Below are 42,378 nucleotides of genomic sequence, written 5' to 3'. Positions count from 1 at the left end.
TGGCGGGACCAAGAAAATGTGCGGGCCTGCCGCTCACGGCACACAGAAGAGACGGCAAACTCTTATGGAGGCAATTCCACTTTCTGGGTCGAAGAGCCATAGATGACCGGCGAGTACTCAGGGGGGGTACGGAAGGCCCAGGATTGGATTATCATTACAAGAGATTCTTCAGTCGCTACGCTTCTTCAGAATGACAAGAGAGGATCATCAGAAGCATACGGCCAGCTGTCATTCTTCTATTTGTCATTCTGAGCGAGTCTGCGAGCGAAGAATCTCTGAATAATGCTGAGGATCACTGGCGCGAAGAATGAGCGTCCTGTGTATCTGTTTGTGGTGATTTCCTTTCTTCGGGTTCGTAATCGCTATCGGGATCGATATCCATAAACTGAGGGTTCCTGCTGCACCGAATGACCTATTCTTTCGATTACGATAACGATTTGGATTATCTCAACTTTTAACTAAGAACAGTTTTTCATACGAAAAGTAATGAGCCCAGGGAGAGACGACAATCAAACGGGCCGGGTCCTACGCCCTTCCCAAGGCCTTGAGGGTCACGTCCCGGTCTATCATGCCCCGAAGCCGCCCCTGGCCGTCGGTGACCACCAGGCGCTTGATCCCGTGGTCGAGCATGAGGTCCAGGGCCTTCTTGACCGGGGTGCCTTCGGGTACGGAAAAGACGCTCTCGCGCATGACATCCTGGGCGGTGCCCGAAAACAGGGTCGGGGACTCCGGTTTGGCGGCCAGCAGGGAGATGAGCCCGCTGAGAAGGCCGTGCTCCCGATTGCGGCTGAACAGAGAGATCAGGTCCCGGTCCAGGATGACCCCCCGGACGTTGTCTTCCGTGTCCACGACCACAACCCGGCGCAGGGGGGTCTGCACCATCTTGCGCACGACCTCCTGCAGGCCATCCTGGGGAGTCACAGTGGCCACCTCGGTGAACATGAGCTGATCCACTGTATTGTCCAATCCCGGGGGGAGCTCGGGGAGCTGGTCTGAAAAGTCCGCGGCCCGGACAAAGGTGCGCAGGATATCCACCCTGCTGACGATTCCGGCCATGTTTCCATGCTCGTCGACCACCAGAAGACGTTTGATGGACCGGGCGCTCATCACTCTGGCCGCCTCCTGGATGGTGGCGGTTATGGAGATGGTCTGGACCGGTGTGCTCATGACGTCTGCGGCGGTCTTGCTGCGCAGGGCGAGCATCTGTTCCTGCCGGGTCTGGTCCGGAAGGTGGGGATGCAGATCCAGGCGCAGCTGTAGTCCTCCCCTGCTCAGAAGGTCTCCCCCGGTAATGATGCCCACCGCCTTGTTGTCCCGGACCACGGGCAGGGCCTTGACCTGGTGGCTGAGGAGGCGGTTGACCGCTTCCTCCAGGCTGTCATCCGGATGCAAGGTAACCGGATTCATGCTCATGACGTCCCGGACCCGCAAGGGCATATGAAAGGCGGCCTGGACCGTCTCCAGAGTCAAGGTCCCGGAAGCAACCATTGCGTTCACATGGGGCCAAAAGGCCTCGATCCGTTCCTTGGTGTCCACGATATCCACAATAACCGGCAGCTCTTCGGACAGGCGCAGGATCTTGCTGCTGTGAATCCGGGTGCCCGCTCCGAAGCCCAAAAAACCGCGGAAGGCGGTGGCACCGGCCAGTCCGTAGCTTTTGGCCTCCTCAACGATGACCTGATACAACGGTTTTCCGTTATAGTGATCGTTTTCCCCGATGTATGCGCGCAGGCGCAGGGCGTTGCGCAGAGTGTCCATGCTCTGTCCTTGAGTTGCGGTTATCGGTTGCGTGCTAGTGCCTTGTCATTCATCATCTGTCGTAATGCAAGAAACACCCCCAGCCCCCATCAAGGGAGGACCAAGAGGGAGCGACAGATCAAGGTTGATTTTTCACTAGCCCAAGGCCCTGATCAGGATAATGCCCAGCCAGAGGGCAATCAGGCCAAGAACCGTCTGGCCCAGATAATTGAGCCCGGCCAGAACCCATTGGGCGTCGCGCAGGAGCTGGCTGCACTCAAAGATCAGGGAGGAAAAGGTGGTGAAGGAGCCCATGAAACCGGCCAAGAGGATGATTCGGGTTTGATCCCGGAGCACAAATCGCTCCTCGGCCAGGGCGAATATCACCCCGAAGAGAAAGCAGCCCGCAATGTTTGCAGTCAGCGTTCCCCAGGGAAAGGAGGGCCCGGTGAGCTTGTGGACCAGTCCGGTCAGCCAGTAGCGGGAGAGGGCTCCGCCCATGCCGGCCAGTCCTATGAGCAAAATAGTGATCAATGGCACAACTCATCATCCCCCGGTGTCAGAATAGTCGTCACCTCTGGCGGCAACAAAAGCGAGAATGCCACAAAACGGAGACAAAATGAAGAACACCCAGCCCTTGGCCCAGAATATTTCCTTCATCCTTTTGGTCCTGGCCGCGACCCTGCTCTTCGCCTGGGTCATACACGGCTTTTTTCAGCCCGTGTTCTGGGCCGCGCTGCTGGCAGTGGTCTTTTATCCTTTATATGCGTTCTTTCTTCGTCTGCTGGGAGGGAGAACGCGGTGGGCCAGCCTGCTCACCCTGGTGATCATCGTTTTGGGGGTGGTCATCCCCCTGGGCCTGCTCGGTCTTTCGGTGATGCACGAGTCCATGAGCCTCTATGAACGCATTTCCGCAGGCGATATCCAGCTGAGCAAGGCAATGGCCTACCTGGAGCGCACTGTCCCGGTACTGACCCAGGGGCTGGAAAAGGCCGGCCTGGACTGGGAGAAGATCACCGAAGACCTGTCCCAGACAGCGGTGACGGGCAGCCGGCTGGTGGCCACAAATCTGGTCAGCATCGGCCAGAACGCCCTGCGCCTCGGGGTCATGCTGGCTCTGGCCATCTACCTGCTGTATTTTTTCCTCAAGGATGGAGAGTGGTTGATTGGGGGGATCATGCGGGTGGTGCCATTAGACCATGAGCGTCAGCAGAGCCTGGCGGCCCGGTTTGCCCAGGTGTCCAAGGCCACAGTGAAAGGCACGTTTGTCGTGGCCGTTGTCCAGGGCGGTCTGGGGGGGCTTTTCTTCTGGATCCTGGGCATCCAGGCAGCAACCCTGTGGGGAGTGATCATGACCATCCTGTCCCTGATCCCCATGCTCGGCTCGGCCCTGGTCTGGGGACCGGCAGCTGTGATTCTGATTGCCACAGGCAGTGTTGTGCAGGGCGTGGTCCTGCTTGGTGCGGGGTCCATTCTGATCGGGTTGGCGGACAATGTGCTCAGACCGCTTCTGGTCGGACGGGAGACACGGCTTCCGGACTACGTGGTGCTCATCTCCACCCTGGGCGGGATCGGGGTATTCGGGGTTTCCGGCCTGGTCGTCGGTCCGGTTGCCGCCGCCCTGTTCCTCACTGTATGGGAGATGTTCGGGGAGGAGTTCGGGAGGCTGGGAACGAGTGACAGATGATAGTGACTGGTGACGAGTGACGAGTGACAGATGACGGGTGACAGGTGATGAATGGCAGGCATATTTGATGCACATCAAGGACGTGTTTTTCGAGAAAGGCCATTGTGGTCCTGAACCAGGCTGGTCTGCCGCTCACGGCACACAGAAGAGACGGCAAACTCTTATGTAGGCAATTTCACTTTCTGTGTCAAAGAGCCAGCAATCTTCACACCCCTGCCAAAAGTTCAGGGGACCTTGTCCAGTGAGGCGCTGAAGGCCTCCTGATCCCGGCTGTTTGAGTATTTTTTTATCAGTCCCACTACAGGGCTCATCGCCAACAGTGAGCTAAATGGCTGGTCACCGCCTCGCTGGACAAGGCCCCCTGAACGAATACAGCCTGGATACCGTTGTCGATGTGTATTTGTTCAGAGGGCTGATAGCTTGCGTCGATATGGGTGCCGGGCAGGATGAGGCTGGGCCGGCTGTATTTGGACTCTTCAATCTGCAGCTGACAAAGGCGGCAGCAATTCCATGGAGGTATGTATGAAGACCTTGAATCTGTATCAGGAAAGCGGGTTCAACGATCTGGCCATGAAAAAGTTCCTGGTCCATGACTCACCCTATTTCAAGATCCTGAACTTCAACTTCCAGCCCGGTCAGGAGCTGCCGGTGCACTCCCACGATGTGGAAGGCCAGCTCTCCATCCTGGTTCTGGAGGGCGAGGGCGAGTTTTTGGGGGCCGACGGGGCCTCAATCCCGGCCAAAACTGGGGACGTTCTGGTGGCTGAGATTGCCGAGTCCCATGGGATCAGGGCCACAAGCCAAATGCGGGTGGTGGTGACCATCGCTCCGCCGATATGAATAGTGTGGAGTGGTATTTGTTGGGATAATCCGGATCGAAATCGGGATCGCTAGCGTAATCGAAAGAATAGGTCATTCGGTGCAGGAGGAACCCTTAGCTTATGGATTCGATTTCGATCCCGATAGCGATTTCGAACCCGATAGAAAGAAAATCCCAACAAAGGGCTGCAGTGGACGCTCATTCTTCGTGCCCCTGAACTGGAGTGAGCTGCCACCGGGATCATTGATCTGCGGGCAGCATCTTTCCCACCGTCCGTCCCAGCTTCCTGGCCTGCTCCTCCATATGCCCCAGCATAGGGGGTTTCAAGGCCAGGGCCGGGGCGGCCATGCGCAGGCCGCAGTCCCGTTCCATGCTGGTATGGATCTGACCCGGCACTTCCTCATTCCATTCGTAGGATCCGAAGGCGGCCCCGATTCTGCCCTGAACAGGCAGCCGGGACAGACGGGTCAAAACCTCATCCATGTCCGGGAGCATCTGTTCATTGTAAACTGAGGACCCGAGGACATACGCGGCGTAGGTCTGGAGCTGATCGTCGCCGGGAAGGGAGTCGGCCGGGAAGGTGTCGACCTCACATCCGGCTTCCCTGAGGCCGGCTGCGATCAGGTTGCCGATCTCGGCTGTCTCTCCGGTCTTGGACGCGAAAATCACCACTGCCTTAGGCATTCACATTCTCCTGTCCCGCCGTCAAGCGCCGCCTGAGTAGGTCCAATGCGGCCATGGCGAACATTTTCTTATTTGCCTCCCGGGAAGGATAGCTGAACTGGAACCGGCGGGCAATGGTCCGCTCTTGATCCGACAGGCCGATGCATACCGTGCCCACCGGCTTGGCCTCTGATCCCCCGGCAGGCCCCGCGATCCCGGTGGTGGCCAGGCCGAGGCCGGCTCTGCCGGCCAGGCGCACGCCTCGGGCCATCTCTCTGGCCACTTCCTCGGAGACTGCGCCGTGACGCTGCAGGGTCTCTTCGGCAACACCCAGGATGCGGGTTTTGGCCTCATTGGCGTAGGTTACTGCGGACAGGGCGAAGATGTCCGAGCTGCCGGGAATCTCGGTCAGCCAGTGGCTGATGAGTCCGCCTGTGCAGCTCTCGGCAACGGCTAAAGTGGACGAACGGCTGCGCAGCAGGTCCTCCACCACGCGGGCAATGGGCTGTCCCGTGGCGCTGAAGATGTACTCTCCGATCCTGGCTTGAACCCAGGCCGCGGCCCGGTCGAGGAGGGGATGGACATCCCGGCTGTTCCCCCTGGCCGTGAGCTTGATCTGGACTTCCGGGAAATGGACCCGGAACCCGAGGGTAAGGTCCGGGAACTTTCGGCCAAGATCCTGCAGAGCGCTCGCGGCGCCGGATTCGCTGATTCCGAAGGCGGACAGGGTGCGGGTCGAGTTGGGCTCAAGCCGGTTCCGGAAGCGGCGGACAAGATCGGGCTGGACCGTCTGGGTGTACATCCGGCGCATTTCCTGGGGAACGCCGGGCAGAAAGTACAGGACGCAGCCGGTGCAAACACAGGAAAACCCCGGAGCTGTGCCCAGGGGATTGGGCAGCATCTGCGCTCCCCGGGGCAGCATGGCCTGCCGCCGGTTGGACTCCGGCATGTCCCGGCCAATGGAGCGGAAAAAGGCCTTGACCTGCTCCAGGGCCTCAGCGCACAGCTCCAGCTCTGTGTCCAGGAGCTTGGCGGCCGCCTGTGCGCTCAAGTCATCCGGGGTGGGCCCCAGGCCTCCGGTAACCAGGACCACCTCCGCCCTGGAACTCATCTCCGCAAGCGCGGCGGTCAGATCACTGAGCGCATCACCCACGCAGATATGCCGGCGCACGGCCAGACCGCTCTCCTCCAGCCGGCTGGAGAGCCAGGCCGAGTTGGTGTCCACCAGGGCGCCGCTGCGGAGTTCATCCCCGGTGGCCAGGATTTCAGTATGGATCATCGGGTGCCTTTATGGGGACAAAAATTATCACTACAGCGACAGTTTGGGTACAACAAACGCCTGCAAAGAGCCATGCGATTACTTATAGCTCCCACGCTCTGCGTGGGAGCTTTCCTGACCGCTCCCGCGGTCTCTTTCTGGACGCCGGAGCGTCCAAAAGAGTTCCCACGCAGAGCGTGGGAACGATAAAAAAAGAGAACACCCCCCTTGGATTCCCCCCTCAAGGGGGGACGGTAACCGCCTTGTCCGGGGGCTTGGCGTATATTTATTCCAGTTTGCGTTCTGCCGTGATCACGTCTTGAAAGAGCCAGGCAGGCGCCTGGCGGTCCGGGGAACAAAGCCTTGGAATCACGATCTGTCCTTGTTGTGCTGTCAAGAGACAACTAATAACTGATAACTGATAACTTATAACCCAGCCCCTCCATCACCTCCTGACCCAAGTCAGGTTGTACAAGTCCAGCCTGCGGTTGAGCATGTTGCGCACGCTGCCGGTCTGGCGCAGGTCCTTGAGCAGATCCAGGTCCAGGTCGGCGATCAGGGTCATCTCCGTGTTCGGGGTGGCCTCAGCGGCGATAGCGTCGTGGGGAAAGGCGAAGTCGGACGGGGTGAAGATGGCCGCCTGGGAGTACTGGATATCCATGTTTTCCACCCTGGGGATGTTGCCCACGCTTCCGGAGATGGCCACATAGCACTCGTTCTCGATGGCCCGGGCCTGGGCGCAGCGGCGGACCCGGAGGTAGGCGTTCTTGGTGTCGGTCCAGAAGGGGACCAGGAGGATGTTGATGCCCTGATCGACCAGGATCCGGGACAGCTCCGGAAACTCGATGTCGTAGCAGATAAGGATGCCGATCCGGCCCACGTCGGTTTCAAAAGCGGTCAGGGTGTCTCCGCCGCGCAGGCCCCAGCTCTGGCGCTCTTCCGGGGTGATGTGCAGCTTGTACTGCTTGTCCCAGGTCCCGTCCCGGCGGCAGAGGAAGCAGACGTTGAACAGCTGGTTGTCCCGGTACTCCGGAACGCTGCCGGAGATGATGTTGATGTTGTAGGCCAGGGCCATGTTGATCAGCTCCTGGCGCAGGGGCTCGGTGTAGTCGGCCAGGGAGCGCATGGCCTCGGAGGCGTGCTCCTGGTCGAACTTGGAGATCAGCGGGGCGTTGAACAGCTCGGGAAAAAGGACGATGTCCGCATTGTACCGGGCCACGGTATCCACGAAAAACTCCACCTGCTGGGTGAAGTCGTCAAAATCTTCAAAAAGGCGCATCTGCCACTGCACGGCCCCCAGGCGGACGTAGGTCTTCTTTCCGCCCATCAGGGGCTGGCGCTGCTCGTAGTAGATATTGTTCCATTCCAGGAGCACGGCAAAGCCGAAGGACTCCCTGTCCTCGGGCAGGTAATTGGGGATCAGCTTCTTGATGTGGAAGTCGTTGGACAGCTGAAAGGAGAGGACCGGGTCGTGGATCTCCTTGTTGTTCACCATCTGGATGTACTGCTGGGGAGTCATTTCCTTGGAGTATGCATGATACCCCGGGATTCTGCCTCCGACCAGGATCCCCTTCAGGTTCAGGTTCTCGCAGATCTCCTTTCTGGCGTCGTACAGCCGCCGTCCCAGTCGCAGGCCCTGATAGTCGGGATGGACAAAGACCTCGATGCCGTACAGATAGTCGCCGTCCGGATCGTGGTTCTTGAGATGCCCTTCGCCGATCACCTGGCGATAGGTGTGACTTTCTCCGTACTTGGAGAAGTCGATGATCAGGCTCAAGGCCGCGGCCACAACCTTGCCCTTGTCCTCGATGCAGATCTGGCCCTCGGGAAAGCGGATCAGGTGCGAGGAGAACTCCTCCTGGGTCCAGTATTCGCCCATGACCCGGTAGACCCGTTCCATGATCTCCATCATGTCCTGGAAATCCGAGACCTGCAGCGTGCGCAGGTTGAGCCTGTGCTCGGTTTGCTCGAAAGTCTGGTTTTCGTTCATAGTCAGATCTGGGGCAGCTCCTGGTTGGGTATGACCGAGGCGTAAAAGGCGTACACCAGACGGCGGAGGAACTCATCCAGCCGATGCAGGCTCTGCTCGGCAATAGCCGGGGGGATGCCGCCGTAGTAGGCTTCGGCCAGCGCACCGGCCATGCAGGCCTGGGTGTCGCTGTCCCCGCCCAGGGATACGGCGTTGCGCACCGCGTCTTCAAAGTCAGTGGATTCCAAAAAGGCGGTTATGGCCTGGGGCACGGAACCCTGGCAGGTGACGTCGAAGCTGTACCCGGGCCTGATGCGTTCCAAAGGGGTCTGCAGGTCGTAGCCGAACCCATCCTGGAGCCGGTCCCTGATCTCGGACTTATCCCGGCCCTGCCGGGCCAGAAAGAGGCCCAGAGCCACAGCCTGCGCTCCCTTGATCCCTTCCGGGTGGTCATGGGTCACAGCTGCGCTGTCCCGGGCCTGGTCCAGGACTGTCTGCTCATCGCTGAAGAACCAGCCCACTGGGCTGACCCGCATGGCCGAGCCGTTGCCGAAGCTGTAGTAGGGATCGGTCTGGGTGGAGGCCGCCCAGACGGCAAAGGTGCCCCCGTATCCAGCATGGGGATAGCGGGCGTAAAAGGTCTTCAGGTTCTGGCTGTAGGGCACAGAGTTGAGCAGGCTGTCGGCCAGGGCGATGGTCAGCACGCTGTCGTCGGTGAACCGACAGTCCTGGGTGAACAGATCGAAATCCTTGCTTTTCGTAGGCCGGGCCTCAAATCTGGACCCAATGATGTCGCCGCTGATTGCGCCTAGCATCGTCTGCCAACCTCACTGTGATTGTTGCGGTGCATTGGGGATGGAGACCAACCGGGTGGAGAGGTCCGGGTATGGATGGCTGACCCGGACATAGGCCGTGTTGATGAGTACGATCATATCCGTATCCCAGTCATGGACCAGGAAATAGGTCCCGTTTTCCGGGGCAGTCTGTCCGTCCCTGCTGATCAGGGTCCCTTTCGGACGCCAGCTAACGCCGCAGATCTCAGCGGTTTGGACCTTGATCCCGGTTTGTCCCTGGACGGATTCCACCCTGTGCCCAACATGCCGGCAGGGATCCATTGTCCTGGACGCGCAGAGATTGGACCAGGGCGTGTCCTGGATCCTGGCCTCCATTTGCTGAACATAGGCCCTGTGCCGCTGTTTGTAAAGAACGCGTCCCGGGTTGAGCTCCATAAGCAGCTCGTATCCCAGGGCCTTTTGGGCCAGGGCTTTGGAGGGAAGGGCATTGATGCGCTTTGTGAGCAGCTCTTCCTGTGACTTGCGCCATGTGGAGCGCGCGTCACGCAAACGGGTGGCGTACTCCTCCTTGGAGGTCAGCTTGTACAGCTCCTCCCAGATGGCCAGACGCTCCTCGTAGGCTGTATCCGGAAGGGTGTCGATCCGCTCCGTGAGCTCAGCCTCCCTGCTCCGCCGATACCAGGCATCGAGCCTGGGGTCGTTGACCCGTTGGTACTTCTCGGCCAGCTCTCTGGCCCGGGAGTAGTCCTCTTGGGAGTAGAGCTCGGAGATCCGGGTCAGGATCTCGCCTTGGCGGGAGGAGTACTCCTCCTGCACCGACTGCACGGAGTAGCGGGTCTGGGTGGTGTACAGACCGATTCCGGCCAGGAGCAGGAACAGGGCCAGGAGGACCAGACTCACGGTCCGAAAACGGCCGGAGATGTTGCCCCTGGCCGCGAGGACAAGGACATAGACGCCCAGGGCCAGGGCGCCGACAATGATGGCTGCGTAGCGAAGCATAGAGAATCGTTGTGTTTATATGAAGAACTGTTATTAGTTAATAGTTGGGATAAGCCAAATCGAAATCGAAATCGAAATCGAAATCGGGATCGGTATCGAAATCGAAAGAATATGTCATTCGGTGCAGCAGGAACCCTCAGTTTATGGATATCGATCCCGATCCCGATAGCGATTTCGAACCCGAAGAAAGAAAATCGCAACAAACGGATGCACTGAACGCTCATTCTTCGCGCCAGTGACCCTCAGCATTATCAGGATCCGTTTGGGTAGCCACTCCCAGTCAGTATCGGTATCGAAACCGTTTGCATGCTTCGTTAGCGCAAGCGTGCCTGCGCCTTGGCAGGCATGTGTGTTTATATATAAATCGGCATGTGGCCGTGGTCAGGGCATATACTGCCTTATGGCGGCCAGGGCATCGTCCACCCCTCCCCGGCGCTGGTCCAGGTAGCGGGTGAAGCGCTCAAAGACCTTGTCCCTGGACGGGGATGTGCGCAGGGAGCGGGACAGGGCCTGGAACAGCTCTTCAGGGCCCCGGACCTGGGTCAAAAGCCCCTGATCCAGGATCTCCCGGCCCACCCAGGAGAAATTGGACCACCAGGGTCCGGTGCAGGGTACGATCCCCTGGCCCAGAGACTCCAGGAAGTTCTGTCCCCCCAGGGGGGCCAGGCTGCCGCCGATGAAGACCGCCCTGGCCAAAGCATAGGCCGCCTCCAGCTCGCCCATGCGGTCCCAGAGGACTACCCGGCCCTGGGGAACGGCCTCCAGGGTCTGGCTTCGAAGTTGCCAGCTCAGTCCGGCTTCCTGCAAGGCCTTTTTCCAGGCCGGGATACGGTGCATATGCCGGGGAAAGACCGCCTGCACCGCTTTGGGGTGCTCCTCGGCCATCCTGGCGATGACCGGGGTCAGAGAGGATTCCTCCTCCCGGCGCACGGAGCCGTACACCACCAGTCTGGCCTGGGGCTTGAACACCCCGGAAAGGGGGTTGTGCACATAGGGCAGGGGCTCCTGCATTCCAGCCCAGCGGTCGAACTTGATGTTGCGCATGGTCTGCACGTTGAGGGAACCAAAGATGTAGGCATACCTGTCGGCCTGCTCCCGGTCCACAGCCAGAATCCGGCGGGGCCTGATCCGCTGGGCCAGATCCCGGAATCGGCTGTACCAGCTCAGGCTTTTCGGCGTCATTCGGGCATTAAGGAGTATGACCGGCACCTGCTGTCTGGCGCAAGCCGCCAAGATGTTCGGCCACAGCTCGGTTTCCAGAAGGACGACTACCCGGGGCCGCAGGGCGGCGAGGGCCCTGCGGACTCGAGCCGTGGTGTCCAGCGGAGCGTATCCTGGAGTGAACAGCATGTGCTGTGGAGGGGAAAAGGTGCGCAGAACCCCCATTCCCTGGGGCGTGTTGGTCGTGGCCAGGCAGGTCAGGGGGGCTTCCCGGGGCCAGGCCTGGAGCAGGGTTGTGGTCAGGGTGCATTCTCCTGCTGAGGCCGCCTGGATCCAGACGTCCGTCTCCCGAGGTTCCAGCCGGGAACGCAGTCTGGGCCCCAGGCCGGACCGGAGGCGTTTGGAGAGCATGGCTGCCGGCAGGGCGGCGTACCACAAGGCCGAGTACAGGCCGAGTCCGGCTCTATAGCCGGCCGGCAGTCCTGCGGGCTGGATGTGGGCATCCTGGGATATGTGGGACATAACGTGTGATCCAAAGACGGCTTATGCCGGGTCTTTTTTCCGGTTCTTCGACGTAGCCTGTGGATTTTTGGAGTTTGCCATCTCTTCTGTGTGCCCACTTTCGGCCCGGTATTTTCTAAGCCCCGCCAAAGGGGGATCCCTGCCCTCTCCGGGCACTCACATGGTGGTCATTGCCTTCAGATGGACTGAGCATATCATGCATGTGAGTGCCTGGTTTCCCCCTTTTGGCGGGACCAAGAAAATGTGCGGGCCTGCCGCTCACGGCACACAGAAGAGACGGCAAACTCTTGTGTATGCAATTCCACTTACTGGGTCGAAGAGCCATTTTTCCCGAGCTCTATAAGCTCGGCCACCATCTGCTCAAAGGACAGCCCCACGGCCTGCGCAGCCTGGGGAAACAGGCTGGTGGCGGTCATTCCGGGCAGGGTGTTGACCTCCAGGAGGTAGGGCTGGTTGTCCCGGACCATGAAGTCGGCCCGGCTGTATCCGGACAGGCCCAGACATTGGTGGGCCCGTACGGCCAGATCCTGGATCAGGGAGGTCAGCTCCCCGGATATGGGCGCCGGACAGATCTCTTGGGCCGCCTGGGGGGTATATTTGCTGAAATAGTCGAAAAAACCGGAGGAGTCCGCCGGCTGGATCAGAATCGGGGGCAGGGCCGTGGAACCCAGAACGGCGCAGGTGATCTCCTGTCCGGAGACAGCCTCTTCCAGCAGGGCCTCGCATCCCTTGGAGAACAGGGGGGGGAGCAGATCGGCGAGCTGCTCCTGGGAGTGGACATGGCTGATGTCCAGGCTGGAGCCCCCGTTGTTGGGCTTGAGGAACAGGGGGAAGCGCAGTCCGCAGGTCCATCCCCCTTCCGGGGTCCGGGGAAGGAACTCCCAATTCGGAGTAGGGATCCCGGAGCCGACAAAGAGCTCCTTGGCTGCGGCCTTGTTTAGGGCCAGAAGTGAACCGCTGGGGCCGGAGCCCTGATAGGGGCATCCCAGGCGGTCGAGCAGGGCCTGAATCAGCCCGTCTTCGCCCGGACAGCCGTGCAGATTGATGAACGCGAAGTCGGCGTCCCGGGCCATTTCCGGCAGGCGGTGGAATTGGACGGCGGGGTCGAAGAATACCACCTGGTGCCCGAGGCGTTCCAGGGAGGTGTGAATCGCTTGTCTGCCGCTTAAGGAGACATCCCGTTCATTGGACCATCCCCCGGCTATCAAAAGGATACGCATGCAGGTCGACCTCCAGGAGGGTGCTCAGCTCGCCTTCAATATGTTCTACCTGGGCAAAGGAGCGGTTCATGGAAGCAATTCTGGCCTCGTTGATTCCGTAGCGGTCAAACAGGTCGGAGAAACGTTCCTGCAGGGTAACGATCTGGTCGTGCTTGACCCGCTTGTCGGCATAGATGATGACCAGGGGCACGAAGTGAGTGCGCACGTCGAGGGGACCGGGCCACATGACGTGATGCCTCACTGCCTGGGCGATGGCCGGGTTTCCGGTCAGGGCCATGACCCAGGCCGCTCCGAGCTGGCTGTGGTTGCCACCGTGACGCACGGTATAGGTCTTGGCCAGATCGTGGAGCAGGCCGGCCGCGCGCAGGGTCTGCTCGGAGATCTCCAGACCCCGGGTCTTTGCCCGGTGCCCGATCCAGGATGCGATTCCAGCGACCAGCAGGCTGTGAACGGCAACATTTTCCAGCATCCCGTACGTGTGCCACCATCTCTTGCACTGGGCATCGTCCGGAACCATGCCACAGTTGACAGCTGGATAAGGGATGGAGATGGATGAGCTGGAAGCGGACATGGCGGTGCCGGTTGCCGGTTGTGCGTTGCAAGGGCTCGTGCGCAATGCCTTGGGTTTCTGGACTTTAGCCATAGATTGTGCCAAAAGTAAAGGCCCCGGAACGAGGGAGACTTGCCTGGGGTAGTGGACGGTTCCCGGACTCGGGCTATGGAGTTTTCCGAGGTTTGCAAACTCTTGGGAATGAAAATCCACTTTCTGAATTGATGGGCCGTGACTTTATTGGCTGGGCCGAGCGTGCAATGGAGACCAGGGGGGATACGAGAATGCAGGGCTATGCCGATCCCGGCTTGTGCCGGGAGCTGGCGGACAGGATACGCGCAGCCCTGACCGGGCGGCTTCGGTTCATGGAGGTCTGCGGGACCCATACGGTCTCGATCTACAGATCCGGCCTGCGCTCCCTGCTTCCCCCGGAGGTGGAGCATGTCTCCGGCCCGGGATGTCCGGTCTGTGTGACCCATGCCCGGGAAATCGCCGCCTGCATCGCCCTTGCCCGCATCCCGGGGGTGATTGTGCTCACCTTTGGGGATATGATGCGTATCCCGGACTCACGGGGAATGAGCCTGCAGCAGGCCAAGGCCCGGGGTGCGGACGTGAGGATATGCTATTCACCGGCTGAAGCCCTGCAGCTGGCCCGGGCCAATCCGGACCAGGAGGTGGTCTTTCTGGGTGTGGGGTTCGAGACCACGGCCCCGGCCGTGGCCGCGGTGGTCAAGCAGGCCGGACAGAATGGACTGGACAATCTCTCCCTCCTTTCCTGCCACAAGCGGATTCCCCCGGCGCTTGGCCATCTGCTTGCCGGCCGGGACCTGGACGTGGATGCCCTGCTCCTCCCCGGACATGTCTCCACGGTGATCGGTCTTGGGCCGTACTCCTTTTTGGGCCGGGAGTTTGGGATCCCCTCGGCTGTCAGCGGATTCGAGCCCGCGGATATCCTTATGGGCCTGTATTCCCTGGTCCGGCAGCAGGAAAAACAAAAGCCGGAAGTGATCAACGCCTACCCCCGGGCGGTCAAGGACCAGGGCAACCGGGCCGCCCAGGCCGTGCTGGAAGAGGTGTTCGACTCCGGCCCGGCTCAGTGGAGAGGGCTGGGAAGGATAGAGGACAGCGGCCTCTATTTGGCCCCTGAATACAGCGGCCTGGACGCCTGGAAGCGGTTCGGGCTGGAAGACATAGAGGACAGGGAGCCGCCGGGCTGCCGGTGCGGCGAGGTGCTCAAGGGCAAGCTGCACCCCCGGCAGTGTCCCCTTTTTGGGGCCGGGTGCACGCCGTCCCGGCCAGCCGGGCCGTGCATGGTCTCCACTGAAGGCAGCTGCGCCGCGGTGTTTAAGTATGGAATGTGAGAGATGAGTCGAATATGCATACCCATATACTTCTGGATCACGGCAGTGGGGGGCTGGCCTCCCAGCGTTTGATCAAGGATGTCTTTGTCCGCCATCTGGGCAATGCCGTTTTGTCCTCCTTAAACGATGCCGCCTGCCTGGATCTGTCCGGCCGGGTGGCAATGAGCACGGATACCTTCACCGTAACCCCCCTGTTTTTCCCCGGCGGGGACATAGGTTCCCTGGCCGTGCACGGCACAGTGAACGACGTGGCCATGTGCGGTGCCGTGCCCCGGTACTTGAGCTGCGGATTCATCCTGGAAGAGGGGCTCAGTCTGGAGCTTTTGGAGCGGATCGTGGCCAGCATGGCCCGGGCCGCAGAATCGGCCGGGGTGCAGATAGCCACCGGGGACACCAAGGTGGTCCCCCGGGGGGCGGTGGATCAGGTGTTCATCAACACCACCGGTCTGGGCGAGCTGGGGGAAGGGACCCCGCCCCAGGGAAACAGGGCGGCCCCAGGGGATGCGGTGCTGGTCAACGGGAGCATGGGCGACCACGGTCTGACCGTGCTGGCCCACAGGGAGGGGCTGAACTTCCGAACCCCGGTGGAAAGCGATTCCGCTGCGCTGAACGGGCTGGTCAGCGATGTGATGCAGGCGGTGGGGGATGTGCATGTCCTGCGCGACCCAACCAGAGGCGGCCTGGCCACCACGATCAAGGAGATCGCCGAGCAGTCCGGGGTGTGCATAGAGCTGGAGGAGTCCAGGATTCCGTTCAGTCCAGGCGTGGAGGAAGGGTGTTCCTTTTTGGGTCTGGATCCATTGTTTCTGGCCAATGAGGGCAAGATGATCTGCATTGTGCCCCAGGATATGGCCGAAAAGGCCCTGCAGGCCATGCGCAGCCATGCACTGGGCAAAAGGGCCGAGATCGTCGGCCGGGTGATCCAGGGCCAGGCGGGGCGGGTGGTCCTGAATACGGCTATCGGCGGTCAGCGGCTGGTGCACATGCTGGAGGGGGAGCAGCTGCCCAGGATCTGCTGACGCTGGTTTTGATCCCGCGGACAGTCCCGGTCATTCCCGCGGCTGAGGCTTCATCCCCAGCTCATGCAGGGAAGCGGCAATGGCCTGGATGGCTTCCTCCATACCCTGTCTGGCTTCTTCTGAAAGCTGCAGCCCGGTTTCCAGACTTTTGGGCCGGATGCCGAAAAGGGTGATATGCCCAGGCAAGGAGTCGTTCATCTCAGCTGCGGCCAGGACCTCGCTCAAGCCCAGCTGGTGGGGGGAGATCCTGTTCCGAAAGTACCCCGGGGATCGGCTCAGGTCCACCCGGATCATGCCGCCCGGATGCAGGTCCTCTTGATGCACCGCATCGACAATAAAGAGATGCGTTCTTGTGTCCAGGGCAGGCAGGAGCTCCATGCCGCTGGTTCCCCCGTCCAGGAGATCGATCTGGGCCGGAAAGAGGTAACGCTGCTCCAGCTGCTCGATGGTCCGCACTCCCACCCCTTCGTCCGAGAGGAGGACGTTTCCCACGCCCAAAATAAGGATATTCGGCTGTGATGTCTGGGTCATAGTCTCTTTGATGACGTATTAATATCCAGGCCGGGCAAAACCCGGCCTGGATATTGCTGAAGATCACTGGCGCGAAGAATGAGCGTCCAGTGATCCGATTGTTGTGATTTTCTTTTTTCAGGATCGAAATCGCTATCGCTATCGGGGTCGGGATGGATAGCCATAAGCTGGGGGTTCCTGCTGCACAGAATGACATATTCTTTCGATTTCGATCCCGATCCCGATCCCGATTTGGATTATCCCAGCACATACCTTGGGGCCATCATTGAGAGGGGCCCAAGGCGTCTCGTTCCCTACAGCACCTTGACCTTGACGATCTCCTGCTCCTCCTGGTCCATCATGTGCACGGCGCAGGCGATGCATGGATCAAAGGAATGCACTGTGCGCAGGACCTCCAAGGGCTTTTCCGGGTCGGCAATGGGGTTTCCGACCAGGGAGGCCTCGTAGGGGCCGAGCTGGTCATCCTTCCCCCGGGGACCGGCGTTCCAGGTGGAGGGGACCACGCACTGATAGTTGGCGATCTTTCCGTTTTCAATGACCACCCAGTGAGAGAGCATTCCCCGCGGGGCCTCGTGAAAGCCGAATCCACGGATTTCGCCCTTGGGGAACTGGGGCTGGTTGCAGATCTCGGTATCTCCGGAGCCAATGTTTTCCACCAGGGCCTTCCAGTTCTGGGACAGGGTGTCGGTGAGCACCGCGGCCCGGACCGCGCGGGCGGCATGCCGGCCGATGGTTGAGTGCAGGGCCTGAACCGGGATGGTGGTCCCGGCCAGGGAGCCGGCGGTGTTTAAGGCCAGGTCCAGGTAGTCCTGGGTCGGCTTGTGCCCGGCTGCGACCATGGCCATTACGTTGGCCAGGGGGCCGACCTGAGCCGGCTGATCCTGGAAGTTCGGGGCCTTGATCCAGGAGTACTTGCCCTGATCCTCAAAGCCGGTGTAGTCGGGCACGGTCTCTTCCTTGTAGGGATGCCGGTCCCAGTCCCCTTGATACCAGGAATGCTTGATGCTTTCCTTGACGTTCTGCTCGAAAAACTCGTCGGTGAAGGAATTGACGGCCCGGAAGGATCCCAGGTCTCCATTGGGAATATACCCGCCCGGGAGCATGAAGGATTCGCCCTTGGTGTCCGTGGGCATGTCCGGGACGCTCAGGTAGTTGAGCACTCCGGCTCCGTACCCGGTCCAGTCGGCGTAGAAGGCGCCGATAGCAGCCACATCCACCAGATAGACCTGCTTGATAAAGGCATCGATCTCAGTGATCAGGCTCTTGATTTGGTACAGCTTGTCCATGTTCAGGGAGGCCGGGCTGTCTTGATCCACGGGATTGGCCACCCCGCCGACGGCCAGGTTCTGGATGTGCGGGGTCTTGCTGCCCAAAACGGCCACAATCTGATTGATCTTCCGCTGGTACTCCAGGGCCTGAAAATAATGGGTCACGGCCAGGAGGTTGACCTCAGGGGAAAGCTTCATGGCCGGATGCCCCCAGTAGCCGCTGGCAAAGATGCCCAGCTGTCCGGAGGAAACGAATTTCTTCAGCTTGTCCTGGATTCCGGTCATCTCGCTGACGCTGTTCCGGTGCCAGGAGGAAAGCTGCTGTCCCAGCTTGGCCGCGGCCTTGGGGTCGGCGTCCAGGGCGGATACGATGTCCACCCAGTCCAGGGCCGAGAGGTGGTAGAAGTGAACCAGATGATCGAAGATGCCGTGCCCGGCGATGATCAGGTTGCGGATGAGCTGGGCGTTTAAGGGGATCTCCAGGTTCAGGGCGTTTTCCACGGCCCGGACCGAGGCAATGGCGTGAACCGTGGTGCACACGCCGCAGATCCGCTGGGTATAAAGCCAGGCCTCCCGCGGGTCGCGGCCCTGGAGGATGACCTCGATTCCGCGCCACATCTGGCCTGAGGACCAGGCGTTGCTTATCAGGCCCTTGTCCACTTCGCAGTCAATGCGCAGGTGCCCTTCAATACGGGTGATGGGATCAACTGTGATTCGCTTGGCCATTATGCTGCTCCTTGAAACGGTCATGAGTGATCAGTTGTCTGCCGCAGATCAGATTCGGAGGCTGCCGCGGGCGTCCTGATGATTTCTAAAGGCCGGGCAATCCGTCGGCCCGGATAAAGCGTGTTTCCGGGGCTATGCCCTTTGGGGTCTCTCCGGCAGGGCCAGGACCGGAAATCGTTTCACGATCCATAAATAGCCCAGGATCTCCACCGCGATGATGCCCAGGGTGATCATCAGCTCTCCGACGGCCGGGAAGTAATGCCAGCCGTTGCCCGGGTCGTAGCCGATGATGTAGGCGTTGAAACGGTACAGCCCCACCCCGAGCAGGATGCAGAGGGCGGACCAGAGGACTTTGGTCGGGTCCTGCCGATTGCCGGGAAGAGCGATGAGCAAGAGCCCCACAAGCATAAGACCCATCTCGATCAAGAACATGTTTCCGGCCAGATCGCCCTGAAAGGCCAGTCCCAGGGCTCCCTGGGCGTTGATGTCCTGGATGCGCATCAGGATGAACACGCCCAGGACCCAGGGAACAATACTGGACAGCCTGCGCACGATCTTCAGTTCATGCGGGGTGTTGAATCGCAGGCTGGACAGGGAGGTTTCGAAGATGACGATGGCGTAGCCCAGGAGCATGGCGGCCATAAGGAAGAACAGGGGCAAGAGCTTGCTCCACCACAGAGGGGAGAGCTTGGCGCCGGCCAGGACCATGAGGCTGCCCAGGGACGATTGGTGCATGGTGGGCAGAAGCATGCCCAGGGCGACGAAGACAAAAAGAATCCGGTTCAGCTTGGTCTCCAGATCCTTGATCGGGTAGCGCTTGAAAACCACCGGGGCGAACTCGATGAGCAGGACCAGGCAGTAGGTGGCGATGCACAGGGCCACTTCAAAAAGCGCGGAATGGACATTTGCGTGCCAGGGGAGAAAGACGTTGTGCATCTGCCAGTAGCGGCCGATATCGATGAACACCGAGAATCCCCCCAGGATGTAGCCGAACATGCTGGTCAGGATGGCCGGCTTGAGCAGCGGACTGTACTCGAAGCGGTTGAAGATATAGATGAGCACGGCCATGGCGTATCCCCCGCAGGCGAAGGCGGTGCCCACGTTTACGTCATACGCGATCCACAGCCCCCAGGGGAAGCCGTCGTTCATCCCGGTGACCGGGCCCAGGCCGTATATAAAGCGCTTTGCCATGTATATGCCGGCGATGAGGATGACGGCAATCCCAATGACAAAGGGAACCGTCAGCACCCGTCCTCCGGCTGGTCGTGCTTCTGCCATAGTGTACTCCTGTATCAAAGAAGTTGTCGGTACTTTTGGCCTTTCCCGCAGGCTCTATCCGGTATCATTCCAGGAAACGGGCATGCAGTCCTGTCCGGGAAAGCAGGCCTTTTCCCTCAAGCAGCCGGGCAATAACGGGGATCACTTCCGGGATCTCGCCCTGGCTGGAGAGAGAATGCGGTTTAATACATGTGCAACTAGGGTCTCTCGTCATGCCCGCCCCGCTTTTTGACCACATAGAGCAAACCGCCCAGGGCCGCGACAGGGTAGAGCATATACTTGTACAGCCCCTTGGATATCCCTTCCAGGTCCCGGACATAGGAGGTGGCCTTGAGTTCCGGAAGGCCGAGGTTCTGGAAATCGGTCCCGGCCAGGAGCATGACCTGGGTCCCGCCCAGCTCCTGCGCCCCGTAGATGTGGTCTACGTATGCCTTGGCCCGGTGCCGGACCGCGCTTCCCTTCTGGATGTGATTGACCGGGAACTCGTAGTACCGGCCGGGCTCCATGAGCAGCCGGCGCTGGGCCTCTTCCTGCAGGTCCTTCACCGGGCCGAAGAGGGATGCCCCGGTGGGGCAGGCCTCACAGCAGGCGGCGTAGCGGCCCTGATCGTACAGATGGTCGCAGAGCTGGCATTTCTGGATCTGGGGAAAGGGATCGTCCCATTCGAACTTGGGCACGTTGTAGGGACAGGCTATCTGGCAGTAGCGGCAGCCGATGCAGGCGTCCTTGTCGTAGGTGACCACCCCGGTCTCGGGGTCCTTGCGCAGGGCTGAGACCGGACAGGCGGCGGCGCATGCTGGCTCCAGACAGTGCATGCACTGGCGTTTGACAAAGGCCTGCTCCTCTCCGGAGGTGTACATCTTGATGATGTTCAGGGTCTTGGCCGAGAGGTCCAGGGGGTTGTCCCATATGGAGTTGGGCCCGGAGTGCTCGGCAGGCATGTCGTTGGCCCGCTTGCAGGCCGTCATGCAGGCCTGGCAGCCGATGCACAGATTGGAGTCGTAGAGGATGCCCAGGGCCTTGGGGGGCAGCTCGTCCTGGGCCGAAGCGCCCCAGGCGGTGGAGGTCCCGGCGGCCAGGAGCAGGCTGCTGCCGGCGGCAGTTTTTAAGAAATCTCGCCGTTTAATGCTCATTCTTCATTCCCCCGTGTTATGAGTCCTGGTCGTCTGAAGATTTGAGCTTGCCCGCGGCTACGGCGGTTGCCCCGGCGGCCGCGCCGACAGCTGCCCCAGCCAGGCCCGCCGCTGCTGCGGAGATCCCGCCTCCCCGCTCGTACTCAATTCCGGCCGGAGTGGCGGCTGGAGTGATCAGGCTCTCCCGGGTCAAGTCGGCCTGGGTGAACTGGGGAACATGGAAGCCGATTCCGGCCTCGCTGCAACCAAAACAGGGGTGTCCGGTATCCACCGGCCAGGTATCCACATCGTTGAATCCCTTGATGGAGCAGTTGTTGTAGGTGACCGGCCCCTTGCAGCCCAGCTTGTACAGGCACCAGCCCTTCTGGTGTCCCTCGTCCCCAAACTTTTCCGCAAACCGTCCGGCGTCGAAATGGGGACGGCGTTCGCAGTTTTCATGGATCAGCCGGTCGTAGGCGAACTTGGGGCGGCCCTTGGCGTCCATGGCCGGAAGCTTGTTGTAGGTCAAAAAGTAGGCCACAGTGGACACGAAATTGTAGGCGTTCGGAGGGCAGCCCGGGACAGTGAGTACAGTGGTGTCGGTCAAGACCTGGGGGGCGCCCTTGGCTCCTGTGGGATTGGGTTCGGCTGCGGCAATCCCGCCCCAGGCCGCGCAGGATCCGATGGCGATGACCGCGCCTGCCTGGGCCGCGGTCTCCTGAACGATGTTAACGAACGGCCGTCCGGCTATCTGGCAGTAAATCCCGTCGTCCTTGGTCGGAATCGCGCCCTCGATGACCAGGATGAATTTTCCGGCGTGCTTTTCGATCATCTTCTCCTTGTGTTCCTCAGCCTGGTGGCCCGCGCCGGCATTGAGGGTCTCGTTGTATTCCAGGGAGATGAGATCCAGGATGAGGTGCTCAAGGGTCAAATGAAAGGGACGGAGGAGGGATTCGGTGCATCCGGTGCACTCCTGGCCGGAGAGCCAGATGACCGGCGGACGCTGGGGGTCGGTGACCGCCGCGGCCAGATCTTTCCCAGCGCTCAGGGGCAGGCCCATGCCCGCAGCCATGATAGAGCAGAACTTGATGAAATCTCGTCTGGAAACGTCGCCCAATCGATCCTTAACCGCCTGAAAATCACTGTCTTTCATATTGCCCCCTTTTTTGTAGAAAAATAATGCTCTAACATCCTGATTTTCCTATAAAGTATTGGCGCTACAGCGAAAGATAAGAGCCGTGTGCCGTTTCCGTCGTTTCACTATTGCCCGGCCCCGATTTCTGGATACATCGCAACCACGCGGGACGCGTGGCTCGTCATGACCATACAGAAAGAACCGGATTCTGGCCCCGGATCGGAGTCCGGGATGACGTTCCTGGGCGGGAATGACGGAAAAGAGCCAAAATCTCGATGCAGTATTATGTTCATGCTTCGTCAGCCCGAGCCTGCCTGCGCCTTGGCAGGCATGTGGATTTGTTATTATATTCACAAGCAGTATGTAAGTGTGTTTTGGGTTTTCGTTTCGCACAAGATGCACTTGCCTGACCGAAAGGGTGTGCCTGCCTCAATCAAGACTTTTCCCTTTGTTTTCGCAGGGAAAATTGTGCAAAAAGTGCAGCGCCTGTGAAGATAATATTTTGACACATCTTTCACAAGATTGCAATTCAAAAAAATGAATTAACCTTATATTAGATGTACCTCGGTTTGGAGAGGGCGTCAATATATTGGCCGGAATTTGTTCTCAGCTGCCAACGCTGAGGATTACTGGGGCGAAGAATGGGCGTCCAGTGCATCCGATTGTTGTGATTTTCTTTCTTCGGGATCGAAATCGCTATCGGGATCGATATCCATAAGCTGAGGGTTCCTCCTGCACCGAATGACGTATTCTTTCGATTTCGATACCGATATCGATACCGATTTCGATTTGGAGTATCCCAACTATCTGTTATCATATATTTGTCATCAGCAAGAAGCCGTCACCTTGATCCAGCAAGAATCTGGCGAGTCGGGGTGTAGGGGCGAATAATCATTCGCCCTCTGAGGCCTGTTTATGGCTCCAACGCTCCGCGTGGGAGCTTTTTTGACCGCTCTGCGGTCTTTTTGGTGGACGTTGGAGCGTCCGGAAGAAGTTCCCACGCGGAGCGTGGGAACGATAAAGAATGCTATTCCAGTTCCTGTGTCGAAGAGCCGGGTTCCTCCTGCACCGAATGACGTATTCTTTCGATTTCGATCCCGATTTCGATTTGGATTATCCCAACCGGGACATGGGCCTCAATGGCTGTCATTTCCGCCTGGACTCTTGGGGCAGCTGTTGGTAGGAAGGGGAGGCGAAACCGCTTGCTGAAGCGCGGTGCTATGTTAAGGAGGGTGTGCAATGGGTGAGACCATCCGGTTTGGAGTTTCCCTGGACTCCGATCTCTTGGAGCGTTTCGACAAGATTTGCGAGGAGCGGTGCTATCAGACCAGGTCTGAAGCCATCCGGGACCTGATCCGCAAGGAGCTGGTCCAAAAGGAGTGGGAGGATCAGAATCAGGAGGTCACCGGGACCCTGACCCTGGTCTACAACCACCATCAGAGCGATCTGGCCCAGAAGATGACCGAGATCCAGCATCAGGCCCTGGACATCATAATCACCTCTTTGCATGTGCACATTGACGCCCACAACTGTATGGAGGTTCTCGTGCTGCGCGGTCCGGTCAAGGATGTGCGCTCCGTCGCCCGGCGCTTGACATCCACCAGGGGCATCAAGCACGGAAAGTTGAGCTTGTCCACTACAGGAAAGGATCTAAGCTAGATGCAAGATGTACAGAACAGCCCTTCAGGGGTGCATATCCCCATTGACCGGGTAGGGGTCAAGGGACTGCGGTATCCGCTGGTGGTCAGGAACAAGAATGACGGCGTGCAGCACACAGTGACCCAGGTGGATCTGTACGTGGATCTGCCCAGTCAGTTCAAGGGCACCCACATGAGCAGGTTCCTGGAGGCCCTGCAGGCCTGGACCGGAGTCTTGGACTACCACAGCTTCAAGCAGCTGCTGGAGGATGTCCAGGTCCGGCTGGAAGCCAGGCGTTCGCATCTGACCTTTGAGTTCCCCTTCTTTCTGGCCCAACAGGCCCCCCAGAGCGGCAGCCCCAGTCTCATGCAGTATGTGTGCAGCTTTTCCGGAGAGCTGGAGGCCGGGAAACCCACCATGTATGTCAGCGTCAATGTCCCGGTGATGACCGTGTGCCCCTGTTCCCTGGCCATCAGTTCCCAGGGGGCCCACAGTCAGCGGGCCATGGTCAAGATCAAGGCCAGGTTCGACGGGCTTCTCTGGCTCGAAGACTTGATCCAGATCGCCCAGGGCTCGGCCTCCTCTCCGGTCTATTCACTGCTCAAGCGGGTGGACGAGAAGTTCGTCACCGAGTCGGCCTTTGACAATCCAGCCTTTGTGGAAGACGTGGTCCGAAACGTAGCCACCCGGCTCAAGGAGCATCCCTTGATCCATTGGTTCCAGGCGGAAGTGGAGAGCTTTGAGTCCATCCACGACCACAATGCCTATGCCTGCATTGAGAAGGAAAACTGACCGGGGGCGGACGAAGGGCATGGCAGCCCTGCGGGCCGGGTATGCGTCCGGGGGGCATTGGGTTCGGTTCAGGTCGGAGCCCTGGTGCCCTCATGCAGCAGGGTGATCACTTCGTTGACCAGTTCCGCGGTTAATCCCCACACCACCTCTTCCGGAGTCTGATAGACCAGGACTCTGTGGGCCAGACCGGGCCAGGGCTTTTTGTATCTGGCGGGCAGGCCCAGGGCATCCACCGGCAGGTGCTCGATCTCTTTGCTTCCCTCGCTTTTGGACCAGGGCTTGATCTCCAGCTCCAATTCATACGTGCAGGCCGGATGGTGCTCAAAAAAAGACACCGGGAGCATGAACAGGCGTTCCACTTCGTTGCGGTCCGGGTGCAGGTCATCCAGGGAGCCAAGGTCCAAGGTGGCCACGAAGCTGTCCACTGTCACCCCCCGGGCCGAGATAAATTTGTCCAGGCGGCCCAGGATATGGATCCTGTCCCTGGAGATCCCCAGCTCTTCTTCAGCCTCGCGCAGGGCCGCCTCCCGGCAGGACTGATCGTTCTCCGGCTCAAACTCCCCGCCTGGAAAGCTGACCTCGCCGCCCTGGCGGATATGGGCCGCCCGTTTCTGGAAGAGGAAGGAGTACTCCCGGTTTACCTCAATCAGGGGAATGAGCACGGCGGCATTGAGGTATCTGCTTTTGCCCATGATGTTGGGATGCCGCGGCAATCGGCTCCGCAGCTGCTCGAGATCCTGGTGCTTCATGTCCAGCCCCTGTGTTGTCGGGCTCTTGGACCCAGAAAGTGGAATTGCATCTATAAGAGTTTGTCGTCTCTTCTGTGTGCCTTGCGCGGCAGGCCCGCACAATTTCTTGGTCCCGCCACCCGGCACTCACGTGTATGATAAGCTTTAATCACACAGAAAGCAGTGATCTGCACGTGAGTGCCGGGATGGGGCAGGGATCCCCCTTTGGCAAGGCTTAGAAAATACCGGGCCGAAAGTGGGCACACAGAAGAGATGGCAAACTCCAGAACTCCACACGCTACGTCGAAGAACCTCTGTTGTCGATGTCTACTGTAAGGATATATCCTATGAGCCTGGAACAGGAAGTCAAGTTTGCATGTTCGGATTTCGACCGCCTGCGACCCATCCTGGAGGAAAACAAGGCCCGGTTCGTGCACCGGGTTTTTGAGCACAACCGGGTCTATGACACTCCGGGCCGGCACCTGCGGGCAGGGGGCAAGCTCCTCCGCCTTCGGGAGGCCAGGCAGGCGGTCCTGTGCCTGAAGCAGTCCCCAGGGGATGCAAAGACACCGGGGCATGTCTCCTCTCAGGTCAAGACCTGGGAGGAGACCCAGACTCAGGTCGTTGATCCCGGGAGCATGCATAGCCTGCTGCTCAGCCTGGGGTATGAGGTGGTCTTTGCCTATCAAAAAGTCAGGGAGAAATGGCAGGCCGGAGGTTGCGAGGTGTGCCTGGATCGACTGCCCTTCGGCCGTTATGTGGAGATCGAGGGGGAGCCGGACCGGATCTGGGCTCAGGCCCGGACCCTGGGCCTGTCTCCCCAGGAGTGGAGCGGGAAAAGCTATTTTGACCTGCATCAGCAATGGCGGGCGGCAAACCGCCTCCCGCCTGAGGAGTCCTTTGTCTTTGGCCCGGAGGAAGAGGCCGCGATTCGAGCCGAAGTAGAGAAAGGGGCTGAATCAAGGTAAACGTTCAGCCCCCTGAGCGACTACGAACCAAGGGTTTTTTACTGAAATAGCTGTATCTTTGCCCTGTGAGCCTTTACACCCTTGTATCAGGAATTATTATCTCGTACAATGGATATACATGATGAACAAAAAGATCGCAGGCCAAGACATGTCGGAAGCGGGAGCGTTGGATGAGCAATCGGCTGCAACGACCTGAACTCGAATCGGATACTGAGCAGGAAGTCAAGGAGCCCCCACAGTACAAGGTTGTTCTGCACAACGACGACTACACGACCATGGAGTTTGTTGTGCAGGTCTTGAAAAACGTGTTTCGCAAGTCCGAAGGTGAAGCCATCCAGATCATGCTCAGCGTGCACCGCAACGGTTCCGGCGTGTGCGGTGTGTACACCTTTGAGGTGGCGGAAACCAAAGTGGCCCAAGTACATAAGATGGCCAAAGAAGAAGGATATCCACTCAAATGCACAATGGAAGAGGTATGATATGCTGAGTCGGGATATGGAAAAGATATTTGCCCTGGCTGTGCGCGAAGTGCGCAGCAGGCATCATGAGTTTCTTACCCTGGAACACGTCCTCTATGCCTACCTGCTGGACACCAAGGGCAAGAATCTCTTGTATAATTGCGGCGTGAACGTCAGCCGGCTGCGGAATCAGCTGGAGCGCTACTTCGTGGAGCACATGGAGGTCTACCCCCAGGGCCAGGCCAAGGAAGTGATCCAGACCTTGAGCGTTCAGCGGGTGCTGCAACGGGCCATTGTTCATGTCCAGTCCGCGGAGAAAGGGAAGGTCGAGCTCGGTGACTTCCTGGCCGCAGTCATGGATGAGGAAGACGCCTATGCGGTGTACTACTTGAAGTCCCAGGGCGTGGATCGCCTGGACATTCTGGAGTACATCTCCCACGGCAAGGCCGGAGAGCAGACCGAGGGGTGCGCCTCCTGCCAAAAGGAGAAGAACACCTCCCTGCAGAAATATACCCAGAATCTGTCCGAGCGGGCCAAATGCGGGGACATCGACCCCCTGATCGGCAGGAGCCAGGAGCTGGAGCGGACCATTCAGATCCTCTCCCGGCGGCGGAAGAACAACCCTCTGTTCGTCGGAGATCCGGGGGTGGGCAAGACAGCGCTGGCCGAGGGGCTGGCCCTGCGCATTGCCGAGGCCACGGTGCCCGATCCGTTTCTGGATACTGAGATCTATGCTCTGGATATGGGGGCCCTCCTGGCCGGAACAAAGTTCCGGGGGGACTTTGAGTCCAGGCTGAAGGGGATCATCAACGAGCTGTGCAAGCTGGGCAGCCGGGCCATCCTGTTCATCGACGAGATCCATACCGTGATCGGGGCCGGGGCCACCAGCGGCGGATCCATGGATGCCTCCAATATCCTGAAGCCGGTTCTGGCCTCGGGGCAGCTGCGGTGCATCGGCTCCACCACTTACGAGGAATACAAGAACCTGTTCGAAAAGGACCGTGCGTTATCCAGGCGGTTTCAAAAGATCGATGTGCCCGAGCCCACCCAGGACGAGAGCGTGGCCATCCTGGAAGGGCTGCGCCCTTACTACGAGGAGCACCACGGGGTGAAGTACACCAAGACGGCCCTGAAGACCGCGGTTGAGCTCACAGCCCGGCACCTCCCGGACAGGTATCTGCCGGACAAGGCCATCGACGTCATGGACGAGACCGGGGCCCTGCTCAGCCTGGACATCCACAAGCGCAAGCGGAAGCAGATCACGCCCAAGGACATCGAGAACGTGGTGGCCGGCATGGCCAGGATCCCCATCCAACGGGTAAGCAGCTCGGATCGGGAGAAGCTGCACAACCTGGAAGGCGATCTTTTGAAGTATATTTTCGGCCAGGACCAGGCGGTCCGCTTCCTGGCTCAGGCCATCAAGCGCTCCCGGGCCGGTCTGCGGGAGGCGAACAAGCCGGTGGGCAACTTCCTGCTGGTCGGTCCCACCGGAGTGGGCAAGACCGAGCTGTCCAGGCAGCTTGCCGATCGCCTGGGGATTCACTTCCAGCGTTTCGACATGAGCGAATACATGGAGCAGCATGCCGTGGCCCGCTTGATCGGCGCTCCTCCCGGCTATATCGGATTTGATCAGGGCGGGCTGCTCACGGACAGCATCCGCAAGCAGCCGCACTGCGTGCTGCTTTTAGACGAGATAGAAAAGGCCCATCCGGACTTGTTCAATATCCTGCTCCAGGTCATGGATTACGCGACCCTGACCGACAACGCCGGCCGCAAGGCGGACTTTCGGCACGTCATCCTGCTCATGACCTCCAATATCGGGGCCCGGGACATGAGCAGCCAGAATATCGGGTTTGGCCAGGAAAAGGCCACGAACAGGGCCCAGAAGGGGGTCAAGGCTGCGGAAAAGCACTTTTCCCCCGAGTTCCGCAACCGCCTGGACGGGATTGTGCCCTTCAACGCCCTCTCCCCGGAGCTGATGGAGCGGATCGTGGACAAGAGCGTCACTGAGCTCAATGAGCAGCTGCGGGAGAAGAAGGTCAAGGTGGAGCTGACCCCGGCGGCCACCGCCTGGGTGGCCAGGAAGGGGTTTGATCCGGATTACGGGGCCCGGCCCCTGTCCCGGGTGGTCCAGAGCGAGATCAAGGACAGGCTGGCGGATGAGCTCCTGTTCGGCTCCCTGCAGAAGGGAGGAACGGTCACGGTGGACACCGCCAAGGATGAAGAAGGAGAGGAAGCCCTGGCCTTCTCCTACTCCTGAGCCGTGGGCATACGTGACAACGTCTTTACAAGGGCGGCCACGCGTCTGAGCGTGGCCGCCCTTGTTTGCTATGGTTCCAAGCCGGTGATCAAGGCCTGGATGGCCGGCCCCAGTATATGGTGGTTGTAGCCCCCTTCGAGCAGGGAAAAGACCTTGCCTGGACAGTGCAGGTCGGCAAATTCCTTGATCATCTTCCCTATCCGGGTATAGTCCTCTGTGCTGAGGATACCGCCCCAGTCCTCCAGATGGCGGTCGAAACCCGCGGAGATGCCGACAAGATCGCACTCTGCCTGAGCCGCCAGTATCTGCTCCAATTCGGAGAAAGAGTTCAAGTGATGATATGTTATTTGCGGATCCTGGGCGTAGAAACCGCTGGTTCCGTCCCCAAAGTGCAGATCGATGTCCACAATCACGCCTGTTTTGACCAATCCCTTGCTGCGCATGGCCTGCATGGCCACGGCCATGTTGTTGAACCAGCAAAACCCCCAGCAGGAATCCACGCTGGCATGGTGCCCCGGGGGCCGGATCAGCCCGAAGGACTGGGTCCCTGAACAGGCCAGTTCGGCTGCGGTCACTGCCCCGCCGGCGGCCAGCAGGGCTAGTTCATAGAGCTGCGGGCGCTGCTGGATGCGCTGGAGGTGCTCCCTGGTGTGCACCAGGAGGATATCCTCCTCTGTGGCCGGCTCCGGGGTTACCCAGGTGTGCCCCTGGTTGTGGAGATGGGCCGCGGCATGATCCAGCCTGCCCTTGGCCGCGGCCGGATCGGACGCGTAGACTTCCCGGTAGCGTTCGTGAAATACAATGTGCATGGTCCCCTCCTGTTGCTCGGTTTGAGTAGGCGTTCAGAGCTCCTTGAAGGAACATCGGTTTGGACACAGCTTTTCTCAGCATGATGACGATGACTGAAGAACTTCAAGGAATCAAGGCTAATCCGAGGCCGGCATCCGGCTCATTGACAGAGGGTCAGAACATGATGATAGTATACAGGTTTGGTTATGGGAACTGTGGCCCGCGCATGCGGGCAATAAAAGTGAGAACTAAGGAGAATGTATGTCTTTTCATCGCACGGTAGCATCCACGGGCCTGATCGCATTGTGTTCTTTGGGGCTGCTCCTGATCGGCTCCCTCCCTGCCGGAGCCCAGAAGTCCGAGACGAAGGCGCAATCCGAGATGGGTCAGGGAATGAAACAGGGCCAAGCCGGCCAGACTGCAATGCAGAAGAAAATGCAGAGGATGCAGGAGCTGGGCAAGGAACTCCAGTCGGTCCAGCAAAAGACCCTGGAAGATAATCCCGAGCTGCAGAAGGAAAGGGACGAACTGGACGCTCTGGTCCAGGACACCATGGACGAGAACATGGCAGAGCAGAATGTGGACATGGAAGAGCTCAAGTCCATGCAGTCCAAGATGCAGTCCAAGGACATGTCTGAAGAGAAAAAGAAAAAGCTGCAGGCCAAATGGGAAAAGAAGGTGAACTCCTATCAAAAGGCCCGTTCGCAGACCATGAGCAATAAGAAGATCCAGGAAAAGCAGGAGCAGTTCCGGGAAAATATGATTCAGGCCATGAAGGAAGAAGAGCCCAAGACTCAGAAGATGCTCGATGAGCTGGAGTCCCTGCAGCAGGACATGAAGTCCATGCGGCAGCAGATGATGCAGGGCCAGGGACAGGGCCCCGGAGGCAAGAAGAACTAGCGGCCATGGATGATTCTTGGTGGTTAAAGCCCGGCACGCAGGAGCGTGTCGGGCTTTTCTTATTCGGTTGTCGAAGAGTTTTTTATTCCTTGTCCCCTGTTTTTTCTGATCCCTGCGGCTTGAGCAGGGCGAACAGATCCAGGGGGATGGGCAGGATGGTGCTGGCCTTGCTCTCGTAGGTCATCTCCCGCATGGTTTGCAGATAGCGGAGCTGCAGGGCCTGGGGGTATTTCTGGATGATGCCCGCGGCTTCTGCCAGCCGATTGGCGGCCTGATACTCGCCTTCGGCGTTGATGACTTTGGAGCGCCGGTCGCGCTCGGCTTCGGCCTGCCTGGCCATGGCCCGCTGCATCTCCTGGGGCAGGTCGATGTATTTGACCTCCACATTGGTCACCTTGATCCCCCAGGGATCGGTGTGCTCGTCCAGAATGGACTGGATCTGATCATTGATCTGGTCCCGGTGGGTCAGGATCTCATCCAGTTCAGCTGCGCCGCACACGCTGCGCAGGGTGGTCTGGGCCAGCTGGGAGGTGGCGAACATGTAGTCCTCCACTTCCAGAATGGCCTTGACCGGATCCATGACCCGGAAGTAGATGACCGCATTGACCTTGACCGAGACGTTGTCCTTGGTGATCACGTCCTGGCCCGGGACATCCAGGGCGATGATCCGCAGGGAGACCTTGATCATCTTGTCGATGATCGGGATCAGGATGATCAGCCCCGGCCCTTTGGCCTGCAGGACGCGGCCCAGCCTGAAGACCACGGCCCGCTGGTACTCGTTGAGGACCTTGATGGCCGAGAAGAGAAAGAGGACGACCAAGACGATGATCGGCGCGAAGGTGTACAATGTCTGCATACGCTTCTCCTGGGGTTTTTTGTATGTAAAACTGTTATGAGTTAATAGTTGGGATAATCCAAATCGCTATCGGTCTCGGTATCGAAATCGGAAGAATACGTCATTCGGTGCAGCAGGAACCCTCAGTATATGGATATCGATCCCGATCCCGAAGAAAGAAAATCAGGTTCTTCGACGTAGCGTGTGGATTTTTGGAGTTTGCCAACTCTTATGTATGCAATTCCACTTTCTGGGTCGAAGAGCCGAAAATCACAACAATCGGTGTCGGTATCGAAATCGTTTGCATGCTTTGGTAGCGCAAGCGTGCCCGCTTCGGGCATGTCGATTTGTAAGGGAATGAACAGGGGGTCCAACCCTGATGTGCGACCGGGGTCAGGTAGACAGCAGGCGTTGAGGTCCTGAACGAACACGGAAAACAGCATTCAACTCCTGAGAGCCTCCCGAACCTTGGCGGCCAGAGCATGAGCGGAAAAAGGCTTCTGCAGGAAGCAGACCGTCGTATCCAGCCCTTCATGGCCAAGCACCACGTTTTCCGTGTATCCGGACATGTAGATGACCTGGAAATTTGCGCCCAGGGCCTGGATGGACTCCACCAGCTCCCTGCCGTTCATCTCCGGCATGACCACATCGGTGAGTACAAGATCGATCTCTTTTCTGCGCTTTTTGCAGAGCTCGAGGGCTTCCGGCCCGCTCCCTGCGGTGAGCACGGTGTATCCGAACCTGCGCAGGCTGGATGCGACGATCTCGCGCACACTTGGTTCATCTTCCACCACCAGGATGACTTCCCGGCCGTGGAGATCGGGGGACACAGCCGGGCCGGCGTTGGCTTCCGGCTCCGGATCCTGCGCAACGGGCAGGAAGATGGTGAACGTTGTTCCCTGGCCCGGAGCGCTCTGGACCCGGATAGTTCCCTTGCTTTGCTGGATGACCCCGTACACGGTGGATAAGCCGAGCCCGGTTCCTTGTCCTTTTTCCTTGGTGGTGAAGAAGGGATCAAAGATCTGGCTCTGGGTCTGGGGGGACATGCCCTGTCCGGTGTCGCTGATGGCCAGCATGACCCAGGATTGGGCAGTATGGGGAAGGGCGTCGTCCGGGGAAGCGCTCTGGTCAGGTTCCGGATTTGCGGTTTCTATAGTCACCCGTCCCCCGTTGGGCATGGCGTCTCTGGCGTTTATGACCAGATTCAAGATCGCCTGCTCCATCTGTCCCGGATCGGCCTTAATCGGCTTTAGGCCGGGCATGAGCCGGGTCTCCAGGGTGATGTGTTCACCTATCAAACGGCGGAGCATCTTTTCCAGTTCCAGAATCAAGTTGTTCAGATCCAGAACCTCGGGCTGCAGGATCTGCTTGCGGCTGAAGGCCAAAAGCTGCCGGGTCAGGTGTCCGGCCTTTTCTCCGGCCTCTTGAATCTCCTGCAGTATGGAGTAGAGCTCCTGGTCCGGGGTCAGGTCCATGAGTCCGATTTGCGCATTGCCGGTGATGGTGGTCAGCAGATTGTTGAAGTCGTGGGCCACCCCGCCCGCCAGCCGGCCGACAGCCTCCATCTTCTGGGCCTGCCGAAGCTGCGTCTCCAGCCGCTCCTTCTCGGCCCGGTTCTTTTCTCGTTCAGAGACGTCTCGGATAAGGCCGATGCGGCCGGCTACCTCCCCAGCATCCTTGTGTAGAAAAAAGATGTTTGTCTCCCCGGGGAAGATCTGCCCGTCTTTGGTCTTGTACTCCAGAGTGCAGATGAAACGGGGGGAGCTGCTGGTGCTGAGTTGCTTGGCCATCTCCTGATCCTTGCCCGGATCTGCATAGAGCAGGCCCGGCTGCCGCCCCCTGATTTCTTCCAGGGTGTAGCCGAACAGCTCAGTGAAGGCCGGATTGCAGTCAATGATCTTTCTATTGGTGTCGGTGACCAGAATGGCGTCCCGGATGCTGGTGAACAGTCTGCGGTAGCGGCTCTCGCTGCTTTTCAGGGCCAGCTCGGTCTGTTTGCGTTGGGTAATATCCTCGTAGACCGCGACCACCTCCCCGGTGGGCAGGCGGTAGACAAAGTTCTCCCGCCATCCGGTGATCCTTTGGTCCGTGTATTCCGAGATCGGGTGGTGTTGGGGGACTCCGGTCCGCCATACCTGGCGCAGGACATCCAGCAGGCCGAACTCCTTGACCCGGGGAAACACATAACTCAAGCGCCTGCCGAGCACATCCTCCTTGCGCAGGTTGTCGATATTTGCCCCTGCGGTGTTGAGATCCAAAAACTCAAAGTCGTTGCCTTCATCCACGGCCCGATACACAGCCACTCCGCTGTTCATGTGGGCAAACAGTTCCCGGAACCTGGCTTCATTCTCCCTTACGGCCTGTTGCATCCGGTACTCGTGACTCACGTCCCGGAAGACCAGGACCACTCCCAGGATGTTCCCAGCGCTGTCCCGGATGGGCGCACCGGAATCCGCTATCTGGTACTCATGACCGTCCCGGGCCAGGAGCTTGGTATGGTTGGCCAGCCCGACGATCTTCCCGGTGCTCAGGACCTTGTGCACCGGGTTGTCCGCTTTCTGTCCGGTCCGGGCATTGACAATGGAAAATACCTGATCCAGGGGCTTGCTCGCGGCCTGCTCCAGGCTCCAGCCGGTCAGGGCTTCGGCCACCGGGTTCATCCGGGTGACCCGGCCCTCGGTGTCTGTGGCGATGACCCCGTCCCCGATGGATTGCAGGGTCACCCGCAGGCGTTCTTCATTTTCAGTGATGGCCCGCTCTGTCTTTTTTCGTTCGGTGATGTCCTCCATGAAGGCCATGGTGCCTATGGGCTGTCCCCTGTGGTCGGAGATGGCGGCTGTGGATAGGCTGACTTCGATCAGTCGTCCGTCTTTTGTCCGCCGAACGACCTCGAGTCCGGAAAAGCCGCCTTCAGTAAATATTCGGCGCCGAATGGCCGCTGATTCCTCCTGCTTTTCCTCCGGGACAAAGGGCAGGGGCCTGCCGATGACTTCCGCGGCAGTCCAGCCCAGGACCTTCTCGGCGGCCGGGTTCCAGGTTAGTACCTTACCGTCCATATCCATGCTGAAGACCGGCAGGGGAGAGCTTTGCACCATGGCCCTGTTGATCTTTTCCAGGTGGCGTTTCTGTTCCTCCTTCTCCCTGGCTGCAAGGAAGAAGCTCACGTTTCTGGCCAAGGCGTCCAGGAGGTTGCGCTCTTCCTGCAGAAAAGGCCCTTCATCCCGTGGCGGCATCTCTTGCAGATAGCAGACCTGCAGAAATCCCATTGGCTCGGTGTCCAGCACAAGATCGGTGGTCTGGGTCCACTGGGTCTTTTGAAACTGATCGGTTGTGTACTCCCGGCCTTTCCACACCAGACGGGCGCAGGTGATCTCCGGATACTGCCAGGCCGGAGGGATGAGCTGGACCGTGCGGCGACAGAGCGTGGATTCGGAGATGTCCGTGCCGGCACAGAGCCTGGAGAGCTCATACAGGCAGGTCAGCTCCTTGATCCGTTCCCGGAGCTGGCCGTTTCTCTCCTCCAGGGGCTCCCGGGCTTGGCTGGGTATGTCCGCATCACTCATCAGTCACCTCATACGCGGGCAATGTATCCAGAGAGAACTCCTGATCGTGAAACAACTTCAGGCAGGCATCCACCACCTGGGCATCAAACAGACTGTTTCGGAGTCGTTTCATCTCCTGCAGTGATCTTTCCAGACCCAGGCTCGGACGATAGGGCCGGTGGGAGGACATGGCCTCGACCACATCGGCCGCAGCCAAAATCTTGGCCTCAAAGAGGATATCCTGTCCCTGGAGGCCGTAGGGGTACCCGGAGCCGTCCAGGCGTTCATGGTGCTGCAGGACCATGGAAGCGATGGGCCAGGGAAAGGAGATGTCCTTGAGGATGTCGTATCCCACCTGGGGATGGGTCTTGATCAGGGCGAACTCGATATCTGAGAGCCGGCTGGGCTTGCTCAGGATCTCGGCCGGAACCGAAACCTTGCCCAGGTCGTGGATCAGCCCGGCCAAATAGACGCCCTCGCTCTGGTCTTCCGAGCACCCCAGCTCCTGGGCCAGAGACCTGGCCAGCTCTCCGACCCGGCGCTGATGCCCGGCTGTATAGGGGTCGCGGAACTCCAAGGTGTTGGCCGTGGCCAAAACCACACCGGTCAGGGCCTGGTACAGCTCTGAGGTCCTTTTCTGCACCTGCTGCTCCAGATCGGTGAACCGGGCCCTCTGCTTGGCCTCCAGCTGTTGCCTGCGAAGGGCGTTAAAGATGTGGATGACCACCTCATTGACCTTGAATGGCTTGATGATATACCCGTACACCCCCATGTCCAAGGCCTCTTGGGCTGTTGCTGCGTCGTCTTCTCCGGAGATAATGATGATGCCGATATGCGGAAAGTGTTCCTGCACCCAGTGAATGAGCTCCATGCCGGACTCACCCGGCAAGTACAGGTCGCTGAGCAGAAGATCAAAGGCGTCGCTGTGCATTAGCTGCCTGGCTTCTTGCGCATTCCTGGCCGCAACACTTGTCCCTCCGGCTTTTTGTACAATCCGCTGCAAGGTCTTGAGTACTGCCGGCTCATCGTCAACCAGGAGAATCTTGGCCTGCTGCATGTCGGATGCGTCCTTGGCTACAGGTGGAACCAATTCCATACTTTGCAAGGTAGGCTTTACCCTACGTCAGAGTGTGCACAGACTCAAGCCCCATCACCAACGGCAACGATCTTTTGCAGCAGTTGAACCGGCTGGAAGGTGAACCTTGTGACTCTGAGGGCTGGCGTTCAGCTATAGCCCAAGGGTCTTGACTTTATGCAGGGTTTTGAGTTCGGGCAATTTCGGCTGGAGGTGGGGAATACGGTGGGAAACAAAAAAAGGGGCTATGAGCAGAACTCATAACCCCTTGAAAAAATGGCGGAGCTGACCGGACTCGAACCGGCGGCCTCCGGCGTGACAGGACACCGCAAAGCGCATGTCGCCGTAAAAATGCGCATTGGATCGCATGAAAAAGTGCTGTTTTGAGCCAGGTTGTCAGAAAAAAGCCGTCCAAAAGCCATCCACTTTTAACCCGTCTTTTTGATTACCTCTTCCGAGTCATTTCCCGGACTGTTCACCTCCAGCCCCACCGGATAGATCTCCAAATCATTACTTGATACCGGTTCCAGGAACGGTTGCAGCCGCTCCGGATCTTCCACGCTCCGATCCAGCCACAGATCAAAATCCGCCTCCCTGATGATGATCACCGGCATCCGGTCGTGCAGCTCGGCCACGGCCTCGTTGGCCCGGGTGGTGACAATGGTGCAGGAGTCGATTTTTCTGTCCGCTTCCTCATCCTGCCAGTGCTCCCACAGCCCGGCAAAGGCAAAGAGGCCCTCGTCTTTGGGCCGGACGCAGTACGGCTGTTTCTTCTTTCCCTCTGTCCTTTTCCACTCAAAAAAGCAGCTGGCCGGGATCAGGCAGCGGTGCCTTTTGGCCGCGGCAAGAATCGTATTCATTTTTTCCGAGTGAGCCATCTCGAAGGTATAAAAATTTGATAATATATGATTTTTTTATTTTTGTTGACATTATATGTTTTATATATACAATATGTACAAAATGAACATTTTATACATTTGAGATGCTTATTATGATTAATAAAATCACAACTGCGGACGCCAGAAAAAAATTCTCAAACATTATCAATAGAGTCGCTTTTGGCGAGGAATCCTTTGTTTTAACCCGAAGAGGAGAGCCGATTGCCGCTCTTGTTTCTTTGAAGGAGCTCAAACTTCTGCAAGAGATAGAGGACCAGATTGATATTGAGGATGCGTGGAAGGCAAAAAAAGAGCCTGGAGACCCAATACCTTGGGATGAGTTAAAAAAGGAACTCGAGCTTTGAATTATCGTATTGAGGTCAAGAGGTCGGCGGCAAAAGCGCTGAAGAAAATACCAAAAGCTGATCAAAAACGCATAGCCGATAAAATCGACAGCCTGGCTGAAGACCTACCAAATCCTGATACAACCAAAATGAAAGGCAATAATCCTTTTCACAGAATCCGTGTTGGAGATTATCGAATAATCTATGAAATCCAAGAAGAGATCCTTTTAATCCTGGTTGTGAAAATCGGCCACCGCAAAGATATATATCGCAATCTCCCCTGAATTTTCCCTTCTCTGCCCTGGCCAAAACAAACTACTGCTATGATCCGGAGTCCAACGCCGAATGGGAGGAGCTGATAAACAAACACCCCAATGACATGGGCATCCAGGCCCTGCATGCCCTTCGAATCGGGCTGTGTCAGAAGGTAGACAATGATGTGCTCACCATCAGGGAGGCGACCAGGATTTTTGAAGACATGCGTGAGGCCCTGGTCAATCGCTGGGAAATGGAAGAGAGGGCTGAGCAGAGGATGAAAGAGAAGGAGCTTTGATTATAAAAAGAGCTTGACCCTTCACAGACCAAGACAAACCCCCGGGCCGAAGCCCGGGACCTTATGCCTACGCCCTGCCGGAGCCGACAAGCGCCTGCCGCACATCCGGGGGCGGGCCCATGGAGCACACCGCCCCGCCCCGGGCCACCTCCTCGGGCACCGACTCTTTTGCCACCGGGACCGAGACCCACCACATGCCGCCGCCTTTTCTCATGCGCACGCCCTTGCACACAGGGGGGAGCTGAGGAGCTGCATACACGGCCAGCCGCCTGGCCAGGGCAAAGGACCGGAACCCCACGCAGGCCACATAACCGGTGATGGAGGTATTGGAGAACCGAACGGCAAATGCTGAAGCCGACCACCTGCAGCTGATGCGGGAGAGATGAGAAACCGTGAACATACGCGCCTCCTTGGTTTGCTGAGCTTAAAAAACTTTTTCTGGCCAATCTTGAAAAGTGGTTTCCAAAGTGGAGGCGGACGGAAATGCAAGGAGGATCGTACTGGACCGGAGCAGAGCGGAGGGAAGCACGAAGTATCCTTGCATTTTCGGCCGCCGGAGCTATCCTCCACGTCGATTGGCCAGAAAAAGCTGACGCGTAGCCACCTTATTTTCTTCATCTTCCTGGCTTTCATTCTTTGCCTTTTGGCTTGCAGTCAGAAGACAGGCGGGTGCCCGATGGTATATCCTCGTGCGCTCGCGCGCTTCGCGGTTAAAAGTCTGCTGATCATTGCTGTGGTCTTTTTCCCGGGGAGGCGGGTGGGAATATGGCCTGATCTGGGCCTGAAGCGAAGGCATGCGAGCCCTCTGAGGTGAAGCGCCAAAGCGCAAGGCACGCACAGCCTGGGTGGGTCAGGGTCTTCATCAGGGGGGTTGGGTGGGAATAGATATCATGGTATTCAGCGAAAGTCCGGAGAGTCTACACCGGCCGGGCACAGCAATGATATACCGATCCCGGCCGGTGTCAGTCTCGGAGGACTTTCGCTGCACCTTACCATTCTTTTCTGGGCCAACACTCACTACACCCCCCGGACCAGAGCGAAGCAGGACGCTGTCTGGACCTGTCAGCAGGGCCAGTCCGCGGCCTGTGGAGCGGGATCAAAAACCTCATACGCTCAATTGCCCTTCTGGGGGATGGCTGGGCGGGAAGAGATATCCTTGTCAGAAGCTGCCTGGCACCTTGGCTTTTGCATGCCCGGCTGGCGCAGGGCCTTGCGGACATTGCAACCTGGCCTGTGACAGCCGGGCGTGCAAAGAGCCGTGCCAGGACAGCCACATTATCCGTCTTCCTCTTTGTCTTTTCTTCAAGGCCTGCGCATTACCGCAACCCAGTGAAGGCCCTGGCTGGGCTGGGCAGGCATCGCGGGTCTTCGTCACGCGAGCCTGAACAGCGCTGCCAGGGGCGTAGCGAAAGACTTTGATCCCAACCTTCCGTGTTACCCTCTCTTCAACCAACCTGCGGAATGTCACAACCCAGCGAAGGGCCTGGCGGCACTGCGTAGGCATCGCGGGCACCAATCCCGCGTAGCCCGGAGCAGTGCTGCCAGGACCGAAGCGGAGAACCAAACCATACTCCTGGGAATCACTAACCTCTTCGCTCTTTTCTCTGGTCTTTCTCTTCCTCTTGTTCTTTCTCTTTGTACGGGCGCACGGATTACCCCCACACTTGCGGATTCACCCCAAACCAAACGGTAGCAGTGCTATTTTCTTCGGGGAGGCGGGTGGGAATATTATTGATGTGCCTGGAGCGGAGGCAAGCGAGCCGTCTTCGGCGAAGCGCCGAGCGGAGGGCACGTACCACACGTGGGTGGGTCAGGGTCTTTCTCAAAGGGCGGTTGGGCGGGATTCGATATCTCGCTGACCAGCGAAAGCCCGGAGAGTCTGCACCAGCCTGGCCCCAAAAAATATTATTGACCCAGGCTGGTGTCAGTCTCGCAGGGCTGAAGCTGCACCTTATCCTCTTTTCCTTGCCAGCCCCATGAACCTGCCCGGACCAGAGCGGAGCTGGACGCTGTCTGGGCCCGGCTGCGGGACCAGTCCGCAGCCAGTGGAGCGGGAATTTGCGACCAGCTGTACAAGAGCCGTGCATTTAGGGGTGGCGGACGGGAACAGATTTAGGAGACACGGCCCGTCAGGCGTAGGAACGCTGGTCAGAGTTGGTACCTGATCCCTACCTTATCTGACCGGCGTTGGCCGCCTGGTGGGCCGGCACCTTATTTGTCTTTCATTTGATGAATCACCCCTTAACCAAGCGAAGCGTCACGCGGTCCGGGTCCGGCTGCGGTCCCTGGCCGTGGGGCGCGTAGCGGGAACATCACCGGATCGATGAAAAACCGGTTAGAGGGGTGAATGGGCGGGAGAAGATATAACGATGATCAGCAAAGCCGCCGGCCTGGCACCGGTCACGGGCACAACCAAAAGACTTATGATCCCTGACCGGGGCCAGGGTTGGCTGGCTTTTGCTGCACCTTATCAGCTCTTGTCCTACCTTGGAATTACCGGTAGCTGAAGCGGAACGGCACGCGGTCTGGGTGCGTCTGCGCGCCCAGTCCGCGGGCTGTGGAGCGGGGGAATTAGCACAGGCTGGTAAACAACCGTGTCTTATGGGGCGGTGGGCGGGAAGAGATTTCGTTTGATCAGCGGAAGCCCGGAGAATCTGGACCCGGTCAAGGGCACAGCAAAGACTTACCTGATCCCTGACCGGGCCAGTCTCGGAGGGCTGTAGCTGCACCTTAGCTTCTTGTTGATGACTGATGAAACACCTGGATCAGAGCGGAGGTCACCGGCCGCTGTTCGCTGTCTAAAGCCTGAGTCTCCATGCCGACTAGCGAACAGGGGCCGGGGGCCGGAGCGGGACTTGAGCTTGGGCTGTTGAAGCACCACCCCTATGGGCGCCTAGCAGCGGTTAGGGTCGTTAGCAGATTTTGTCCTTGCCTGGACGGTTCTGGGCTCTTGGGTGAACCAGGACATTATTTGTCTTTTGGTGGCCAAGGATGAGATCAAAGCCTGAGCTTAGATGTTCACGCCATCTGGGTCTGGTTGCCGTACCAGACCAGCTGCAGCGATGTATGCTGTCCACTGGAAGTAGTATTCTTTTATCTTTGGGGAATGATGGTTGGTTAGATGTACTGCGATGGTATCGCAAAGCCACAAAACATAACTATGAGTCCAGCTTAATTTGGTGGAATCAATAGAACATGCCGCGATGAGCCAAAAACCTCAGTTTCTGCTGGAACGAAATGTTATGTTTTCATGAGTAGACATAATTTATTTTCATTTGCTATGTGCGCTGCTGATAACAAGGATTGCAATAAGGGCGGGCTCCAGCAGGAATAGGGTTGGACCGGACAAATACTCGGCTGCAATTCGCGCATTTATAGCTGTGCATGCCTTGGATAATCTTCTCTGTCACATCTTGCAGATAAACTGGATCCAAAGCAAAACTAAAGTTGCTTAAGGAGAAAGATGTTTGCCTGTGTTCAGCCTTCAACTCATCTGGGTGAGTTGTAGCCAAGAACACGTTTTCAGAATACGTGGGATAGGCCACCTTAATGGCGGGAAGGATATCGGAGTCTCCTGTCAATACAACATGATAGTCATCGGGCCTTGTTATGGCGGAACGTACAAGGAGAGCTACCACTGCAGCGTCAACTTGTTTCTCCTGATATTGACGATTCATCAACTGTTGAATGATGTAGTCACGTATTGGAGGCCTGAAGACTGCAGATTCATTGTATCCCGCATTGTCAACGGCATTACGGACCATACGTTCCCTGGCATTGACGTTCTTACGAGTTATTTCGATGTTCTGCTCAGTAATATCGTCAAAGCGATTCGGCCAGTCATCGAAAACGTCTGGTAAAGCGAAGATCGACGTTGCTATAAAACATTCTCCTATCGAATCGCATTCGGTCGAAGCGCTTTGCGCATGGGACAGCAGAAGCTTGTTCAGTTTATCGAAGTCCAGTTTGAAGGGTCTGGTGTCATCTTCAGTAGTTCGAGACAATACTCCACCAGCCTGGCAAACCTTGAACAGCCACGAACCGTCGATGAATATGTTCAGATGTGACAATTTCGCCCTATCCTTCGTCGTTTTAGTGTAATAATCATCATACCTGTAAGGGCGCAGGCACAACGAAGCATGGAAAAAGCTTTTTCATAAAATAAGAATACTAGCTTGTGGCTCTAGTTATGTTGTCGGTGCTCAGAACGAGCCTGGCAGCCCTTAACCTGTCAGTGAGCTTCGGCACAGTCTCCGAATGGTATATAGAGTATTCCTTGTACTTCGAATGGTACTTCGATGTGTCCCCTTTTGCAGAATTGTGATATTTCCCTGACCGACGACGGATATTAGCATCCCCATCTCAAGGACAATATTTTGGTGTGCGTGGGTTTGTATGATTCTAGGTAACTTTATCAGTTTATTTACTTTTTTTCTTTGGGGTCTGAGAAAGCGTACTGCCAGCTGCAGATTTTGATGCTTTTGTCATTGACCACCCCAATGGAGCCACCCATGATCGGCTAATCGGGCCACCCTATGATCGCCCTAATGGGGCCAGTTTTAAGTGGCCATCTTGAGGTTGCGAACCCCCCATTTTTTAGGCTGATTTTTGGCTTTTTTCCACCTCTTTTTTGAGAGCTTGGTTTGGCTTTGGTTTCCTGTAGCTGGGCCCATCCAAATAGACCAGGTAGGCATCATGCCGGAGTCTATCGATGGTAGCTGATCCCAAAAGCTTGTTTTCAAAGGCCCGGTCCCATTCCTGGAAATCAAGGTTGCTTGTAATGATGGTGGATGCATGTTCATATCTTT

At 58.3% G+C, this 42,378-nt stretch carries 39 protein-coding genes; 14 read left to right on the top strand and 25 right to left on the bottom strand.

The genetic code is table 11. From position 1 onward, the window contains the following. Positions 1-525 precede the first annotated feature (525 nt). Both N902_RS0111750 and crcB read right to left on the bottom strand, forming a co-directional pair. Positions 526-1,758 (bottom strand): DUF190 domain-containing protein, encoded by a 1,233-nt coding sequence (locus tag N902_RS0111750; protein WP_027371092.1) that lies wholly within the window; start codon positions 1,756-1,758, stop codon positions 526-528. A gap of 135 nt (positions 1,759-1,893) precedes the next feature. Beyond that, positions 1,894-2,277, bottom strand: coding sequence for a fluoride efflux transporter CrcB (gene crcB / locus N902_RS0111745; RefSeq protein ID WP_027371091.1), 384 nt, complete (start codon positions 2,275-2,277; stop codon positions 1,894-1,896). A gap of 79 nt (positions 2,278-2,356) precedes the next feature. Here crcB and N902_RS0111740 point away from each other — a divergent pair, with 79 nt between their 5' ends. Together N902_RS0111740 and N902_RS0111725 are read left to right on the top strand one after the other, a co-directional pair. After that, entirely contained in the window at positions 2,357-3,424 is a 1,068-nt protein-coding gene (locus N902_RS0111740; protein ID WP_027371090.1) for an AI-2E family transporter, read from the top strand. Positions 3,425-3,946: 522 nt separating this feature from the next. Continuing rightward, positions 3,947-4,264 carry a cupin domain-containing protein gene (locus N902_RS0111725; protein ID WP_027371088.1) on the top strand — a complete coding sequence of 106 codons (318 nt, stop codon included), beginning with the start codon at positions 3,947-3,949 and terminating at the stop codon, positions 4,262-4,264. 220 nt (positions 4,265-4,484) lie between these two features. Here the strand turns inward: N902_RS0111725 and N902_RS0111720 are convergent, their stop codons facing one another. From N902_RS0111720 to N902_RS0111685, 8 genes are all read right to left on the bottom strand, one after another. Next, positions 4,485-4,928, bottom strand: coding sequence for a flavodoxin domain-containing protein (locus tag N902_RS0111720; protein WP_027371087.1), 444 nt, complete (start codon positions 4,926-4,928; stop codon positions 4,485-4,487). Beyond that, a complete protein-coding gene (locus N902_RS0111715) occupies positions 4,921-6,186 on the bottom strand; it encodes a competence/damage-inducible protein A (RefSeq protein WP_027371086.1) in 1,266 nt (421 codons plus the stop codon). The genes N902_RS0111720 and N902_RS0111715 overlap by 8 nt, the downstream gene beginning before the upstream one ends. A 424-nt stretch (positions 6,187-6,610) precedes the next feature. Continuing rightward, entirely contained in the window at positions 6,611-8,155 is a 1,545-nt protein-coding gene (locus N902_RS0111710; protein WP_027371085.1) for a bifunctional GNAT family N-acetyltransferase/carbon-nitrogen hydrolase family protein, read from the bottom strand. Positions 8,156-8,157: 2 nt separating this feature from the next. Beyond that, positions 8,158-8,949 carry an ADP-ribosylglycohydrolase family protein gene (locus N902_RS0111705; protein WP_027371084.1) on the bottom strand — a complete coding sequence of 264 codons (792 nt, stop codon included), beginning with the start codon at positions 8,947-8,949 and terminating at the stop codon, positions 8,158-8,160. Between the two features lie 12 nt (positions 8,950-8,961). Further along, complete coding sequence (locus N902_RS0111700; protein ID WP_027371083.1) at positions 8,962-9,927, bottom strand: hypothetical protein; 966 nt, start codon at positions 9,925-9,927, stop codon at positions 8,962-8,964. 381 nt (positions 9,928-10,308) lie between these two features. Then, a complete protein-coding gene (locus tag N902_RS17630) occupies positions 10,309-11,610 on the bottom strand; it encodes a 3-deoxy-D-manno-octulosonic acid transferase (RefSeq protein ID WP_051564544.1) in 1,302 nt (433 codons plus the stop codon). Positions 11,611-11,915: 305 nt separating this feature from the next. Then, complete coding sequence (locus N902_RS0111690; protein ID WP_027371082.1) at positions 11,916-12,830, bottom strand: D-alanine--D-alanine ligase family protein; 915 nt, start codon at positions 12,828-12,830, stop codon at positions 11,916-11,918. Further along, complete coding sequence (locus N902_RS0111685) at positions 12,793-13,473, bottom strand: HD domain-containing protein (RefSeq protein ID WP_244147416.1); 681 nt, start codon at positions 13,471-13,473, stop codon at positions 12,793-12,795. Before N902_RS0111685 ends, N902_RS0111690 begins: the two co-directional genes overlap by 38 nt. 167 nt (positions 13,474-13,640) lie before the next feature. Between N902_RS0111685 and hypD the strand changes: the two genes are divergently transcribed. Next, positions 13,641-14,741: a hydrogenase formation protein HypD gene (gene hypD / locus N902_RS0111680; RefSeq protein WP_244147415.1), complete on the top strand. Its 1,101-nt coding sequence runs from the start codon at positions 13,641-13,643 to the stop codon at positions 14,739-14,741. A 14-nt stretch (positions 14,742-14,755) separates the two neighbouring features. Next, positions 14,756-15,760 carry a hydrogenase expression/formation protein HypE gene (gene hypE, locus N902_RS0111675; RefSeq protein WP_027371079.1) on the top strand — a complete coding sequence of 335 codons (1,005 nt, stop codon included), beginning with the start codon at positions 14,756-14,758 and terminating at the stop codon, positions 15,758-15,760. Between the two features lie 30 nt (positions 15,761-15,790). On the opposite strand, the gene N902_RS0111670 is transcribed toward hypE, so the two are convergent. The 6 genes from N902_RS0111670 to N902_RS0111650 all read right to left on the bottom strand — a co-directional run bounded on the left by N902_RS0111670 (position 15,791) and on the right by N902_RS0111650 (position 21,828). After that, on the bottom strand, positions 15,791-16,291 hold the full coding sequence (locus N902_RS0111670) for a hydrogenase maturation protease (protein WP_027371078.1): 501 nt from the start codon (positions 16,289-16,291) through the stop codon (positions 15,791-15,793). Continuing rightward, a complete protein-coding gene (locus tag N902_RS19750) occupies positions 16,288-16,455 on the bottom strand; it encodes a hypothetical protein (protein ID WP_153304206.1) in 168 nt (55 codons plus the stop codon). The genes N902_RS0111670 and N902_RS19750 overlap by 4 nt, the downstream gene beginning before the upstream one ends. 129 nt (positions 16,456-16,584) lie before the next feature. Continuing rightward, a complete protein-coding gene (locus N902_RS0111665) occupies positions 16,585-18,285 on the bottom strand; it encodes a nickel-dependent hydrogenase large subunit (RefSeq protein WP_027371077.1) in 1,701 nt (566 codons plus the stop codon). Between the two features lie 132 nt (positions 18,286-18,417). After that, on the bottom strand, positions 18,418-19,563 hold the full coding sequence (gene hybB / locus N902_RS0111660; protein ID WP_051564543.1) for a Ni/Fe-hydrogenase cytochrome b subunit: 1,146 nt from the start codon (positions 19,561-19,563) through the stop codon (positions 18,418-18,420). A gap of 197 nt (positions 19,564-19,760) precedes the next feature. Next, positions 19,761-20,696: a hydrogenase 2 operon protein HybA gene (gene hybA / locus N902_RS17625; RefSeq protein ID WP_034622659.1), complete on the bottom strand. Its 936-nt coding sequence runs from the start codon at positions 20,694-20,696 to the stop codon at positions 19,761-19,763. Positions 20,697-20,712: 16 nt separating this feature from the next. Then, positions 20,713-21,828, bottom strand: a complete 1,116-nt coding sequence (locus N902_RS0111650) for a hydrogenase small subunit (protein ID WP_051564542.1) — start codon at positions 21,826-21,828, stop codon at positions 20,713-20,715. Between the two features lie 165 nt (positions 21,829-21,993). On the opposite strand from N902_RS0111650, the gene N902_RS0111645 reads away from it, so the two are divergent. The 3 genes from N902_RS0111645 to folE2 all read left to right on the top strand — a co-directional run bounded on the left by N902_RS0111645 (position 21,994) and on the right by folE2 (position 24,240). Then, the gene (locus N902_RS0111645) at positions 21,994-22,302 is read left to right on the top strand and encodes a hypothetical protein (protein ID WP_027371074.1); all 309 of its coding nucleotides are present in this window, start codon (positions 21,994-21,996) and stop codon (positions 22,300-22,302) included. Positions 22,303-23,049: 747 nt separating this feature from the next. After that, entirely contained in the window at positions 23,050-23,469 is a 420-nt protein-coding gene (nikR, locus tag N902_RS0111635) for a nickel-responsive transcriptional regulator NikR (protein WP_027371073.1), read from the top strand. Beyond that, the gene (gene folE2, locus N902_RS0111630) at positions 23,470-24,240 is read left to right on the top strand and encodes a GTP cyclohydrolase FolE2 (RefSeq protein ID WP_027371072.1); all 771 of its coding nucleotides are present in this window, start codon (positions 23,470-23,472) and stop codon (positions 24,238-24,240) included. Positions 24,241-24,308: 68 nt separating this feature from the next. Here folE2 and N902_RS0111625 read toward each other — a convergent pair whose 3' ends face one another. Further along, positions 24,309-24,989 carry an NUDIX hydrolase gene (locus tag N902_RS0111625; RefSeq protein ID WP_027371071.1) on the bottom strand — a complete coding sequence of 227 codons (681 nt, stop codon included), beginning with the start codon at positions 24,987-24,989 and terminating at the stop codon, positions 24,309-24,311. Between the two features lie 326 nt (positions 24,990-25,315). Here N902_RS0111625 and N902_RS0111620 point away from each other — a divergent pair, with 326 nt between their 5' ends. From N902_RS0111620 to clpA, 3 genes are all read left to right on the top strand, one after another. After that, positions 25,316-25,936, top strand: a complete 621-nt coding sequence (locus N902_RS0111620) for a class IV adenylate cyclase (RefSeq protein ID WP_027371070.1) — start codon at positions 25,316-25,318, stop codon at positions 25,934-25,936. A gap of 170 nt (positions 25,937-26,106) precedes the next feature. Further along, the gene (gene clpS, locus N902_RS0111615; RefSeq protein WP_027371069.1) at positions 26,107-26,415 is read left to right on the top strand and encodes an ATP-dependent Clp protease adapter ClpS; all 309 of its coding nucleotides are present in this window, start codon (positions 26,107-26,109) and stop codon (positions 26,413-26,415) included. Between the two features lies 1 nt (position 26,416). Then, positions 26,417-28,654: an ATP-dependent Clp protease ATP-binding subunit ClpA gene (gene clpA, locus N902_RS17620; RefSeq protein WP_034622658.1), complete on the top strand. Its 2,238-nt coding sequence runs from the start codon at positions 26,417-26,419 to the stop codon at positions 28,652-28,654. 68 nt (positions 28,655-28,722) lie between these two features. On the opposite strand, the gene N902_RS0111605 is transcribed toward clpA, so the two are convergent. After that, a complete protein-coding gene (locus N902_RS0111605) occupies positions 28,723-29,463 on the bottom strand; it encodes an arginase family protein (protein ID WP_027371068.1) in 741 nt (246 codons plus the stop codon). A gap of 241 nt (positions 29,464-29,704) precedes the next feature. On the opposite strand from N902_RS0111605, the gene N902_RS0111600 reads away from it, so the two are divergent. Next, complete coding sequence (locus tag N902_RS0111600; protein ID WP_027371067.1) at positions 29,705-30,343, top strand: hypothetical protein; 639 nt, start codon at positions 29,705-29,707, stop codon at positions 30,341-30,343. Between the two features lie 82 nt (positions 30,344-30,425). Here N902_RS0111600 and N902_RS0111595 read toward each other — a convergent pair whose 3' ends face one another. The 4 genes from N902_RS0111595 to N902_RS17605 all read right to left on the bottom strand — a co-directional run bounded on the left by N902_RS0111595 (position 30,426) and on the right by N902_RS17605 (position 36,655). Then, the gene (locus N902_RS0111595; protein ID WP_034622655.1) at positions 30,426-31,199 is read right to left on the bottom strand and encodes a slipin family protein; all 774 of its coding nucleotides are present in this window, start codon (positions 31,197-31,199) and stop codon (positions 30,426-30,428) included. 422 nt (positions 31,200-31,621) lie between these two features. Beyond that, positions 31,622-34,741, bottom strand: coding sequence for a hybrid sensor histidine kinase/response regulator (locus N902_RS18815; RefSeq protein ID WP_051564541.1), 3,120 nt, complete (start codon positions 34,739-34,741; stop codon positions 31,622-31,624). Further along, positions 34,734-35,816 (bottom strand): HD domain-containing phosphohydrolase, encoded by a 1,083-nt coding sequence (locus N902_RS17610; RefSeq protein WP_084288284.1) that lies wholly within the window; start codon positions 35,814-35,816, stop codon positions 34,734-34,736. Before N902_RS17610 ends, N902_RS18815 begins: the two co-directional genes overlap by 8 nt. A 407-nt stretch (positions 35,817-36,223) precedes the next feature. Then, a complete protein-coding gene (locus tag N902_RS17605) occupies positions 36,224-36,655 on the bottom strand; it encodes an SOS response-associated peptidase (RefSeq protein WP_051564539.1) in 432 nt (143 codons plus the stop codon). Between the two features lie 131 nt (positions 36,656-36,786). Between N902_RS17605 and N902_RS0111565 the strand changes: the two genes are divergently transcribed. From N902_RS0111565 to N902_RS19745, 3 genes are all read left to right on the top strand, one after another. Next, positions 36,787-37,038, top strand: coding sequence for a type II toxin-antitoxin system Phd/YefM family antitoxin (locus N902_RS0111565; RefSeq protein ID WP_027371064.1), 252 nt, complete (start codon positions 36,787-36,789; stop codon positions 37,036-37,038). After that, positions 37,035-37,301: a type II toxin-antitoxin system RelE family toxin gene (locus tag N902_RS0111560; protein WP_027371063.1), complete on the top strand. Its 267-nt coding sequence runs from the start codon at positions 37,035-37,037 to the stop codon at positions 37,299-37,301. Before N902_RS0111565 ends, N902_RS0111560 begins: the two co-directional genes overlap by 4 nt. Positions 37,302-37,396: 95 nt before the next feature. Beyond that, positions 37,397-37,570, top strand: a complete 174-nt coding sequence (locus N902_RS19745) for a hypothetical protein (RefSeq protein ID WP_153304205.1) — start codon at positions 37,397-37,399, stop codon at positions 37,568-37,570. A 67-nt stretch (positions 37,571-37,637) separates the two neighbouring features. Here the strand turns inward: N902_RS19745 and N902_RS0111550 are convergent, their stop codons facing one another. The 3 genes from N902_RS0111550 to N902_RS17600 all read right to left on the bottom strand — a co-directional run. Further along, a complete protein-coding gene (locus tag N902_RS0111550; RefSeq protein ID WP_027371062.1) occupies positions 37,638-37,970 on the bottom strand; it encodes a hypothetical protein in 333 nt (110 codons plus the stop codon). A 2,878-nt stretch (positions 37,971-40,848) separates the two neighbouring features. After that, on the bottom strand, positions 40,849-41,640 hold the full coding sequence (locus tag N902_RS0111535; RefSeq protein ID WP_027371060.1) for a PIN domain-containing protein: 792 nt from the start codon (positions 41,638-41,640) through the stop codon (positions 40,849-40,851). A 526-nt stretch (positions 41,641-42,166) separates the two neighbouring features. Then, the coding region (locus tag N902_RS17600; protein ID WP_034622653.1) for an ATP-binding protein at positions 42,167-42,378 on the bottom strand (212 nt) is incomplete at its 5' end.

Source organism: Desulfovermiculus halophilus DSM 18834 (assembly GCF_000620765.1).
In the GTDB taxonomy this organism is placed as follows: Bacteria; Desulfobacterota; Desulfovibrionia; order Desulfovibrionales; family Desulfothermaceae; genus Desulfovermiculus; species Desulfovermiculus halophilus.
Note: the sequence above shows the minus strand (reverse complement) of the source record. Positions and strands in the feature narration are given on the sequence as shown.

Excerpts from the sequence above, each read along its gene's own strand:
- N902_RS0111690 (WP_027371082.1), bottom strand. The coding sequence starts at position 12,830 with ATGCGTATCCTTTTGATAGCCGGGGGATGGTCCAATGAACGGGATGTC.
- N902_RS0111595 (WP_034622655.1), bottom strand. The coding sequence starts at position 31,199 with ATGCAGACATTGTACACCTTCGCGCCGATCATCGTCTTGGTCGTCCTC.
- N902_RS0111625 (WP_027371071.1), bottom strand. The coding sequence starts at position 24,989 with ATGAAGCACCAGGATCTCGAGCAGCTGCGGAGCCGATTGCCGCGGCAT.
- N902_RS0111620 (WP_027371070.1), top strand. The coding sequence starts at position 25,316 with ATGAGCCTGGAACAGGAAGTCAAGTTTGCATGTTCGGATTTCGACCGC.
- N902_RS0111715 (WP_027371086.1), bottom strand. The coding sequence starts at position 6,186 with ATGATCCATACTGAAATCCTGGCCACCGGGGATGAACTCCGCAGCGGC.
- N902_RS0111645 (WP_027371074.1), top strand. The coding sequence starts at position 21,994 with ATGACCATACAGAAAGAACCGGATTCTGGCCCCGGATCGGAGTCCGGG.
- folE2 (WP_027371072.1), top strand. The coding sequence starts at position 23,470 with ATGCAAGATGTACAGAACAGCCCTTCAGGGGTGCATATCCCCATTGAC.
- N902_RS19745 (WP_153304205.1), top strand. The coding sequence starts at position 37,397 with ATGGGCATCCAGGCCCTGCATGCCCTTCGAATCGGGCTGTGTCAGAAG.
- N902_RS0111550 (WP_027371062.1), bottom strand. The coding sequence starts at position 37,970 with ATGTTCACGGTTTCTCATCTCTCCCGCATCAGCTGCAGGTGGTCGGCT.
- hybB (WP_051564543.1), bottom strand. The coding sequence starts at position 19,563 with ATGGCAGAAGCACGACCAGCCGGAGGACGGGTGCTGACGGTTCCCTTT.
- clpS (WP_027371069.1), top strand. The coding sequence starts at position 26,107 with ATGAGCAATCGGCTGCAACGACCTGAACTCGAATCGGATACTGAGCAG.
- hypD (WP_244147415.1), top strand. The coding sequence starts at position 13,641 with ATGGAGACCAGGGGGGATACGAGAATGCAGGGCTATGCCGATCCCGGC.
- N902_RS0111605 (WP_027371068.1), bottom strand. The coding sequence starts at position 29,463 with ATGCACATTGTATTTCACGAACGCTACCGGGAAGTCTACGCGTCCGAT.
- N902_RS17630 (WP_051564544.1), bottom strand. The coding sequence starts at position 11,610 with ATGTCCCACATATCCCAGGATGCCCACATCCAGCCCGCAGGACTGCCG.
- N902_RS0111725 (WP_027371088.1), top strand. The coding sequence starts at position 3,947 with ATGAAGACCTTGAATCTGTATCAGGAAAGCGGGTTCAACGATCTGGCC.
- clpA (WP_034622658.1), top strand. The coding sequence starts at position 26,417 with ATGCTGAGTCGGGATATGGAAAAGATATTTGCCCTGGCTGTGCGCGAA.
- N902_RS0111750 (WP_027371092.1), bottom strand. The coding sequence starts at position 1,758 with ATGGACACTCTGCGCAACGCCCTGCGCCTGCGCGCATACATCGGGGAA.
- N902_RS17605 (WP_051564539.1), bottom strand. The coding sequence starts at position 36,655 with ATGAATACGATTCTTGCCGCGGCCAAAAGGCACCGCTGCCTGATCCCG.
- N902_RS0111740 (WP_027371090.1), top strand. The coding sequence starts at position 2,357 with ATGAAGAACACCCAGCCCTTGGCCCAGAATATTTCCTTCATCCTTTTG.
- N902_RS19750 (WP_153304206.1), bottom strand. The coding sequence starts at position 16,455 with ATGGCTATCCATCCCGACCCCGATAGCGATAGCGATTTCGATCCTGAA.
- N902_RS17610 (WP_084288284.1), bottom strand. The coding sequence starts at position 35,816 with ATGGAATTGGTTCCACCTGTAGCCAAGGACGCATCCGACATGCAGCAG.
- N902_RS0111600 (WP_027371067.1), top strand. The coding sequence starts at position 29,705 with ATGTCTTTTCATCGCACGGTAGCATCCACGGGCCTGATCGCATTGTGT.
- hybA (WP_034622659.1), bottom strand. The coding sequence starts at position 20,696 with ATGAGCATTAAACGGCGAGATTTCTTAAAAACTGCCGCCGGCAGCAGC.
- N902_RS0111700 (WP_027371083.1), bottom strand. The coding sequence starts at position 9,927 with ATGCTTCGCTACGCAGCCATCATTGTCGGCGCCCTGGCCCTGGGCGTC.
- N902_RS0111665 (WP_027371077.1), bottom strand. The coding sequence starts at position 18,285 with ATGGCCAAGCGAATCACAGTTGATCCCATCACCCGTATTGAAGGGCAC.
- nikR (WP_027371073.1), top strand. The coding sequence starts at position 23,050 with ATGGGTGAGACCATCCGGTTTGGAGTTTCCCTGGACTCCGATCTCTTG.
- N902_RS0111670 (WP_027371078.1), bottom strand. The coding sequence starts at position 16,291 with ATGACCCAGACATCACAGCCGAATATCCTTATTTTGGGCGTGGGAAAC.
- N902_RS0111705 (WP_027371084.1), bottom strand. The coding sequence starts at position 8,949 with ATGCTAGGCGCAATCAGCGGCGACATCATTGGGTCCAGATTTGAGGCC.
- N902_RS0111710 (WP_027371085.1), bottom strand. The coding sequence starts at position 8,155 with ATGAACGAAAACCAGACTTTCGAGCAAACCGAGCACAGGCTCAACCTG.
- hypE (WP_027371079.1), top strand. The coding sequence starts at position 14,756 with ATGCATACCCATATACTTCTGGATCACGGCAGTGGGGGGCTGGCCTCC.
- N902_RS0111565 (WP_027371064.1), top strand. The coding sequence starts at position 36,787 with ATGATTAATAAAATCACAACTGCGGACGCCAGAAAAAAATTCTCAAAC.
- N902_RS0111720 (WP_027371087.1), bottom strand. The coding sequence starts at position 4,928 with ATGCCTAAGGCAGTGGTGATTTTCGCGTCCAAGACCGGAGAGACAGCC.
- N902_RS0111685 (WP_244147416.1), bottom strand. The coding sequence starts at position 13,473 with ATGGCTAAAGTCCAGAAACCCAAGGCATTGCGCACGAGCCCTTGCAAC.
- N902_RS0111650 (WP_051564542.1), bottom strand. The coding sequence starts at position 21,828 with ATGAAAGACAGTGATTTTCAGGCGGTTAAGGATCGATTGGGCGACGTT.
- N902_RS18815 (WP_051564541.1), bottom strand. The coding sequence starts at position 34,741 with ATGAGTGATGCGGACATACCCAGCCAAGCCCGGGAGCCCCTGGAGGAG.